The organism is Caenimonas soli (assembly GCF_013155545.1).
GTDB classification, from domain to species: Bacteria; Pseudomonadota; Gammaproteobacteria; order Burkholderiales; family Burkholderiaceae_C; genus Ramlibacter; species Ramlibacter soli.
This window is the reverse complement of record NZ_JABJVV010000014.1, coordinates 111,960-157,535: the sequence shown is the minus strand read 5'-3', so window position 1 is coordinate 157,535 and position 45,576 is coordinate 111,960. Positions and strand designations below refer to the sequence as shown.

Below are 45,576 nucleotides of genomic sequence, written 5' to 3'. Positions count from 1 at the left end.
CACCGGCGCGTCGTTGACCGCCGTCACATTGATGGTCGAGGTGCCCGCCGCACTCGTGGCAGCTCCCGCGCCGTCCGAGTTGGCGTCGGTCACAGTCCATTGAATGGTCCGGCTGGCGCTGAAGGCCGTCGGGTCCTCTGAGGTGCTGTGGTAGGTCACCGACTCCAGCGCAGCCTCGTAGGCCGCCGTGGTGGCCAGGCCTGTGAGCGTGAGTACGCCAGTGCTCGCGTTGTAGCTGCCGGTGATGGAGGCCGTGTTGGTGAAGCCCAGCACGTCGCCGGCGGTGAAGCCGGCACTGATTGTCACCGTGGCCGAAGCCATTTGCGTGTCGTCGACATCAGTCAGCGTGATCGCGCTGTCGATCGCTGCCGCCGCGCCATTCTCCGTGTACGCCAGCGTGCCGCCCAGGTCCGTCAGCACCGGCGCGTCGTTGACCGCCGTCACATTGATGGTTGAAGTGCCCGCCGCGCTCGTGGCAGCGCCCGCGCCGTCCGAGTTGGCATCGGTCACAGTCCATTGAATGGTGCGGCTGGCGCTGACAGCCGTCGGATCGTCCGAAGTGCTGTGGTAGGTCACTGACTCCAAGGCCGCCTCGTAGGCCGCCGTGGTGGCCAGGCCTGTGAGCGTGAGTACGCCAGTGCTCGCGTTGTAGCCGCCGGTGATGGAGGCCGTGTTGGCAAAGCCCAGGACGTCGCCGGCGGTGAAGCCGGCGCTGATCGTCACCGTGGCCGAGGCCATTTGCGTGTCGTCCGCGTCGGCCAGGGTGATCGTGTTGTCGATCACGCTGGCGGCGGCGTTTTCTATATAGGCCAGCGTGCCGCCCAGGTCCGTCAGCACCGGCGCGTCGTTGACCGCCGTCACATTGATGGTCGAGGTGCCCGCCGCACTCGTGGCAGCTCCCGCGCCGTCCGAGTTGGCGTCGGTCACAGTCCATTGAATGGTCCGGCTGGCGCTGAAGGCCGTCGGGTCCTCTGAGGTGCTGTGGTAGGTCACCGACTCCAGCGCAGCCTCGTAGGCCGCCGTGGTGGCCAGGCCTGTGAGCGTGAGTACGCCAGTGCTCGCGTTGTAGCTGCCGGTGATGGAGGCCGTGTTGGTGAAGCCCAGCACGTCGCCGGCGGTGAAGCCGGCGCTGATCGTCACCGTGGCCGAGGCCATCTGCGTGTCGTCCGCGTCGGCCAGGGTGATCGTGCCGTCGATCACGCTGGCCGCAGCGTTTTCTGTATACGCCAGCGTGCCGCCCAGGTCCGTCAGCACCGGCGCGTCGTTGACCGCCGTCACATTGATGGTTGAAGTGCCCGCCGCGCTCGTGGCAGCGCCCGCGCCGTCCGAGTTGGCATCGGTCACGGTCCATTGAATGGTGCGGCTGGCGCTGACGGCTGTCGGGTCCTCCGACGTGCTGTGGTAGGTCACCGACTCCAGAGCCGCCTCGTAGGTCGCCTTGCTGGCCACACCGCTGAGCGTGAGCACGCCGGTGCTCGCGTTGTAGCTAGCGGTGATGCCCGTGCCGGTCAGGTCGCCCGTGCCCAGCACGTCGCCCGTGGTGAAGCCGGCACTGATCTTGACCGTGGCCGAGGCCATCTGCGTGTCATCTACATCAGTCAGCGTGATGGTGCTGTCGATCACGCTGGCGGCAGCATTTTCTGTATAGGCCAGCGCGCCGCCCATGCTGGAGAGCACCGGCGCACGATAGTCGATCGCAGCGCCATCCACCCAGACATCCAGCGTTTCCATCATGGACACTGTCAGGGTCGTTCCGCCACCAAAGTTGAAGGTGAAGTCGCTGGCGATGGCGTTCGAAACCTCTCCGGTGTTGACGTTGGTCGTCACCGTTGCCAAGTGCTGCAGGTAGCGCGTGATTTCCGACTGCACGGTCGGGCTGAGCCATTCGGTACTGTTCAACTGGAGCCGCACGGTATCGATGCCGGACCCACCGGTGTAGAGATCAGTCGCCCCCGCGTTTTGGGCCAGCCAGTACACCAGCGTGTCACTACCAGCCCCGCCGTTCAACGAGTCGCTGCCGGCGCCACCATCGAGCGTATCGCTCCCCGAGCCTCCAATGAGCCGATCGCTTCCCGATCCGCCTGTGAGGACGTTATCACCGCTTGCGGAGGCCATGGGCGTTCCTTTTCTCGTTACGCGTTGCAACGAGAACAGTGTGCTGCGCCTCCCCTCACGCGCCCATGGGAGGGATCAGTGGGTTTTGTGGGTCCCCAGGTGAGTAAGTACCGGGTGTATCTAGGAGGAATGTCCCGGGAGGCGCATCAGCGCACCGGGTTTTCCAACACGCCTATCCCGTCGATCTCGACGCGCACCACGTCGCCGGCTCGCAGGTATTTGGGCGGCGTGAAACCTATGCCCACGCCCACCGGCGTTCCGGTGGCGATCACGTCGCCGGGGTAGAGCGTGATGCCGGCCGACAGCGTTTCGATCAAGGTCGGGATGTCGAAGATCAGGTCGGTGGTCGAGGCGTTCTGCCGCTCTTCCCCGTTGACCCAGCAACGCACCTGCGTGCGGGTGCCGTCGCATTCGTCCGCGCTAACCAGCCAGGGGCCCATCGGGCAGAACGTGTCGAAGGATTTGCCCATGTCCCACTGCTGGTGGCGGCTCTGCCAGTCGCGTGAGGTGACGTCGTTGACGATGGTGTAGCCCCACACATGCTTCATGGCGTCGGCGGCCTTGATGCCCTTGCCGCCGCGGCCTATCACCACGGCCAGCTCGGCTTCGTAGTCGATCGCGGTCGAGACGCCGGCGGGGATCACGATGGCCTCGCCCGTCGCAATCACGCATTCGGGAACCTTGGTGAAGATGATGGGCGCCGCCGGGATTTCGCCGCCCGACTTCGCGCTGCTGTCGAAGCCGCTGCCGGCGAATTCGCGCGCGTGCGCGTGGTAGTTCTTTCCCACGCAAAACAGATTGCGGCGCGGCCGGGGCAGTGGCGCGACCAGCTGAACCGCATCCAGGGCCACCGGAGCGCCGGTTCGCGGCATGGCCTTGCCAGCCGCCATCAGCTCGACAATGGCCTGCGCACCGCGCACCGCGTCCGCGACAGCCAGCTCGAGCGGCAACACGCTCTGCAAGTCGGAAGAAACGATCCCGACACCGGGTCGGCCCTGGTCGAGGTAGGCGGCGATCTTCATGGGGAAAACTCTCTTCGCTGGCGGCGCGGTCAATGTAGCATGCTAACTAGAAACAGGAGACTTCGACATGCAACGACGTTACGCCCTTGCCGCCCTTATTCTTTCGTTTGCGGGCCTGGCCGCCGCACAGGCGCCCTACCCCACCAAGCCCATCACCATGATCGTTCCGTTCCCGCCGGGCGGGCTGGCCGACATCGTCGCGCGTCCGGTCGCGGAGGCGATGTCGCGCGACCTCGGCCAACCCGTCATCATCGAGAACAAGGGCGGTGCGGGCGGCGGCATCGGGATGGGGCTGGCGGCGAAAGCCCCGGCTGACGGCTATACGGTCCTGCTGGCGCTGTCCTCCTTCAGCGTGATCCCGGAAGCCGACACCCTGCTCGGCCGTGCGCCCATGTACAGCTTCGCTTCGCTGCGTCCGATCGCGCGCATCACGGCCGACCCCACCGTGCTGGCCGTGCGGGCCGATTCACCGTGGAAGACGGTGAAAGATTTTGTCGAGGATGCAAAGAAGCGGCCCGGTGCGATCAATTACGGCTCGTCGGGAAACTACGGCACCATGCATGTGCCGATGGAAATCCTGGCGCAGGACACCGGCATCAAGATGACCCATGTGCCGTTCACCGGCGCCGGCCCGGCCGTGGTGGCGCTGCTCGGCGGCCAGATCGATGCGGTGTCGTCCGGGCCGGCCACGGTGCTGCAGCACGTCAAGGCCGGCAAGCTGCGCGTGCTCGGCCATTGGGGCAGCGGCAAGCTTGATGCCCTGCCCGATGTACCCTCGCTCAAGGACGCGGGCTACAACGCCGAGTACGCGCAGTGGTCGGGGCTGTTCGTGCCGGCAGGCACGCCGGAGCCCGTCGCCCAGCGGCTGCGCGCGGCAGCCCGCGTGGCCGCGAACGATGCCAAGGTCAAGGAGGTGATCCTCAACGCCGGCAGCCCCATCCTCTACCAGGACACACCCGACTTCGAGAAGTATGTGCAAGCCGACGTCAGGCGCATGGCCGACGTCGTCAAGAAGATTGGCAAGGTCGAGTAGGCAGACCTGGATTGCGGGTCAAGCCCGCAATGACTCACACAAGCAACGCGTTGACGCGCTTCACGTAGGCCGCCGGATCTTCCGGTAAGCCGCCTTCGGCCAGTAGCGCCTGGTCGAACAGGATGTGGGCCAGGTCCTCGAAATGCGCCGAGCCTTCGAGCTTCTTCACCAGCGCGTGCTCGGCGTTGACCTCCAGCACCGGTTTGGTCTCCGGAACCTTCTGGCCGGCCTGCTTGAGCATGCGAGACAGCTGCATGCTCATGCCGCCGTCGCTGACGACGAGGCAGGCCGGTGAATCGACCAGCCGTGACGTGACGCGCACGTCCTGAGCCTTGTCCTTCAGCGCCTCCCTCAGCTTTTCCAGCACGGGCTTGAAGGCTTCGGCCGCTTCCTCGGCGGCCTTCTTCTCGGCCTCGTCCTGCAGCTTGCCCAGGTCGACGGCGCCCTTGGCCACCGATTGCAGCGGCGTGCCATCGAACTCGTGCAGGTAGTTGAGCGCCCACTCGTCCACGCGGTCGGTCATCAGCAGCACTTCGATGCCTTTCTTGCGGAAGACCTCGAGCTGAGGGCTGTTCTTCGCGGCGGCCATCGTGTCGGCCGTGATGTAGTAGATGGCCTCCTGGCCTTCCTTCATCCGCGCCTTGTAGTCGGCCAGTGAAACGCTCGGCGTATCCGTGGTGGTCGAGGCAAAGCGCAGCAGCTTGGCCAGGCGCTCGCGATTGGGGAAATCCTCGCCGAGCCCTTCCTTGAGGACCGTACCGAACTCGGCGTAGAACTTCGCGTACTTGCCCTTGTCCTCGTCGCTCGTACTCTCGTCCTTTTCCAGCCTGGCGAGGTCTTCCAGCATGCCCAGCACTCGCTTGGTGCTGCCTTCGCGGATGGCCTTGACGTCGCGGCTTTCCTGCAGCAGCTCGCGGCTGACGTTCAAGGGCAGGTCAGACGAATCGATCACCCCCTTGACGAAGCGCAGGTAGGTGGGCAGCAACGCCTCGGCCTCGTCCATGATGAAGACGCGCTTGACATAGAGCTTCACGCCCGCGGCCTTCTCGCGATTCCACAGGTCGAACGGTGCGTGCGATGGGATGTACAGCAGCTGGATGTATTCGGTCGAGCCTTCGACCCGGTTGTGCGCCCACGCCAGCGGCGCCTCATGGTCGTGGCTGATCTGCTTGTAGAACTCCTGGTACTGCTCCGGCGAGATGTCCTTTTTCGGCCGGCTCCACAAGGCGCTGGCCTGGTTGACGGTTTCCCACTCGTCGGTGAGCACCATCTCGCCGCCCTTGCCCTCTTCCCCTTCCTTCCATTCTTCCTTGCGCATCAGGATGGGCAGGGAGATGTGGTCGGAATACTTGTTGATGATGGACTTGAGCTTCCAGGTGGAAAGGTAGTCCGCGGCGTCTTCGCGCAGATGCAGCGTGACGCTGGTGCCGCGCTCGGGCCGGCTGATGCTCTCCACTTCGAAGTCGCCGGCGCCCACGCTGGTCCAGCGCACGCCCTCGTCGGCCTTGAGGCCCGCGCGGCGCGACTCCACGGTGATCTTGTCGGCCACGATGAAGCCGGAATAGAAACCCACGCCGAACTGGCCGATCAACTGGGCATCGGCCTTTTGGTCGCCCGACAGCCGGTTCATGAATTCGCGCGTGCCGCTCTTGGCGATGGTGCCCAGGTTGTCGATCGCTTCCTGCTCCGACAGCCCGATGCCGTTGTCGGTGATCGTCAAGGTCGTGGCTTCCTTGTCGAAGCCGACCCTCACCTCCAGGTTGGGCACGTCCTCATAGAGCCCCGTATTGTTCAGGGCCTCGAAGCGCAGCTTGTCGCAGGCGTCGGAAGCGTTGGAAATCAGCTCGCGAAGGAAGATTTCCTTGTTCGAATACAGCGAGTGGGTGACCAGGTGCAGCAACTGCGCCACTTCGGCCTGGAAGGAAAGGGTCTGTTTTTGGCTCATGGGCTTGGATTCGATGCGGAAAAATGCCCACGGGATGTTGGGCCGTGGCTGCTTTTTTCAAGACCTAAGGCCCGGATGTGACAAATTCGACGCCGCGGCCGGATTTGCTTGCCCAGCGGCCCGCAAAGGCCTGGACAGCGGGTGACAGGTTGTTACAGTACCTCCCATGGCGCCTGGCCCCTTAGGAATTTTTCTTAAGGCAAGCCTGCTGTTTTGCCTAAGAACGTACCGGACCTTCCCACCATGAACATCGATCTTCTGCCGATCACCGCCTTTGCCCTGCAGTCCTGCGGCCAAGCGGCCCAAGGCGTGGGCGAAGCCCGAACGTTGACGCTGCAGATGGCGCTGGCCCCGGTTCACTCTTCGCACGAGCCCATGAGCGGCAGGGCAAGCATCAACCAGGCTTTCGTGCACAGCGGCAACCTGTTGCGCGCGGCCGTGGTGCCCGCCGAAGGCCCGGTGCTGACCATTACCTTCTAGGCAACCACGCCCCAATGAAAAAACGCCCCTAAGGGCGTTTTTTCATTTCGGGGCGCACGGCTTAGATGCGGCCGATTTCACCAGAGGAGATCTGGCCCAGGCGAACCGCTTCGGCGGCTTGCGCACGCACCAGCCTGGAGTCCAGGTTGGACTTCACCGGAGCGGCAACGCGCGAACCGGCCGGCTCGGTGCTGCGGGTGGCGGGGACAGAGCTTGCTTCGGCCAGCACTTCGGCGCGGGTGCGGTTGCCTTCGAACTTCACGGCGTACTGCGAGCCGTCGGCTTCGTCGGCGCGCACGCCCGTGGATGCAACAGCGGCGAAAGCGGCGATGGCGAGGATGGCTTTGGTATTCATGACAAGGGACCTTTCAGTGAGTGGAGATGACCAGTATTTCGGTTGCCGCTTTGTCTTTTGCAGTTCAAGCATCAACCGTGATCTCACTGTAGGCGCCAGTATTTAGCTGGCCCTTAGGGTTTGCTTAGCTGGGAATTAGCACGCGCAAACGCTTTGCTCAAGCGGGCTCGATGCGCGCCACCAGCCCGCTGCGATCTTCGCGGTTGCGCAGCTCGATCCGCAGGCCGCAGCGCTGCGCCGCAGCGTGAGCGATGGACAGGCCCAGGCCACTGCCGCGGACCTGGCTGCCCGGCACGCGGAAGAAACGATCGAATACCCGCCCGAGCAGGTCCGGCGGAATTCCCGGGCCGGTGTCTATGACCTCGACCGCCGGCCGCGCTCCGTCGTTGACCAGCCGCACGTCCACCACACCGCCCTCGGGCGTGTAGCGCAAGGCGTTTTCGATCAGGTTGTCCAGCACGCTGCGCAGATCGCTGGGCGCGCAACGCAGCGTCGGCGGCAGGGCGCCCTCGGTCGCGCCCACCAGGCCGAGATCGATCCGGCGCTGGTCGGCCAGCGCGATCAGTGCGCTGATGCTCTCGTGGACTTGCGCGCGCAGGTCCACCGGACCGGCAGCCTCCAGCACGGGAGCCTCCTGGCGCGAGAGCTTGAGCAATTGGTCCACCAGCCGCTGGGCGCGGCTCACGCCGGCTTCGAGCTGCCCCAGGCTTTGCCTGCAGGCTCCGGGCGGCATGTCGCCGCGCACGTTTTCCAGCTGCAGCGCCACCGCCGTGATTGGCGTGCGCAATTCATGCGCCGCATCCTGCACGAAGCGGCGCTGGGTCACGAAGGCATCCCGCAGCCGCGTGAGCAGGCTGTTGAACGACGCCACCATCGGCTTGAGCTCGTGCGGCACGCGATCGAGCGGAATTTCAGAGATGGTGTTCTCGTCTTGCAGTGCGGCCTGCCGGCCGATGTCCTGGACCGCGCGCGACATCGCGCCGGACACGCCCCACAGGATCAGGATGGCCAGCGGCAGCAGGATCAGCACCGGAGCGATCGCCGCGCCGGCCCGCTCGGCCGCCAGGTGCGCGCGGAACGTTCCGCTCTGGAACACCTGCACGCGCCGGCCGCCGTGCTCCGCCGGGTCGGTGGCGTAGACGCGCCACAGCGCATCACCCACCCGCACGTCATCGAAACCGGGCCTCTGCTGAGGGCCCGCGGCCAGCTTCGGCAACGAGGTAGCCTGCAGCCGACCATCGGCGCCATACACCTGCACGACGTACGCGCCCCACTTGTGAATACGCTCGTCCGACGGCGACGGCGGCATCTGGTGCTCGTCCTGCACGGCGATGGACTGGCCGAGCTGCTCCATCTGGCTGTCCATGAACTCGCGCACCATGCCGCGGTAGCTCATGTACGAGAAGGCTGCGGAGGCGGCGCCTACGATCAGGAACAGGGGCACCAGCCACATCAGCAGCACGCGTTTCATCGAGCACATTCGCCCGGCCGGAAACACCTGGAAGAGGCGCGGACTCGACTGCGGCCCGGCGCTGCGCGGATAGCCTTGCAGGCCGGCTGCGCCGTCCGCACTGTGGAACTTCATCATGGCGTGGTCCCTGCTGGCGCCGGGGCGGTTGTGGTTGCTGCGGTTGCCGCAATGCGCCAGCCCAGGCCGCGCACGTTGCGAATGGTATCGGCGCCCAGCTTGCGGCGCATGCCGTGGATCAAGACATCCACCGCATTGCTGCTGACCTCCTCGCCCCAGCCGTAAATGCGGCTTTCGAGCTGGTCGCGCGACAGGATCGCGCCGGGCCGCTCGAGCAGGGCATGCAACAGCGCGAACTCACGCGCCGAGAGTTGCGAACGCTCGCCTTGCACCAGCACTTCGCGGGTGGTGATATCCAGCTGGATGTCGGCGCCGCCGATGACGGAATGGGCGCTGCCGTCGCGTCGCCGGATGACGGCCCGCATACGGGCCAGCAACTCGCGGAATTCATAGGGCTTGACCAGGTAGTCGTCGGCGCCGATGTCCAGGCCCGTGATCCGGTCGTCCAGTCCGTCACGGGCGGTGAGCACCAGCACGGGCGTTTGATCGCCAACGCTTCGCGCCTTACGCAGCACCTCGATGCCATCGCGCTTGGGCAGGCCCAGATCGAGCAGCACGCAGGCGTAGCCGCCGTCGCTGAGCGCGCTTTGCGCCAGCAGGCCGTCCTTCACCCAATCGACCGACCAGCCATTGCCGCCCAGTGCCTGCTTCAGGCTCTGGCCGATCATTTCGTCGTCTTCCACCAGCAGAACGCGCATCAGACCTCCGAACGTAATGGCAGCATACGATCCCAGCGCGCTTCTTGCCAGGCCTCGCGAGCGAACACGATCGCAGCGACGAGCAGCAGCAGTACCAACCCTGCCTCCAGCACAGCAGCGTTGGGAGAGAAAACGAGGAAAGCGCCTTTGGTGATAATCGCGGCCGTCACGACGGGCAAGCGCCAGGACGGCGCGAACGCGGCGATGACCAGCCCCGTTCCCAGCAGCACCAGCATGAACTGCCAGTGGGCGAGCAAACCGGCCGCCTGGGGATCCAGGGGCAGCCCTATCGCAAAGGGCGCGCACGCAGTCAGGGCGCCGGACACGAGCAGCAGGGCGACCGCCAGTCTGTGGAGCAGCTCATGCATAGGTTTCCCCTGGTTTGTGGACGATGTGCCGGAGCGTAGCCCCGCTGTCTTAGCCTTCTATTAGGCGGATTTGCCACAACCCAGGGCTGTTACACGGGTGGACAGCACTTTGAAGCTGATCAGCAGCGCTCCAATCCGTAAAATCTGATGCTTAGGCGTTAGTTTGGTATTTGTAACAAGGACGTGGCTCCGCCGTTTCCTAGGTTCAAGATCACGAAACTTGTCTAAGCCGTGATTTTTGAACGGGTTTTCGCGCTGTAGCGCGTTTGCTTAAGCCGCCTTAGGTTGTTTTCTTACCCAACAAGCGTTACTATTCAGTTGCCTTTTGATACAACTCGGCCTGGGAACAGAGAAGACCCCGTCTTGTAGCTCTGGCGATTTGTGAACATTTTTCTTGGAGCAACTATGAAAACCAACCGCATCGTTCTGAAGGCTGTCGCCGCCGCCGTCCTGGCTTCCACTGCTGGCTTGGCTGCCGCCGGTGGCACCACCACGGTGGACGTCACTGCGTCGGTGCCAAACGTCTGCACGTTCAGCGCAGCCACCATGCCGGCTATCGCCCTGGGCTCGATGAATCCCTCTACCGTGGGCGCAGGTGGCGTTTCCAATACAGGCAACATCACCTACAACTGCACCAACGGCCTAACGCCCGTCATCACCAAGACGGGTGGAGGCACCACGCTGACCGACGGCGCCAAGACCATTGCCTACACGTTCAGCCTGGGCACCCCGGAAGCAGGCCTGGGCTACGCCAGCGCCGGCAGTTCCAAGGTTGTGGCAACCGCTACCGTCTCGCAAGCCGCTGTACAGGGTGCGCAGCAAGGTACCAGCTATTCGGACACTGTGACCCTGTCGATCAACAACTGAGTCATGGGCCAACATCTCGTTGGGGCTGGCTCTCTCTGATGCCCAAGCCCCAACGAAATCGATATAAACCCACCATGAAAAGCCTGCCTTCCAGCCTCGCGTGCGCCATCGCCGCCGTGCTGATGGCGGCGGCAATGCCGGCCTACAGCAACGGCAGCAATTGCCTGTTCAGAGTCAGCGGTACCGTCGGCCTTGCTTTCGGGACCCTGGATCCCAGCGTCGGGGGCCCGAAAAGCGTGACTGGCTCGGTCGAGGTGGGCGACTGCAACGCCGTGCAGTTAATGGCGATCTCGATAGATCAGGGACAGCGCGGGAATCGCACAATGATTAGAGACTTGGGTACCGAGACCATTGCATACTCCATCGGTGCAGTGACCTTCGCAGGCGGAAACGCCGGTCCGGGCAACAATAACTTCAAGGTCGCCAGCTTCATGGGCACGGTGCAAGCCAGCGCATACTTGGGCGCTGTCGCCGGCACTTATCGCGATCGTCTGATACTCACCCTCACACCCTGAGCAGAAAGCGCGCCTTCATCACCGCCACTTCGGTTAACGCGATGGTACGAAACTGTTGGAGGGGTACGCTCGTTGCCTTGTGGTGCGCCTTGCTATTGGCGGGTGCGGCGCTGGCCGGCGAGTTCACGGTCAATCCGACCCGCCTCGATCTCGGCGCCGCCGCCCGCAGCGGCGCGGTCACCGTCCGCAACGAAGGCAAGCTTCCGCTCAGCTTCCAGCTTCAGGCGATGGAGTGGGCACAGGACGCCACTGGAAAAGACCAGTACACGGAAGCCCGGGACCTGATCTTCTTCCCCAAGATTCTCACTGTCGAGCCTGGCCAGGAAGGCGTGGTGCGGGTCGGCACAAGAACGCCCGTTGTGCCCGCCGAAAAAACCTATCGCCTTTTCATCGAGGAATTGCCCGGCACCCAAAAGGACCCGGAAAAACCGGGGGTGCAGATCACCTTCCTGATACGCTTCGGCGCTCCGGTTTTCATAGCCCCCGTCCAACCGCAGGACGGCCTGGAAATTGAAAGCGTCGAGCTCGCCAACGGCGAGCTGAACCTCTCCGCCAGGAACACCGGCAACCGGCATCAAATCATCAAGGGAATTCATCTGAAAGGCTCGGATGCGGCCGGCAAGGAAGTCTATTCGGCGACCCTGGCGGACCGCTACTTGCTGGCAGGCGCGGTGAAGCCGTTCAAAACCGCGATCGCCGGCGACCAGTGCGTGAAAATCGCAGCGCTCGAGGTCGAAATCAAGACCGACAGGCTCAACGCGACCCGCAAGCTGGAGGTGACCCGTGCCATGTGTGCTCCCAAATGAAGCACTCGAAGGCCGCCAATGCCCTTTGGTGTTTCCTCAGCGCGATGCCGGCTGTTTGCTGGCCGGCCGACGTCATGGTGGCAGCTGCCAACCCCGCGCAGGGCGAGACCATCGTTGTTCGCGTCACGCTCAACACCGAGAACAAAGGCGACCTGTTCGTTGAACGCACCTCGGGCCGCGACTTTTTGGTCAAGGTTCAGGACTTGAGGGCGATGGGTTTCAGAAGCCCGAGCGGGACCCCGTTGGTGATCGACGGCGAGAACTACATTTCACTTCGCTCCATGTCGGGCGTGAGCTTCGAGTTCCGCGAAAAGGAGTTGGTGCTGAATATCAGCGCCAATCCACAGCTGCTGGCAACGCAGTCCTTCGGCGTTGAAAGCCTCGGCAGGAATGCCGTGCGCACGGCCCCCAATGAGAGCAGCCTATTCGCCAATTATGCGCTGACCGCTGCCCACGACGACGTGGGAACGGCGGGCCTCGGTTTTGCCGGGGAGGTCGGCTGGCGAGCCGGCAACTACCTCTTCCTGTCGGATGGCAGCACGGTCACCGACGCCACGGGCAGGCGCAGATTCGTCCGGCTGATGAGCAACGTCACGCATGACGATCGCGAAGCGCTGCGGCGGACGGTGGTGGGGGATTTTTTTACGCCCGCGCGCGAATTCAGCACCGGCATCAACCTGGGCGGCGTCAGCGTATCGAAATTGTATGGGCTCAACCCGTATTTCATCCAGTTCCCGATGCAGAGCGTCAGCGGCAACGTTGCGCTACCAAGCGATCTCGAGGTTTTCGTCGACGGCCAACGGGTCCGCACCGAGCGGCTGAAGCCCGGCGAATTCGAATTGCGCGACATCCTGGCCTATGGGGGATCGCGCAATGTTCAACTGGTGCTGCGCGATTCCTTCGGCCGCGTCCAGCAACTGAACTATTCCTTTTATTTCAGCGACCAGCCCCTGCGGGGGGGGTTGCACGAATACAGCTACAACCTCGGGGCCATACGACGCGGCTTCGGGACCGACAGCAACCGGTATGGCCCGGCCGCGTTCAACATGTTCCACCGCTATGGCCTGACCGATGCGGTCACGCTGGGCTTGCGCGCCGAAGGTTCCAGGAAATTCCTCAATGCCGGACCGATGGCTACTTTCGTGCTTGGCAACAGCGGCGTGCTGGGCCTGGCCGCGGCGCGCAGCGAGGTTGCCGGCCAGCGGGGAACAGCCGGTTCGCTCTCGTACACCTATCAAGCCAAGGCTTGGAGCGCAGGCGTCTCGGCGCGCCGGGAATGGGGCCATTTTGCGGCCTTGGCCGACCCGCCGATCGTCACCAATCGCAAGCTCGAAGCCAGCGTGAGCGCGAGTTACAACATGGATGCGCGCGGCACGGTTTCCCTCGGCCATTCGTGGCTGTCGACGCGAAGCGGGATAACGGGATCAACGCCGACGCCCGCACAGCCCTACAGCGTGGCCGTGCTGGAGGATCAACGCCGGACGACCTTGAGCTATAGCGCGCCCATCGTCTCGGGCTGGGCCTCGCTGAATACGAGCTTGAGCCACATCAAGGAAAAGGTCGCGGGCAGCCGCAATGAGCTGTTCGTGGGCGTCAGCGTCTTTTTCGAGAAAGATTATTCCGCGGCCGCCAGCTATCGCAACGACCGGACCCGGAATTCGGAAGTGGTGGAACTGACCAAGAGGCAACCCATCGGGGAAGGCCTGGGTTTCACCATGGTGGCGGACCGCGACTCGGATCCCACGGGGCACAACCAAAGGTTCAAGTCGAGCGTGCAGTACAACGCGCCCGCCGCCATTCTTCGCGCCGATCTTGGCCGCAACCGCGATCAACAGGGCAAGACGTTTGACGACTATCGCGCCTCGGTCGCCGGCGGCATAGGTTATATCGACGGGACAGTTTCATTCGGGCGACCCATCACAGGCAGTTTCGGCATCGTCAAGGTGGGCGGGCTGCCTGGCGTCGGCGTTTTGGTCAACGGGCAACGGGTGGGCGAGACCGACGCCCAAGGCAAGCTCTTCCTGCCTACCTTGAATGCGTATACCGACAACGAAGTGACCCTCGCCGCCGAAACCATACCGATCGACTACTCCATAGCGGCGGTCGCAAGAAAGGTCTCACCGCCTTACAGGAGCGGCACGATGATCAATTTCGCGGCCAGGAAGCTGCAGGCTTTCAGCGGCAGGCTCAAGACACTAGGCAGGGACGGCCTCAAGTCGGTGGAGTTCGTGGAAATGAAGCTTGGCTCGGATGCGCCGCCCGAGGGACTGCAAACAGGGCGTGGCGGGGAATTTTATGCAGAGAATCTCAAGCCGGGAACCTATCCTGGCACCACGCTGCTCGACGGCGTGCCTTGCGCATTCGAGCTGGTCATCCCCAAATCCAGCGAGACCTTTGTCGAATTGGGCGACGTGGTTTGCAAGTCGCGCCCCTGACGAAGAACAGTAGCTTGTTTTTTAGAGGGGAGCGACCGAGAGGCGCATGGGCCATGCGTACGTGCCTGGCTGCGCCGACTGGGACAACAGAAAGCGGTACCCCAGGGCCAAGGTAGCCTTGGTGACGCCTGTAGGGGCACCGCTTTGCGCGATCACGCCGCCATCCGGGCTCAGCTGGACGACGCCGCCCAGACCATGGACCAGTATCTGGCGCATGAAGTCGCCTTGATTCGCGAACTCAAGCAGGTAACCGCCGGACGTATTGCTCTGGATGGCTACTTGCGAAGTCACCGGGACATCGACATAGCCGCGCGCCAGGTCGGCGGCGGTAACGACCACCGCGGTGGGCTGGGACAGTACCTGCAGGCTCGCGTGCTTGAGAATGGTCGCGCTCACCGTCATCTTGATCTCGCCCGCGGCTTGGGACGTGGCAGGGAGGCAAAGCAAACCCAGCGCCAGGGCCAGCAGCTGCGCCGGGTAAACCATTGTCCTGAAGCTTTTCATGATCTCTATTCCTAGTTCCATGGGCCGATCACCGATGGATTGAGAATAGGACCGCCCTGCTCAGCGGGAGTAAGCGAATTGCTTGGCGCCCCTAGGCAATAAGCCCCATCAGGGTTAGGCAAAACTGCACAGGGCCTTACGAAATCTGCCTATGGCAGAGCCCGCTAGCGCGGCAGTTCAGAAGCGCTCATGAGCGGCCAGGTACCGCCATTGCCCCACCGGCAGCTGCCCCAGCGGTACCCGCCCGATGCGGATGCGCTTGAGGCCCACCACTTTCAGCCCGACCAGTTCGCACATGCGCCGGATCTGGCGCTTCTTGCCTTCGGTCAGCACGAAGCGAAGCTGCTCGGGGTTCTGCCATTCCACCTGGGCGCGCTTCAGCGCCTGGCCGTCCAGGCTCAGGCCATGGCGCAAACGCGCCAGTTGCGCCGGTGGGAAGGCCGACTGGACATCGGTCGCGACCTCGCCGTAGTTCACCCGCACCAGATACTCCTTTTCCATGCCGCTGTCCTCGCCGATCAGCTGGCGGGCGACGCGGCCGTCCTGCGTGAGCACCAGGAGGCCGATGGAATCGATGTCCAGCCGGCCGGCCGGCGCCAGCCCGCGCAACTGCGAGGGGGCGAAACGCAGTTTCGAAGGGTCGCCGCTCCAGTGGTTGCGCTCCTGCACCAGGACGACGGCCGGTTGATGGCCGTCCTCGGCCTGGCCGCTGACGTAGCCCATGGGCTTGTTCAGGAGGATGGTGACTTGCTGCTGTTGCTGGCCCTGGGCCTTCGGGTCCACCTCGATGCGGGCATCCGGCGCGACCTGCAGGCCCATGACGGCGACTTCGCCGTCCACGCGCACCCAGCCGCGCGCAATCCAGTCGTCGGCTTCGCGCCGCGAGCACAGGCCCAGTTCGGCCATGCGTTTGTTCAGGCGGGTCGTGGCCGCCGCGGGAGAAGGTTCTGCCATGCGCCCTATGCTACCCGCGGGACCACATGGGAGCGCAGCGCCTCCAGGTCCAGGATGCGCAGGCCCCCGTATTCGACGCGAATGGTCCCCTGCGCCTCGAGCGCCGTCAGCGCTTCGTTGACACGCTGGCGCGACAGGCCCACCAGGTAGGCCAGTTCCTGCTGTGTGATGCGCAGCACGTCGCCCACACCGGGAAAAAGAATCGGGTTGAACAGCGCGGCGAGGCTGCGCGCGACGCGCAGGTCCGGGTTGTTCATGCGGTCGATCTCGCGCGCCGCGATGAACTGCCCGAGACGTTCGTTCAGCTGGTTCATCACGAAGCGGTTGAAGCCGATCGAGTGGTCCAGCAACAAGTGGAAGGTGTCCACGGGCAAGCCGGCCACCACGCTCTTTCGCAGCGCCTGGATGTTGTAGCGGTAGCTCTCGCGCTTCAAGGCCGTGCCCTCGCCGAACCAGCCGCCGGGAGGGAGGCCCGCGAACGTCATGGTCTGTCCCTGCTCGTTGTCGCTGCTCATTTTGAGCAAGCCTTCGACCACGCCGAACCAATAGGTCACGGGCCGGCCGACGCGGCACACGAAGTCGCCCGGCATGGCGTCGCCTACCTTAAGGTCGCTGACCGCGCGTTCGTATTGATCGGACTTGAGGACCTTGAGCCAGGGAATTCCATCCAGCTCGGCAGCTGTGGGCTCGCGGCGCCGCTGGTGCAAAGTGAGGTCGGTCGTCATGCCGGGATTGTGGCGAGTCAATCATCCTCCGGACAGCCCCTACTAGGACATTCCCTAGGATTGTCGTTGCAAAGACAACATGACGTCAAAGTGGCTCCTACGATGCCCCCAGGTTCAAGTAAGCAAGTACCGAAGGACATCGAATGGAGACCACGTTCCCGCGACTGCTGCTCCAGCACGCAGCGCAGCGCCCGGCCGCAGCGGCCATGCGCGAAAAGGAATACGGCATCTGGCAGACCCACAGCTGGGCCGCGATGGCCCAGATGGTCGAGCAGATCGCCTGCGGGCTGCATGAGGCCGGCCTGCGCGCCGGCGAACACATGGTGGTGGTGGGCGCCAACCGGCCGCGCCTGTACGCGACCATGCTGGCCGTGCAGTCGCTGGGCGCGGTGCCCATCCCCCTGTACCAGGACGCGGTCGCCGGCGAGTGCGTGTTCCCCATCAACAACGCCCACGTGCGCTTCGCTTTTGCCGAAGACCAGGAGCAGGTCGACAAGCTGCTGGAAGTGCGCGAGCAGTGCCCACAGCTCACCGCGATCTACTACGACGACCCGCGCGGCCTGCGCAAGTACAGCGAGCCCGGCCTGCTCTCAGTGGATGCGCTGATTGCCGCCGGCCAGGCTTTCGGCCGAACCGACGCCTCTTTCTTCAAGGCCCAGGTCGAGAGGGCCCGCCCCGACGACGTGGCGGCGATGTTCTTCACCTCGGGCACCACCGGCAACCCCAAGGGCGTGGTGCACACCCATCGCACCTTGCTGGATCGCGCCAAGGCCGGCGCCGATTTCGACAAGCTCACGCACGAGGAAGAGGTGCTGGCCTACCTGCCGCCGGCCTGGATCGGCCAGAACATCTTCAGCTATGCCCAGTGGCTGGCTTGCGGCTATGTCGTGAACTGCCCCGAATCGGCCGCCACCGTGGTGATCGACCTCAAGGAGATCGGCCCCACCTATTACTTCGCGCCGCCGCGAATCTTCGAGGGGCTCCTGACCACGGTGATGATCCGCATGGAGGACGCCAGCTGGCTCAAGCGCCGCATGTTCCACGGTTTCATGAACCTGGCCAAGCGCGTCGGCCCGTCCTTGATGGACAAGAAACCCGTCGGCGCGCTGGATCGGCTGAAGTACGCGATCGGCAACTTCCTGGTCTATGGCCCCTTGCGCAACAACCTGGGCTTCTCGCGGGTTCGCGTGGCCTACACCGCCGGCGAGGCCATCGGCCCCGACCTGTTCACCTTCTACCGCTCCATCGGCATCAACCTGAAGCAGCTGTATGGCTCCACAGAAACGGCCGTGTTCGTCTGCCTGCAGCCCGACAACCAGGCCAAGGCCGACACCGTGGGCATACCCATCAGCGGAGTCGAGATCAAGGTGGCCGACAACGGCGAGATCCTGGTGCGCTCGCCCGGCCTCCTGAAGGAGTACTACAAGAATCCCACGGCCACGGCCGAGGTGCTCACGGCCGATGGCTGGTATCACACCAGCGACGCCGGCTTCCTGGATGCGCAGGGCCACCTGAAGATCATCGACCGCGTCAAGGACGTCGGCCGCATCGCCGGCGGCGCCAACGACGGCGCCATGTTCGCGCCCAAGTACGTGGAGAACAAGCTCAAGTTCTTCCCCTACATCAAGGAAGCCGTGGCCTATGGCGACGGGCGCGATCGTGTCTGCGTGATGATCAACATCGACTCCGAGGCGGTGGGCAACTGGGCCGAGCGGCGCAACCTGCCCTATGCCGGCTACACCGACCTGGCGCAAAAGACCGAGGTCTATGAGCTCATCAAGGACTGCGTGGAGAAGGTCAACGCCGACCTGGCCGCCGATACCATGCTTGCCGGCTCGCAGATCAGCCGCTTCCTCATCTTGCACAAGGAGCTGGATGCCGACGATGGCGAACTCACCCGCACCAACAAGGTCCGCCGCGGCTTCATCGCCGAGAAGTACGACGTGCTGGTCGAGGCCCTGTACAGCGGCAAGACTGAGCAGTACATCGAGACCCAGGTCAAGTTCGAGGATGGCCGCACCGGCAGCGTCAATGCCACCTTGCGCATCGTCGATACCCAACTCTTCGCACCTGTGAGGGCCGCAGCATGAACATGATGACCGAGGCCGAGCACCTGGCCGCCAGGAGCGTACGCCAGAGCGGCGACGTGATCCTGGACGTGCAGAACATCTCGCTGGCGTTCGGCGGCGTCAAGGCGCTCACCGACATCTCCTTCAACGTGAAGGAGCACGAGATCCGCGCCATCATCGGGCCCAACGGCGCCGGCAAGAGCTCCATGCTCAACTGCATCAATGGCGTCTATCAGCCCCAGCAAGGCTCCATCACCTTCCGCGGCAAGACCTTCAAGCACATGAACAGCCACCAGGTGGCGGTGATGGGCGTGGCCCGCACCTTCCAGAACCTGGCCCTGTTCAAGGGCATGAGCGTGCTGGACAACATCATGACAGGCCGCAATCTGCGCATCAAGAGCAACCTGTTCCTGCAGGCGCTGCGCATCGGGCCGGCCGAGCGCGAGGAGATCCGCCACCGCGAATTCGTCGAGCACATCATCGACTTCCTGGAGATCCAGGCCTTCCGCAAGACCCCGGTGGGGCAGCTGCCCTACGGCCTGCAAAAGCGCGTCGACCTGGGCCGCGCCCTGGCGATGGAGCCGCAGATGCTGCTGCTGGACGAGCCCATGGCCGGCATGAACGTCGAAGAGAAGCAGGACATGTGCCGCTTCGTGCTGGACGTGAACGACGAGTTCGGGACCACCGTGGTGCTGATCGAGCACGACATGGGCGTGGTGATGGACATCAGCGACCGGGTGGTAGTGCTGGACTACGGCAAGAAGATCGGCGACGGCACGCCCGACGAAGTACGCAACAACCCCGAAGTGATCAAAGCCTACCTGGGCACCTCCGAATAAGGACGACAGAAGTGGGACCCTATATCGAAACAATCATCGGCGGCCTGATGTCGGGCATGCTGTATTCGCTGGTGGCGCTGGGCTTCGTGCTGATCTTCAAGGCCTCGGGCGTCTTCAACTTCGCCCAGGGCGCGATGGTGCTGTTCGCGGCGCTGGCCATGGCCCGCTTTGCCGAATGGATTCCGCAGTGGACCGGGCTGGAAGGCAAGTGGCTGCCCAACATCCTGGCCTTCATCGCCGCGCTCATCGTCATGATCGCCGTGGCCTGGGTGATCGAAAAGCTGGTGCTGGGCAAGCTGGTCAACCAGGAGGGCGTGACCCTGTTGATGGCCACGCTGGGCGTGTCCTACTTCCTGGACGGCTTCGGCCAGACCATCTTCGGCTCCTCCATCTACAAGATCGACGTAGGCATGCCCAAGGATCCGATCTTCCTGTTCCAGAGCACCTTCCAGGGCGGCTTGCTGATCAACAAGGAGGACGTGTTCGCCGCCGTGATCGCCGCAGGCCTGGTGGCCACGCTGGCGGCCTTCTTCCAGTACACCAGCACCGGCCGGGCCCTGCGCGCCGTGGCCGACGACCACCAGGCGGCGCAGTCGATCGGGATTCCGCTCAACCGCATCTGGGTGATCGTCTGGAGCGTGGCCGGTTTCGTGGCCCTGGTGGCCGGGATGATCTGGGGCAGCAAGCTGGGCGTGCAGTTCTCGCTGTCGGTGCTGGCCCTGAAGGCCTTGCCGCTGGTGATCCTGGGCGGCCTGACTTCGGTCCCCGGCGCCATCGTCGGCGGGTTGATCCTGGGCGTGGGCGAGAAACTGGCCGAGGTGTTCCTGGGCCCGATGCTGGGCGGCGGCATCGAGATCTGGTTCGCCTATGTGCTGGCGCTGGGCTTCCTGCTGATCCGGCCGCAAGGGCTGTTCGGCGAAAAGATCATCGATCGGGTTTGAAATGATTTACAGAGAAAACGGCCAGTTCAAGACCGGCTACCGCGCCGACCAGCAGATCTTCCCGATCGCGCAGGACCGGCTGGCGATCCTGCTGATCCTGGCGTTCGCCTTCCTGGTGGTGCCCGGCCTGGCCAGCGACTACCTGTTTCGCGCCATCATCATTCCCTTCCTGATCATGTCGCTGGCGGCCCTGGGAGTGAACATCCTGGTGGGCTACTGCGGACAGATCTCGCTGGGCTCGGGCGCCTTCATGGCGGTGGGCGCCTACGGCGCGTACAACTTCTTCGTGCGCATCCCCGGCATGCCGCTGATCCCGGCGCTGATCCTGGGCGGGCTGTGCGCCACGGCCTTCGGCATCCTGTTCGGGTTGCCCAGCCTGCGCGTCAAAGGTCTGTACCTGGCCGTCACAACGCTGGCCGCGCAGTTCTTCTCGGACTGGATGTTCCTGCGCATCAAGTGGTTCACGCTGGACACGCCCTCGGGCTCCGTATCGGTGTCCAACCTGCAGGTGTTCGGCCTGCCCATCGACAGCGCGGTGAGCAAGTACCTGTTCTGCCTGGCGGTGCTGGTGGTGATGGCGCTGATGGCCAAGAACCTGGTGCGCAGCGCGATCGGGCGCGAGTGGATGGCCATCCGCGACATGGACGTGGCCGCTTCGGTGATCGGCATCCGCCCGATGTACGCCAAGCTCACCGCCTTTGCCGTCAGCAGCTTCATCATCGGCGTGGCCGGGGGCCTGTGGGCCTTCGTCTACCTGGGCGCCTGGGAACCGGCGGCGTTCTCGGTGGACATGTCGTTCCGCCTGCTGTTCATGGTGATCATCGGCGGCATGGGCTCCATCATGGGCAGCTTCTTCGGGGCGGCGTTCATCGTGGTGCTGCCGATCTTCCTGAACCAGTTCCTGCCGGTGCTGGCCAGCCTGTTCGGCATCGCGATCTCCACCGCCGGCATCTCGCACGCCGAACTGATGATCTTCGGCGGCCTGATCGTGTGGTTCCTCATCGTCGAGCCGCACGGCCTGGCCAAGCTTTGGTCCACGGGCAAGCAGAAGCTGCGGCTGTGGCCCTTCCCGCATTGACATCCTTTCCCTGAGCGCTTTCCATCATTTATTACAGGAGACAAGCATGAAGCTACGAAACTTGACACTCGCGGTGGCCACGCTGGCCGCGGCGGCGTCGGTCATCTCGACCGACGCGCTGGCCCAGGCCAAGGATCAATTCATCCCGGTGCTTTCATACCGCACCGGGCCCTACGCGCCCAACGGCACGCCTTGGGCCAATGGCTATGTCGACTACATCAAGCTGGTCAATGCCAAGGGCGGCCTGAACGGCGTGAAGCTCAGCTGGGAAGAATGCGAAACCGGCTACGACACGGCGCGCAGCGTCGAATGCTATGAGCGCCTGAAGGGCAAGGGTGCATCGTTCGTGCAGCCGCTGTCGACCGGCGCCACGTTCGCCATCACGGAGAAAGCCCCGGCCGACAAGATCCCCGTGGTGACGGTGGGCTATGGTCGCAGCGAGAGCGCTGACGGCACGGTGTTCAAGTGGAACTTCCCGATCGCCGGCACTTACTGGGTGGCCAGCGACACCATCATGCAAGCCATCGCCAAGAAGGAAGGCGGCTTCGACAAGCTCAAGGGCAAGAAGATCGCCCTGGTCTACCACGACAGCCCGTACGGCAAGGAACCCATCCCGCTGCTGCAGGAGCGTTCGCGCATGCACGGCTTCGAGCTGCAGCTGCTGCCGGTGGCGGCCCCTGGCGTGGAGCAGAAAGCCACCTGGCTGCAGATTCGCCAGGCTCGCCCCGACTATGTGGCGCTGTGGGGCTGGGGCGTGATGAACTCCACCGCCATCAAGGAGGCACAGGCCACCGGCTATCCGCGCGAGAAGATGTACGGCGTCTGGTGGGCCGGTGCCGAGCCTGACGTCAAGGACGTGGCCGATGGCGCCAAGGGCTACAACGCGGTGGCGTTGCAGCACGGCGCCGAGCCCGACTCCAAGGTGGTCAAAGACATCATGAGCCTGGTGCATGCGAAGGGCCAGGGCACGGGTCCGAAGGAAGAAGCCGGCCAGGTGCTGTACATGCGCGGCGCCATGAGCGCCATGCTGGGCATCGAAGGCATCCGGGCCGCGCAGGAGCGCTTCGGCAAGGGCAAGGTCATGACCGGCGAGCAGGTGCGCTGGGGCCTGGAAAACCTGAACCTGACCCAGGCCAAGCTGGACGCGCTGGGCTTTGCCGGCGTGATGCGCCCCATCAGCACCTCGTGCTCGGATCACATGGGCGCTGCGTGGGCCCGCATCCACACCTGGGACGGCAAGCAGTGGAAGTTCACCTCCGACTGGCTGCAGGGCGACGAGCAGATTATCAAGCCGCTGATCAAATCGACGGCGGCCAAGTACGCGGCCGACAAGAAGCTGACGGCGCGCGCGCCGGCTGACTGCCAGTCCTGAAATGCAATTGTCATCCCGGCCGCGTGCCGGGATGACAAATCCTTCGCAAGCGTTGCGTGCAGCGCTTGCAAAGGATCCAACACACTATGAGCACAAGAAACATCGTTCTCAACGTCAATGGCATCGAGGTCATCTACAACCACGTGATCCTGGTGCTCAAGGGGGTATCGCTGCAGGTGCCCGAAGGCGGCATCGTGGCCATCCTGGGCGGCAATGGCGCGGGCAAGACCACCACGCTGCGCGCTGTCTCCAACCTGCTCAAGGGAGAACGCGGCGCGGTGACCAAGGGCTCCATCGAACTGCGCGGCGAGCGCATCGAGAACCTCACACCGGCCGACCTGGTACAGCGCGGTGTGGTGCAGGTGATGGAGGGCCGGCACTGCTTTGCTCACCTGACCATCGAGGAGAACCTGCTCACGGGCGCCTACACCCGCACCAGCAAGGCCGAGATCGCGGCCAACCTGGAGAAGGTCTATGCCTATTTCCCGCGCCTGAAGCAGCGCCGCACCTCGCAGGCGGCCTACACCTCGGGAGGGGAGCAGCAGATGTGCGCCATCGGCCGCGCCTTGATGGCCAACCCGAGCATGGTCCTGCTCGATGAGCCGTCGATGGGACTGGCGCCGCAGATCGTGCAGGAGGTGTTCGAGATCGTGAAAGACCTCAACACCAAGGAACGCGTCACCTTCCTCCTGGCCGAGCAGAACACCAATATGGCCCTGAAGTATTCCGACTACGGCTACATCATGGAAAGTGGCCGCGTCGTGATGGACGGCCCCGCATCGGAGCTCGCGACCAACGAGGACGTGAAGGAGTTCTACCTGGGCGTGGGCGGCGGCGAGCGCAAGAGCTTCCGTGAAGTCAAGAGCTACAAGCGGCGCAAGCGCTGGTTAGCATGACCCACCCCCGAAGCGCCTTCGGCGCCTCCCCCTCAAGGGGGCGCCACCGGCGGCCCGGCGAAGCCGGTTCCGCGGTGGCCCACGAATGACCACCGTTGCCAATGGAAACGTACATGAGTAAACACTACGACGCATTGGAAACACGCGCTCCGGCGCAGCGTGAAGCCGAACTGATGGCGGCATTGCCGCGGCAGGTGGCCCACGCCCAGCGCGCGACACCGGCGTTCGCCGCCATACTCGGCGGCGTCGACGCGGCCGGCGTCACGTCGCGTGAGGCGCTCGCCCGCCTGCCCGTCACCCGCAAGCACGAATTGTTCGAGCGGCAGCGCGCGGCTCGCGCCACGGATCCGTTCGGCGGTTTTTCAGCATTGGTGCGCGGCCCGAAGATGACTCGTGCTTTCGCATCGCCGGGCCCCATCTACGAACCCGAAGGGACGGCCAAGGACTACTGGCGCGCCGGGCGTGCCATGTTCGCCGCCGGCTTTCGAGCGGGCGACCTGGTGCACAACGCCTTCAGCTACCACATGACCCCTGGCGCCTTCATCATGGAGTCGGGCGCCCACGCGGTCGGCTGCACGGTGTTCCCCGCTGGGGTCGGCCAGACCGAGCAACAATTGCAGGCGATCGGCGAGCTCAAGCCCGACGCCTACATGGGCACGCCGAGCTTCCTGCGCATCCTGGTCGAAAAAGCCCTGGAAACAGGCAGCGATATCTCGAGCATCCACAAGGGGCTGACGGGAGGCGAGGCGCTCCCACCTACGCTTCGCGACTGGTTTACGCAGCACGGCCTGGCCGTGTACCAAAGCTACGCCACGGCCGACCTGGGCCTCATCGCCTATGAGACGCAGGCACGCGAAGGCCTGGTGCTGGACGAGGGCGTGATCGTGGAGATCGTGCGTCCGGGCACCGGCGACCCCGTGCCCGAAGGCGAGGTGGGCGAACTGGTCGTGACCACGCTCAATCCCGACTATCCGCTCATTCGGTTCGGGACCGGCGACCTGTCGGCCCTGCTGCCCGGCATCTGCCCGACCGGCCGCACCAACTCGCGCATCAAGGGCTGGATGGGCCGGGCCGACCAGACGACGAAGATCCGCGGCATGTTCGTGCATCCGGCGCAGGTGGCCGACATCGCCCGGCGTTTCCCCGAGGTGATCAAGGCCCGGCTGGTGGTTAGCGGCGAAATGGCCAACGACGTGATGACGCTCAAGGTGGAGGCCGCCGCGGCGCCGCAAGGGCTCGATGCGCGGATCGGCGAAGCCATCCGCGACGTCACCAAGCTGCGCGGCGACGTGCAGCTCTTGCAACCTGGCAGCCTGCCTAACGATGGCAAGGTGATCGAGGATGCGCGCAGCTACAAGTAGCTACGAGTAGCTACGTCTAGGGTTACCCCGGGGTGGCGGTACGTAATTTCCGCGATGCAGATGCGCGTAGACGAACTTAGTATCTGCGGATTCACCAATTCAAGGAGCCACCGATGAACCCATTGTTCAAGTCCCTCACTCCCCTGGCGGTCTTGGCCGCTGTCACGCTGGGCGCACAGGCGGCCGACTTCCCCATCAAGGACAGGCCCATCACCATCGTCGTGCCGTTCACGGCCGGCGGCCCCACCGACCGGGTGGCGCGCGACCTGGCGGAGGCCATGCGCAAGCCGCTGGGCGGCATTCCCATCGTGGTCGACAACGCGGCTGGGGCCGGCGGTTCGATCGGCGCCAACAAAGTCGCCAAGGCCACGGCCGACGGCCACACCCTGCTGCTGCACCACATCGGCATGGCCACCATGCCCACGCTGGTGCGCAACATCCCCTTCAAGGTCGAAAGCGACTTCGAATACCTCGGCATGGTCAACGACGTTCCGATGACGCTGATTGGCCGCCCCTCGCTGCCGGCCAATAATTTCGCCGAGCTGCGCAGCTGGCTGGAAACCAACAAAGGCAAGGTAAACCTTGCCAATGCGGGCGTCGGCGCCGCCTCTCACCTCTGCGGGCTGTTGCTCATGAACGCGCTCAAGATCGACATGACCACCGTGCCCTACAAGGGAACTGCACCTGCGATGACGGACATTATTGGCGGGCAGGTCGACCTGATGTGCGATCAGACCACCAACACGACCTCGCAGATCGAAGCCAAAAAGGTCAAGGCCTATGCGGTCACCACCCCCAAGCGCCTGACCACCCCGGCCCTCAAGGATCTGCCGACGTTGCAGGAAGCTGGCCTCAAGGACTTCCAGGTCACCATCTTCCACGGCCTGTACGCGCCCAAGGGAACCCCTGCTGACGTGCAGAAAAAGCTCAACGACGCATTGAAGGTCGCACTCAAGGATCCCGACTTCATCAAAAAGCAGGAAGGCCTGGGCGCCGTGGTGGTGAACGACAAGCGCATGGAGCCGGCCGAGCACAAGAAATTCGTCGCCGCCGAAATCGCCAAATGGAGCCCGATCATCAAGGCCGCCGGCGTTTACGCCGACTGAAGCTGTCGCGATGTGACGCTTTGAAGGCCGCCTCCGGGCGGCCTTTTTTATTTCCATAGAGAATGCATAGACAAGAAGGAGACTGCCATGAAGCCTGCCCTGTCCATCCCCCGGCGCCTGGCGCTGGTCGCTGTATCCCTGGCCGCCCTCGCGCCTGCTTTTCCGGCGTCCGCGCAGGGCGCCTGGCCCAGCAAGCCGGTGCGCATCGTGGTGCCTTTCGCCCCGGGCGGCACTACCGACATCCTGGCCCGCGCGCTGGCGCCTGAATTGTCCAAGGCCTTCGGCCAGCAGTTCGTGGTGGAGAACCGCGCCGGTGCCGGCGGCAACATCGGCGCGGATGCGGTAGCAAAGTCGGCGCCGGACGGTTACACCCTGCTGATGGGCACCGTCGGCACGCACGGCATCAACAAGTCCCTGTACAGCAAGATGCCCTTCGATCCGCAGCGGGACTTCTCCCCCATCACGCTGGTGGCGGGCGTTCCCAACGTGATGGTGATGAACACCGAGAAAGCCAAGGCGCGCGGCATCAACAATGTCCAGGATTTCATCCGCTATGCCAAGGCCAACCCCGGCAAGGTCAACATGGCTTCCAGCGGCAACGGCACCTCGATCCACCTGGCCGGCGAGCTGTTCAAGAGCATGGCCGGCGTCTACATGACCCACTTCCCGTACGGCGGCTCCGGCCCGGCCCTGCTGGGCCTGCTGGGCGGCGACATGGATGTGATGTTCGACAACCTGCCTTCGTCCATGCCGCACATCAAGGCGGGCAAGCTCAAGGCGCTGGCCGTGACCAGCAATCAGCGCTCCGCCGCCCTGCCCGATGTGCCCACGGTGGAACAGGCGGCCGGCCTCAAGGGCTTCGAGGCCAGTTCCTGGTTCGGGCTGCTGGCGCCCGCCGGCACGGCGCCGGACATCGTCAACCGGATCCAGCAGGAAACCGCCAAGGCGCTGAATGTGCCGTCGATCAAGGAGCGGCTGCTCGCGCAGGGCGCGATCCCGAGCGGCAACTCGCCCGCGGAATTCGCCAAGCTGATCGACGCGGAAATCCGCAAGTGGGGCCAGGTGGTGAAGACCTCGGGCGCGAAGGTGGACTAAGGCCGAAAGGGATGTCATTGCGGGCTCGACCCGCAACCCATGAATTCAGGAGGTCTTGGATCCCAGATCGAGTCCGGGATGACAGCCTTTCGGTTTCACACCCCCCAGACGATTTCCTTGCCGGCCTTCTGGCAGCGGCGCAGCATGTCCAGGAAAGGGACGGCCCGCTGCCGCAGCGAAACGGGGTCGAAGTGCGGCGGGTTCTCACCCTTGGCCTTGGCCTCGTCGGCCAGGGCTTTCTGATCCGCTTCCTCCCTGGCGATCGCCGCATCCAGCGCCGCGATGGCGCCGGGCATCTGTTCCGGAAGGATGATGCCCTTGGGCCCCGCTTCCTTGCCTATGATTTCCAGGACGCGTCGGCCATTGGGCTCGAGCATGATCAGATCGCCGGCGGCCTTGGATTTGAATTTGTAGAGCATGCGTACATGTACTCGCGGTTGAACGGATAGGCCGATTGTGCGCCGCGCAGGGCGCCGCTTTGCAACTGGCCGTCGGGGCGTGTTGCGAGTATCTGGTGCAGCCCCAGCCATCCCTGCTCGAAGGCCATCGCGCTGCCAGCGAGGTACAACCGATAAGCGCGCAGCACCTTCGACGCGTCGTCGGTGTGGTCCGTGGTCGCCAGTACGCGCTGGGCTTCGTCCAGGCGCGATTCCAGGCCGTCCGACCAGGCCCACAGCGTGCGGCCATAGTGCGGCCGCAGGTTCTCGACATCCACCATCTCCAACCCGGCCACCGTGAGGTCCTTCAAGACATGGCTGATATGCAGCAGCTCGCCACCGGGGAAGATGTACTTCTCGACGAATTCGCCCATGCCGGCACCGAGATGGCTGGGGTGGATGCTGCCAGCCGTGATGCCGTGGTTCATCACCAGCCCACCGGGCTTGAGCAGGTGGAAAATCTTGCCGAAGTACGCGGGCATGTTCATCTGGCCCACATGCTCGAACATGCCGACCGAAGCGATCTTGTCGAAGCCCTGCAATTCGTCCAGTTCGCGGTAATCGCGCAGTTCCATACGCACCCGGCCCTGCAAGCGCTTTTCCGCTATCAGCCGTTGGACATGCGCGCATTGATTCCTGGAAAGCGTGATGCCGGTGGCATTGACGCCGTAGTTCTCCGCTGCCCACATCAAGAGGCCGCCCCAGCCCGCGCCGATGTCCAGGAACTTCTCGCCGGGTGACAACATGAGTTTGCGGCAGATATGGTCGAGCTTGGCTTCCTGGGCCTGCGCCAAGGACATGTCCATGTCCCGGTAATAGGCGCAGGAATACACGCGGCGCGGGTCCAGCCACAGCGCATAGAAATCGTCGGACACGTCATAGTGAAACTGGATTTGCCGTGCGTCCTTCTGAGGCGAATGCGCTGCCAGCGACTTGGCCCGGCGCAGCATCCGCACCCACCAGTTCGTGTCGTTGCTCACCGGCGTGCCCGGCAGAAGACTGGCAGCGACGGCCATCATGTCGCGCATCCGCCCTTCCAGCTGCACACGGCTTTCGACGAAGTCTTCCGCCATCCGCCCGATCTGCCCCGCCGCCATCGTGGCCAGGCCGGACCAGTCCTTGAACGAGAGCGTGACGGAGGCCGAGGCCGGCCCCACCCGCTGCCCGGCCGGCAGGCGCAGCGCCACCGGTACGGGAAGGCCGGCGAGCTGCGATTCGATCTTGCGTACCAGCGTTTCCACCCATAAATTCTTGTCAAGCTCAGCGAAGCGAGTCAAGCGGACAGTTGTAGGACGTTATCGCTTTCTGCTGGGCCATGGCGGGCAACTCCTGTTGACACTAATTTGTTTAGGCTTAAACTATTTAAGCGGAAAAACGCAAGGAACCACCATGGACATGGAAGCGCGCGCCCATAGCGAACACCCCGAAGCCCTGCGCCTGTGGCTGCGCCTGCTCACCTGCACGCAGATCGTGGAGAAGCAGGTGCGCACCCAGCTGCGCGAGCGCTTCGACACCACGCTGCCGCGTTTCGACCTGATGGCCCAGCTGGAGCGCGCGCCCGACGGGCTGAAGATGAACGAGCTGTCGCGCCGCATGATGGTGACCGGCGGCAACGTGACCGGCATCACCGACCAGCTGGTGGCGGAAGGCCTGGTCGACCGTGTCGACGTGGCGGGTGACCGGCGCGCGTACCGCGTGCGGCTGACGCCCAAGGGCCGCAAGCTGTTTCACGAGATGGCCGGCCAGCACGAGAGCTGGATCGTCGATGCCTTCGCCGGCCTGTCCGACAAGGACATCGCCACCCTGCACAAGCTGCTGGGAAAGGTGAAGGACCATGCACGCACGCGCGCCGATACGGCAGCTTGATCCCCAAGGAGCCCGCGGATGTCAGCCCAGCAAGACCGTTTCGTCCACGACCGCTTGCCGCCCCCGGCGCAATGGCCCGAACTGCGCTTTGACCGGCCGGAATTCCAGTTCCCCGATCGGCTGAATCTGGTCGAGGAATTGCTGGACAAGGCGCATGCAAAAGGCTTCGCCGACAGGCCCTTGCTGCGGTCCAGCCGCATCACCTTGAGCTACACCGACGTGCAGGACCGTGTCGACCGTATCTGCCGGGTGCTCACCGAAGACCTCGGCTTGGTCCCCGGCAACCGGGTGTTGCTGCGCGGCGGCAATTCCATCGCCATGGCGCTGGCCTGGCTGGCCGTCGTCAAGGCCGGGCTGATCGCGGTGGCCACCATGCCGCTGCTGCGTGCGCGCGAACTGGGCGACATCATCGACAAGGCCCAGCCCACCGCCGCCCTCTGCGACATCAAACTGCTCGAGGAGCTGGAACTCGCGCGCCAGGACCGGCCCGTGCTCGCCACGGTGATTCCATTCAATACCTTGAACGAGCCCGGCTCACTGGCCGTGCGGTCGGCCCAGAAGCCCGGCGACTTTCCCCCCTGCCCGACCTCCGCCGACGACATCGCCATGATGGCGTTCACCTCCGGCACCACCGGCAAGCCCAAGGCCGCGGTGCATACGCACCGCGACGTGCTCGCCGCCTGCGAAGCCTGGCCGCGCCATGTGCTGCGCGCAACGCCCGACGACATCGTGGTGGGCTCGCCACCGCTGGCCTTCACCTTTGGCCTGGGCGGCTTGCTGGTCTTCCCGATGTGGGCCGGCGCCAGCGTCTATTTCCCCGATGCGCCCTACACGCCCGAAACGATGGTGCGGACCATCAACGAAATCGGCGCCACGATCAGCTACACGGCCCCGACCTTCTACCGGCAGATGGCGCCGTTCGCGCGCCAGCACGGCGTGGGCAAGCTGCGTATCAGCGTCAGCGCCGGAGAGGGCCTGCCCGATGCCACGCGCCAGCTCTGGAAGCAGGCGACGGGCCTGGAGATGCTGGACGGCATCGGCGCCACCGAGATGTTCCACATCTTCATCTCCTCTGCCGGCGATGACGTGCGGCCCGGCGCCGTCGGCAAGGTAGTGCCCGGCTACACAGCCAAGGTAGTGGACGAAGATGGCCAGGAACTGCCGCGCGGCACCATCGGCAAGCTCGCCGTGATCGGGCCCACGGGCTGCAAGTACATGGACGAGCCGCGCCAGGCCAGTTACGTGAAAAACGGCTGGAACTACCCCGGCGACGCTTTCCTGCAGGACGAGGACGGCTACTTTTTCTACCAGGCCCGCGCCGACGACATGATCATCACATCCGGCTACAACGTGGGCGGCCCGGAGGTCGAGGACGCGCTGCTGAGGCACCCGGCCGTTTCCGAGTGCGGGGTGATCGGCAAGCCCGACGAGGAACGGGGCATGATCGTCAAGGCCTTCTGCGTGCTCAAGCCCGGCCACACCGGCGACGCCGCCATGGTCAAGGCCCTGCAGGACCACGTGAAGGCCAGCATCGCGCCCTTCAAGTATCCGCGCGAGATCGAGTTCGTGCCCAGCCTGCCCCGCACCGAAACCGGCAAGCTGCAGCGTTTCAAATTGCGGCAGGCCTAGCCGCGATAGCCGGCGGGCCGATAATCGCGCCATGCCAGCTTATTCGTTCGAAGCCCTGGACGCCCAGGGCGACACCCGCCGGGGGGTGATGGAGGCCGACACGGCCAAGGCCGTGCGCAGCCTGCTGCGCGGCCAGGCCCTGGTGCCGCTCCAGGTCACGCCGGTGAGTTCGGGCGCGGCTGCGAGCGAACAGCGCGGCTGGAGCGAAGGCGCGTTCAGCCGCACGGTCTTCAACGCCACGCGGCTCGCCATCTGGACCCGCCAATTGGCCGGCTTGATCACCTCGGGGCTGCCGCTCGAACGCGCCCTGACGGCGCTCACGGAAGAAGCCGAGAACGAACGCGAGCGCAACTTGATGGCCGCCCTGCGGGCCGAGGTCAACGCAGGCTCGCCTTTCGGCAAGGCCCTGGCGCGCTTCCCGCGCGAGTTCCCCGACATCTACACCGCCGTGATCGGCGCCGGCGAGCAAAGCGGCAACCTGGGCCTGGTGCTGGAGCGGCTGGCGGATGACCTGGAGGAGCGGCAAGCCCTGCAGGCAAAGCTGCTGGGCGCGGCGCTGTATCCGGCCATCGTGTCGCTGGTCGCGATTGCGATCGTGCTGTTCCTGGTGGCCTATGTGGTGCCGCAGGTCGCCAATGTGTTCGCGGGCAGCAAGCGCGCCCTGCCCTTTCTCACCGTTGCCATGCTGGCCGTGAGCGGCTTCGTGCGCAACTGGGGCTGGCTGGCGGCATTGCTCTTGGCGGGCGGGCTGGTCGCCACGCGTTTCGCCCTGCGCAACGAGGGCACGCGCGAGCGCTTCGACGCCGCCTGGCTGACGCTGCCCCTGGTCGGCCGGCTTTCGCGTGGCTACAACGCGGCCCGCTTCGCCAGCACGCTGTCGCTGCTCGCGGGCGCCGGTGTGCCCATCCTCAAGGCACTGCAGGCCGCCGCCGAAACGCTGAGCAATCGCGCCATGCGCGCCGACGCCATGGACGCACTGGTCCTGGTGCGCGAAGGCGCGCCGCTGGCCTCCGCCATGTCGCAGAAGAAGCGCTTCCCCGGGCTTCTTTCCATGTTCGCGCGGCTCGGAGAGCAAACCGGGCAGCTGCCTCAGATGCTGCAGCGCGCCTCCAACCAGCTCGGCGCCGAAGTGCAGCGGCGCGCGATGCAGCTGGCCACCATCCTGGAGCCGCTCCTGATCGTGACCATGGGCTTGGTCGTGATGCTGATCGTGCTGGCCGTGCTGCTGCCCATCATCCAGCTGAACCAGTTCGCGCGATGACGGCATTCTCGGACAACAAGCTGGTGGTCGCGATCTCCTCGCGCGCGCTGTTCAACTTCGAGGAAGAGAACACGCTCTTCGAGAGCGGCGATCCCAAGGCCTACATGACGCTGCAGCTGGAGCGGCTGGACGTCGCGGCCCGGCCCGGCATCGCTTTCTCGCTGATCAAGAAGCTGCTGGCGTTCAACGACACCACGACCCAGCGCGTGGAAGTGGTGATCCTCTCGCGCAACGACCCGGTATCGGGCATGCGCATCTTCCGTTCGGGCCACGCCAACGAGATCAAGCTGGAGCGCGGTGTGTTCACGCAGGGCCGCTCGCCGTTTCGCTACCTGCGGCCCTTGGGCGCCCATCTCTTCCTTTCGGCCAACGCCGAGGATGTGCGCGAGGCCCTGGCAGCCGGCTTTCCGGCGGCGCGCGTCCTCACGGAATCGGTCCAGGCCGGCACCAATTATCCCGATGAAGTGCGCATCGCCTTCGACGGTGACGCCGTGCTGTTTTCCGACGAGGCGGAGCGCGTGTTCCAGGACCAGGGGCTCGACGCCTTCCAGCGGCATGAACTCAGCAAGGCAGCGCAGCCGCTGCCGGGCGGCCCTTTCAAACCTCTGCTGACGGCGCTGCACCGGCTGCAGCAAGCGGGCAACGGATCGATGCGGATCCGCACCGCGCTGGTGACCGCCCGCAGTGCGCCGGCCCATGAGCGCGCCATCCGCACGCTCATGGACTGGGACATCCGCGTGGACGAGGCCATGTTCCTGGGCGGCCTGCCCAAGGGCGAGTTTCTGCGCGAGTTCGAACCCGACTTCTTCTTCGACGACCAGACCCGCCACGTCGATCATGCCGCCCGCCATGTGCCTTCGGGCCACGTGGCCAGTGGCATCTCCAACCAGACGCGCTGAAGCCGCGCCCGCGCCAAGGTGCGCGCTACGATGGGCCCTGCTTCGCCAAGGGTCCACCACATGAAATTCCGCGACAAGCTGGCCGCCATCAAGGCCACTACAGCCAAGGTCTGGGCGCTCACCACGCCGTTCTTCTCGTCCGAGGAAAAGTGGAAGGCGCGAGGGCTGCTCGCCGCCATCGTCCTGCTGAACCTGGGCGCGGTCTACATGCTGGTGCAGATCAACGAGTGGAACCGGCTGTTCTACGACGCGCTGGAAAAGCGCGACCAGCCGGTGTTCTGGGCGCAGCTGCTTCGCTTCACCTGGCTGGCATTCGGCTATATCGTCATTGCGGTCTACAAGTTCTACCTGACCCAGCTGCTGGAGATGCGCTGGCGCGCCTGGATGACCACCCACTACCTGCAGCGCTGGCTGTCGGGCCAGGCCTTCTACCGGATGGAGCTGGCGCGCTTCTCGAACGCCAGCGCCACGCCGGACAACCCGGATCAGCGCATCCAGGAGGACCTGAACCTGTTCACCACTTACAGCATCTCGCTGTCCATGGGACTGCTCAATGCGCTGGTGACCTTGGCCAGCTTCGTCGGCATCCTCTGGGCCCTGAGCGGTGGCTTTGCGTTCAGCGTGGGCGGCTCCAGCTACGAGATCGCCGGCTTCATGGTCTGGGCCGCAGTGGCGTACTGCGTGGTCGGCACCATCATCACGCACTACATCGGGCGTCCGCAGATCGCCCTGAACTTCAAGCAGCAGCGCTATGAGGCCGACTTCCGCCATCACATGGTCCGCGTGCGCGAATACAGCGAAGCCATCGCGCTGGACAAGGGCGAGCAGGTCGAGCGTCAGCACCTGGACCGGCGCTTCGGTGCGGTGCTGGCCAATTACCTGCGCCTGATCAGGGCGCAGAAGAACCTGATCTGGTTCACCAACTTCTTTGGCCAGGCGGCGGTGGTCTTTCCCTTCATCGTGGCGGCGCCGCGCTTCTTTGCCGGTGCGATCCAGTTGGGCGAACTGATGCAGATCGCGTCGGCCTTCAGCCAGGTACAGGACTCGCTGGCCTGGTTCGTCGACAACTACAGCTCGCTGGCCGCCTGGCGCGCGACCACCGATCGGCTGACCAGCTTCGAGGAGAGCGTGGCCGCGCAAGCCCAGGCCCAGCGGCCGGAGGTCGTGGAAGGCGCGGACGGCCTCAGCGCGCAGGAACTGTCCCTGGCGCTGCCCAGCGGCGCCTTGCTGCTGTCGGGTCTGTCGGCCCAGGTCGCGCCGGGCGACTCGGTGCTGGTGAAGGGGCCGTCGGGCAGCGGGAAGTCCACGCTGTTCCGCGCTTTCGCGGGCATCTGGCCTTTCGCCCGCGGCAAGGTGGAGATTCCGGCGGACACCATGTGCATCCCGCAGAACCCCTACTTCCCGGACGGCAGCCTGCGCAATGCCCTCGCCTATCCCGAGCCCGCCGACCGCTACAGCGAGGAAGACCTGCACCGGGCCTTGGACGAAGCCCTGCTGCCGCAGCTGGCCTCGCGCCTGGACGATGAGGATGCGTGGAGCCAGAAGCTTTCCGGCGGCGAGCGTCAGCGCCTGGCGTTGGCGCGCGTGTTCCTCAAGCAACCGGCCTGGGTGCTCGCCGACGAAGCCACGAGCGCGCTGGACGGTCCGGCGGAAAAAACCCTCTACGAACGATTGACGGCGATGGTGCGGCGCAAGGGCGGGGCCTTGGTGTCGATCGCCCACCGGCCTGCGCTCGATGCGTTCCACCGGCGGCGCTGGGAGTTGCACCAGCTCCCAGCGGGCAGCCAGGCCGCCTATGCGCTGCGGGAGGCCTGATCCGGGTCACGCGCCGCGCCGCGTGCTTCCCGGTGCGCGATCCAGAGGGTCGAGGCGCAGATCACCACGCCCCCGATCAACGTGGAGCGGCTGGGGACGTCGGCGAAGATCAGCCAGCCCAGCAGCGAGGCCCACACCAGGTCGAGGAACTTGACCGACTGGGTCGCGGAGATGTCGGCCACGGTGAACGAGCGCGCCAGGAAGTAGTGACCGACGCTGCCCAGGACGCCGCAGATGAGAAACATGAACCACTGCGCCACGGTCGGCGTCTGCCATGCGAGCACCGCCAGGGGCAGGCTGAACACCGTCACCGTGATCGATTGCCAGACCACGATCACGGCGGGCCGCTCGTAGCGCGTGAGGCCCTTGGTGATGAGGAAGGACGCCGCGAATATCGGCGACGACGCCAGCATCAGCAAGGTGTAGGCCCCGGCGGAGCCGCTCAACTTGGGGGCCACCACGATCAGCACACCGGCGAAGCCGATGAGCGCCGCCAGCCAGCGCTCCCAGCGCATGCGCTCGCCGAACATCCAGGCCGCGCCGAGCATGATGAAGATAGGGCCGGTGAACCCGATGGCCGTGGTGTCGGCGAGCGTGATGTGCGGGATCGCCGAGAACCAGAGGAACAGGCCAAAGGTATGCACGCCACCGCGCACGAACTGCCCGCTGATATTGCGCGGACGGTAGGACGCAAGGCCGCTGCGCAAGACCAGCGGGATCATCACCAGCAAGCCGAACAAGTAGCGCAGGAACTGGGTCTGGAAGGGATCGAGCTGCAGCGTGAGGCCGCGCATCAGGGTGTTGAGGACCACGAAGCTCAGGCCGGCGGCGGTGGACCAGAGCAGCCCGCGCACCGTGGGGTCGAGCCGCTCCGCGCGCCTTTGCGCCAATGAGGCGTGCCGCATCAAAACGTGACGCTTGACCCTCTCCCCACCGCTTTCAACTGCCACGGCATGTCTCCATTGCGACCAACTATAGCCCACGGCACGACCGCGCGTGCAGCAGGTTCTTGTGCACTGTTCTATATTGGAGGGGTCTTCAGGGCGGGGTGAAATTCCCCACCGGCGGTAGGCGGCGCAAGCCGCAAGCCCGCGAGCGCCCCGGATGCCGCAAGGTGCCCGGGGGTCAGCAGACTCAGTCCAATTCTGAGGCCGACGGTCATAGTCCGGATGAAAGAAGATTCGCCGCGGCATTGCTGCGGCGATGTGCCGTTGCGTTTCTTCGCGAGAGGAAAGGCATTGGCGTTCTTGTCTGCCTTGGAGCGTTTTTGTTCAACAACAGGAGCGTTTCATGATGGTTTCCATCCCCACTATCCCGGTGTCCACGGACGCCATTCCCCTGGCCCCGCTTCCCGAGGTCATCGCCGAAATCCGCGCGGGCCGGCCCGTGCTGGTGCTCGATGATGCACAGCGCGAGAACGAGGCCGATCTCATCTGCGCGGCCGAACTGGTCACCCCCGCCGTGATGGCCATGCTGATCCGCGAGGGCAGCGGCATCGTCTGCCTGTGCATCAAGCCGGACAAGGCCAGCGAGCTGCGGCTGCGTCCCATGGTCGAAGTCAACCGCTCTCGCTATGCAACGGCGTTCACGCAATCGATCGAGGCCGGGCACGGCGTGAGCACCGGCGTGTCGGCGGCGGACCGGGTGCAGACGATCCAGTGCGCCCTGCGCTCGACGCTGGAACACAACGAGATCGTCAGTCCCGGCCATGTCTTCCCGCTGATCGCGCGCGCCGGCGGGACGCTGGAGCGCGATGGCCATACCGAAGCGGCGGTGGACCTGCCCGCGCTGGCCGGGCTGGCACCCGCGGGCGTGCTGTGCGAGCTGATGAATCCCGACGGCACCATGGCCCGCGGAAAGCAGGTGACAGACTTTGCGCAGGCGCACGGCCTGCTGTGCACGACGGTGGCCGAAATCGCGGCTTGGCGGCGGGCGCTCGGCTAGGCCAGGCCCAGCATCGGCTGCGGATCTGTTTCGGCGGAGGGCGGCGCCTCCTGCTCGGCTTGCGCGGGTTGCTCTTCGCCGGCCTGCACGTCGCTGTGCTTGACGATCGTTACGGGGAGCGGCGAGACATGCATCAGCTCATGTGAGACCGAGCCCAGGTCCGCGCCACCGAGCCCGCCCTTACCGCGCGCGCCGGCCACGATGGCACTGCAGCCGTAGCGCTCCGCGATGTCCAGCAGGGTATGGGCCGGCTCGCCCAGGCCGATCTCGAGTTCGTAGTCCACCCCGGCAGCGTCGCACAACTGCCGCGCGCCCTGCAGGGAGTGGTCGCCGGCGCTGGCCGCCAAGCCCTGCAATCGCTGCGGGTCGCGCACGGTGAGCATCTCGTACAGGGATGCCGGCTCTTGCACATTGGCCAGCACGAGGCCGGCGGCCAGGCCCTCCGCCCGCAACTGCAGTGCATACCGCACGGCGTCCAACGCCAATTCCGATCCGTCCACGGCAATCAGGATTTTCATGACCAGCCTCGCTTTCGCAGTGCTGCCCCCACGATAGCACTGCGCCGCGATTTGGCAAGCCGTGTAGGTGGGCGCTTACAGTCGTACTTCGCGCCCGCCGACCGCCGCTGTGCTTGCAAAAGCCTAGATTGAGCTTCTGGCTTACAGTGCGAAGGCGCCCCATGAGTGACAAACCATTGCGCGATTACCGCGAGTGGCTGCGGCAGAAAGCCTGGCCCTTCGCCAAGCGCCAGCGCGAAGGCGCCGACAGCGTGCTGCCCCATCTGGAAGAGTTTTCCGAACAGTCCAACCAGCTCGGCACGCGCCAGAAGCCCAAGGACAAGAAGCCGGATTCCGACAAGCCTCATCACTGAGATCAGGACCGGGCCGCCGCCGCCCGTGGCCTGAAGTGTTCGCACAGCAGTTCGATCAGCGATTGGGCGTAGGCCGGAAGCGCTTCACGCTCGCGCACGAGGATGTAGCGCTCGCGCACGCGCCAGGCATCGGCCAGCTCGACCTGCGCCAGCTTCATGGGCTGCAGGTTGCGCCGTGCGGCGCTCTCGGGAACGATGCCGATACCCACCCCGGCGCCCACCATGCGGCACATGGCGTCAAAACTTGCCAGCTGGATACGAAGCTTCATGGGCTTGCCCAGCTTGTCAGCTTGCTGCTCCAGGAAGCTTTGCAGCGTGCTGCCGTGGTGCATGCCCACCATGTCTTCTTGCAACGTGTCGGCGAAAACGATGCGCTTGCGCCGGGCGAAGGCGTGGCCGCGGGCCGTCACCAGCACCAGCCGGTCGGTGCTGAAATGAATGGATTGCAGACCCAGCGTGTCGACCGCCCCAGCCACGATGCCCAGGTCCGCCCGACCGTCGAGCACGCCACGGGCGATCTCAGCGTTCGGTTTCTCCTGAAGGTCCACATTGACGCGGGGGTTGCGGGCCAGGAAACCCGGCAGGACCTCGGGCAGGAAATCCGTCACCGCCGTCGTATTGGCGAACACCCGCACGTGGCCGCGCAGGCCGCCCCCATAGTCATGCAGATCGCGGCGCAACTGCTCGGCCTGGTGCAGCACCTCCCGCGCATGATGCAGGAAGGCCTCGCCCGGCGGCGTCAACCGCACGCCGCGAGCCTCGCGGTACAGCAGCGGCAGCCCGGCCTGTTCCTCCAGCGCCTTGACGCGCGCACTGGCCGCCGCCAGCGACAGGTGCTGGCGCGCCGCGGCACGGGTCAGGTTGCGCTCCTCGGCGGTGTAGACGAACAGGCGCAGGTCAGTCAGGTCGAAATGCATGCGCCATGCTAACGCAGCAGCTTTCGGAAAAACAGAAGGCTGATTACCGAATTGGCGCATTGTGCTTGGGCCCTGCGGGGATCACCATGCGACCATGTCTCACCCATCGCGAATCGACCCGGCCCTGCTCAGCCGGCTGCAGGGCTGGATCGGCAAGACCGAAGTTCTCGAGGACGAAATCACGGCGGCACCGCCGCGCGCCCTCACGGCCTCGCTGGACCGCGACGACCCGCCGCCGGAACGCGGCACTGCCCTGCCGGCGCTGTGGCACTGGCTGTATTTCCTGCCCGTGTATCGCGCCAGCGAGATCGGCCCCGATGGCCACGCCAGGCGCGGCAGCTTCCTGCCACCGGTGCCGCTGCCGCGGCGCATGTGGGCTGGCGGGCGCTTGCAGTGGGAACCCGCGAATCCCCTGCGCGTCGGCGATGCGGCGCGCCGCGTGTCCACCGTCGCTTCGATCACGCACAAGGCAGGCCGCACCGGCGACTTGCTGTTCGTCACCGTGCGCCATGAGTTGCATAACGCGCGCGGCTTGGCTATGACGGAGGAGCACGACATCGTCTACCGCGCGGCGCCGCTGCCCGGGGAGCCCGCACCCCCGCCGGTGGCGTCCGAAGCCGGCGCGGCCTGGCAGCGCGAGCTGACTCCCGACGAGGTGCTGCTGTTCCGCTACTCGGCCCTCACCTTCAACGGCCACCGCATCCACTACGACCGGCGCTACGTCACCGAAACCGAGGGTTATCCGGGCCTGGTGGTGCACGGTCCCCTGATCGCGACGCTGCTGATGGACCTGCTGCGGCGCGAGCGACCCCGAGCCGCCGTGCGCAGCTTCGAGTTCAAGGCGCTGCGGCCCAGCTTCGACGGCCAGCCGATGCGGCTGAACGGCCAGCCGGGCGCCGATGGGCAAACCATCGCCCTGTGGGCGCAGGACCATGAAGGCGCGCTCACCATGAAAGCCAAGGCAGAGATCGAACCATGAAACACGAACCCGATAAATACCAGGACATCCGCGACGCGGTGCGCGACCTCTGCACCCAATTCCCCGACGAGTACCACCGCAAGGTGGACGAGCAGCGCGCGTACCCCGAAGCCTTCGTCGACGCACTCACAAAGGCCGGCTGGCTGGCCGCCCTCATTCCCCAGGAGTACGGCGGCTCCGGCCTGGGCTTGGCCGAAGCCTCCGTGATCATGGAAGAGATCAACCGCTCGGGCGGCAACTCCGGCGCCTGCCACGGCCAGATGTACAACATGGGCACCTTGCTGCGCCACGGCTCCGAAAAGCAGAAGGCCTTGTACCTGCCCAAGATCGCCAGCGGCGAATGGCGCCTGCAGTCCATGGGCGTGACCGAACCCAGCACCGGCACCGACACCACCAAGATCAAGACCACCGCCGTGAAGAAAGGCGACCGCTACGTCGTCAACGGCCAGAAGGTATGGATTTCGCGCATCCAGCATTCCGATTTCATGATCCTGCTGGCGCGTACCACACCGCTGGCTGACGTGAAAAAGAAATCCGAAGGGATGTCGATCTTCATGGTGGATCTGCGCCAAGCCGAGAAGTCCGGCATGACCGTGCGGCCCATTCTCAACATGGTCAACCACGAGACCAACGAGCTGTTCTTCGAGAACCTCGAGATCCCGGCCGAGAACCTGATCGGGCAGGAAGGCCAGGGCTTCAAGTACATCCTGGATGGCCTGAACGCCGAACGCACGCTGATCGCCGCCGAATGCATCGGCGACGGCTACTGGTTCATCGACCGGGTCACGAAATACGTCAAGGACCGGGTGGTGTTCGGCCGCCCCATCGGGCAGAACCAGGGCGTGCAGTTCCCGATCGCCGAGGCCCACATCGAGATCGAGGCGGCCAACCTGATGCGCTGGGAAGCCTGCCGCCTGTTCGATGCCCACCAGCCCTGCGGCGCGCAGGCCAACATGGCCAAGTACCTGGCGGCCAAAGCCAGCTGGGAGGCGGCGAACGCCTGCATCCAGTTCCACGGCGGCTTCGGCTTCGCCTGTGAATACGACGTGGAGCGCAAGTTCCGCGAGACGCGGCTCTACCAGGTGGCGCCGATTTCCACCAACCTCATCCTTTCTTATGTGGCGGAACATGTGCTCGGTTTGCCGCGGTCTTTTTGATGTCATTGCGGGCTTGACCCGCAATCCATCGATGCGCATCGACACGCCACGATGGATGCCGGGTCAAGCCCGGCATGACAACTCCATGGAGTACATCGCATGACAAGACCTCTCGATGGCATCACCGTCGTATCGCTGGAGCATGCGATTGCCGCGCCCTTCTGCACGCGCCAGCTGGCCGACCTGGGCGCGCGCGTCATCAAGGTCGAGCGCCCCGGCGCCGGCGACTTCGCCCGCGCCTACGACCAGCGCGTGCGCGGGCTGGCTTCTCATTTCGTCTGGACCAACCGGTCCAAGGAAAGCCTGGCGCTGGACTTGAAGGATCCACAAGCGCTGGCAGTGCTGAAGGCGCTGGTCGCCAAGGCCGATGTGCTGGTACAGAACCTCGCGCCCGGTGCGGCCGCGCGCATGGGCCTGTCCTGGGAAACGCTGCACAAGAAGCATCCAGGACTCATCGTCTGCGATATCTCGGGTTACGGCGAGGACGGCCCGTATCGCGACAAGAAGGCCTACGATTTGCTGATCCAGGCCGAGGCCGGCCTGGTGTCGGTGACCGGCACGCCCGAAACGCCCAGCAAGGCCGGCAACTCCATGGCCGACATCGCAGCCGGCATGTACGGCTACAGCGGCATCCTGGCGGCGCTGCTGCAACGCGGGCGCACCGGCGAGGGCAGCCACATCGACGTGTCGATGCTGGAATCGCTGGCCGAGTGGATGAACTACCCGATGTACTACGCCTTCGAAGGCGCCGAGCCGCCGCCGCGCACCGGCGCCTCGCATGCCAGCATCTATCCCTACGGCCCATTCGCCACCAGCGACGGCGCCGTCCTCCTGGGCGTGCAGAACGAGCGCGAATGGGCGGTCTTTTGCGAGAAGGTGCTGGGCGACGCTGGCCTGGCCTCGGATCCGCGCTTCGACTCCAACGCGCGGCGCAACCAGAACCGCGCCGAACTCCAGGCGCTGATCCTGCAGGCCTTTTCCCGCATGGACACGATCCAGGCGGAACAGCGCCTGGACGAGGCCCAGATCGCCAATGCCCGCATGAACGACATGGCCGGTCTTTGGGCCCACCCACAGCTGAAGGCGCGCGAGCGCTGGCATGCAGTGGGCTCGCCGGCCGGGGAAATTCCCGCCTTGCTCCCGCCGGGGCGCAACAGCAGCTTCGACTACCGCATGGACCCGGTGCCCGCCGTCGGCGAGCACACCCGGGCCATCCTGCGCGAACTCGGCATGCAGCTGGAAGGCACGACAGCATGAGCCACAACCCTAACGCCGAACTGGCCGCTTTTGCCGCCGGCCTGCGCTTCGACGACATCCCGGCGCCTGTAGTGCGCAAGACCGAGGACCTGCTGGTCGACTGGTTCGCCTCCGCGGTCGCCGGCCACGGCGCGCGGCCCGTCACCGGCATCGCACGCTTCGCCAGCACCATGGGCCCCGCCGACGGACCATCGGAGGTCATCGTCACGGGTGAGCACACCAGTCCCTACCTCGCGGCCATGGCCAATGCCGCGGCCTCGCATGTCGCCGAACAGGACGACGTGCACAACGGCTCGGTGTTCCATCCGGCCACAGTGGTGTTCCCGGCCGCGGTCGCCGCGGCACAGGCTCTGGGCGCGAGCGGAAAGCAACTGCTCGCGGCGTCGGTGGCGGGCTACGAGGTCGGCATCCGGGTGGGCGAATTCCTGGGGCGTTCGCACTACAAGGTGTTCCACACCACGGGCACCGCCGGCACGCTGGCCGCGGCCGCCGCGGTGGGCAACTTGCTGGGACTGGACGCCCAGCGCATGCGCCACGCCTTCGGTTCGGCCGGCACGCAATCCGCCGGCTTGTGGGAGTTCCTTCGCACCGCCGCCGATTCCAAGCAACTGCACACCGCTCACGCCGCGGCCGCCGGCTTGATGTCGGCCCATCTGGCGCAAGATGGCTTCACCGGCGCCGACCGCATCCTCGACGGTCCGCAAGGCATGGCGGCCGGCATGTCGAGCGACGCCGATGCCACCCGCCTGACCGACGGCCTGGGCACACGCTGGGTCACGGCGGAAACCTCTTTCAAGTACCACGCTTCGTGCCGCCACACGCATCCCGCAGCCGATGCGCTGGCGCAGGTGATGCGCGAACATCGGCTGCGTCCGGACGACCTGGCGCGGGTGGTTACCCATGTACACCAGGGCGCGATCGACGTGCTGGGGCCGGTGGTCGATCCGGCCACGGTGCACCAGAGCAAGTTCTCTATGGGCACGGTTCTGGCACTGGTGGCGCGCTTCGGCCACGCCGGCCTGCCGGAGTTCGAGCAACACTACCGCGACGAAGCCACGGCGCGGCTGCGCGACCGGGTCGAAATGGCGCTGGACGCCGAAGTGGACGGCGCCTACCCGCGCCGCTGGATCGGCAAGGTGACGGTGCACACCGCCGACGGCCGCACCCTGCACGGGCGCGTCGACGAGCCCAAAGGCGACCCCGGCAACACGCTCAGCCGCGAGGAGATCACGGCCAAGGCCTTGCAGTTGGCGGCCTTCAGCGGCGGTGCGAGCGAAACCGAGATGCGCGCCGCCGTGGAACGGTTGTGGCAGGTGGCGCAGTGGCCGCGGGTGGGCCCGCTGCTCGTCGTCGTATGAGCGGAGCGACCGCACTCCTGGCGCGCGCGCGTTCCTTTCTGTTCGTGCCGGGAGATCGACCCGAGCGCCTGCGCAAGGCGCTGGACAGCGGCGCGCACGCCGTCATCGCCGATCTCGAGGACGCGGTGGCGCCCGAGGACAAGCCAGCTGCGCGCCAGGCACTGGCCGGCGCCTGGGCCACACTGGGTCCGGCAGAGCGGGAACGCCTGCTCGTTCGGATCAATGCGCCGGGCACCGCCTGGTACGACGACGACATGGCCCTGTTGCGCGAGCTGGCGCGGCATAAGCTGGCGGGCGTGGTGCTGCCCAAGGCCGAGTCGGTGGCCGCGATCGACCAGGTCGCGGAGTTGGCGCGCGCGCCGGTGCTGCCGCTGATCGAATCAGCGCAGGGGCTGCACGCGCTGGACCTGCTGGCGCGCGCGCCAGGCGTGCTGCGCCTGGCCTTCGGTCACCTGGATTTCCAGGCCGACCTGGGTCTGCACTGCGACGCCGACGAACGCGAGCTCGACAGCGTGCGCCTGGCCTTCACGATGGCTTCGCGCCGCGGCGGCCTGCCCGCGCCGGTGGATGGCGTCACTGCGGCCCTGGACGACGAGCTGCGCCTGGCCGCCGACGCAGCGCGCAGCCGCCGCCTGGGCTTTGGCGCGAAGCTTTGCATCCATCCGCGGCAGGTGGGCCCGGTCAATGAAGGCCTGGGGCCCACGCCGGCCCAGCGCGACTGGGCACAGCGCGTGCTGCAAACGAGCCGCGAACGCGGCACGGGCGCGTTTCGCCTCGACGGGCAGATGATCGACGCGCCGGTGCTGCAGCGCGCACGCAGGCTGCTGGACGATGATGCTTTTTGCCAAGGCGATGGGGCGTTGCGGCCATTGCCGCGGCCGGCCTCGCAGCCGTAGAGTAAGCGGATGACCATCGCCTCATCCGCCCTATCTTCTTCGTCTTCTTCTCGCCCTCCCCTGGCCGGCGTGCGCGTGCTGGACCTCACCCGGCTGCTGCCCGGCCCCATGGGAACCCTGCACCTGGCGGACCTGGGCGCCGACGTGATCAAGATCGAAGACCTGGGTGCCGGCGACTATGCCGCCCCGCCGGTGCGCGCGCTGCTCAACCGCAACAAGCGGGCGATCCGCATCGACCTCAAGCAGCCGGCGGGCGCCGCTACCCTGCTGCGCCTGTGCCGCGACGCCGACGTGCTGGTGGAAGGCTTTCGCCCCGGCGTGATGCAGCGGCTGGGCGTGGGCTATGAGGTGGTGGCCGCGATGAACCCGCGCATCGTGTATTGCAGCATCAGTGGCTTCGGCCAGACCGGGCCGCTGCGCGACATGCCGGGCCATGACCTCAACTACTGCGCCTTGGCCGGCGTGGCCGACCAGATCGGTACGCGCGAAGGTCCTGCCCTGTCCAACCTGCCCGTGGCCGACTTGCTGGGGGGTTGCATGACGGCCGTGATGGGCATCCTGGCCGCGCTGTTCGATGCCGCGCGCACGGGCCGGGGCCGCCACGTCGACATCGCCATGGCCGACGGCGTGCTGGCGCACGCGGTGCTGCCGCTGGCCGCGCTCAACCAGCATGGCCGCGTGGCGGCGACCGGCCGGGCCACACTGACCGGCGAACTCGCCTGCTATGGCTTCTATCGCACGGCGGATGGCCGCCACGTCGCGGTCGGCGCGCTGGAGCGCAAGTTCTGGGATGCGCTATGCCGGCGCCTGGAGCGGGACGACCTGGTGCCCTTGCATCGCACCGGCGACCCGGGCGCCGAAGAGCGCCTGCGGCAGGAACTCGCCGCGATCTTCGCGTCGCGACCGCTGGCGCATTGGAGCGCCTTGTTCGCCGATGGCGAAGCCTGCGTCACGCCGGTGCTTCGGCTGGACGAGACGGTGGCTCACCCGCACTTCAAGGCCCGCGGCATGGTCGTGCCCGCGGCCAATGCGCCCTCACAGTTCGGCCAGCCCGTCAAGATGAGCGGCTTCGAACCCAGCCCCCCACGCGCGGCCCCGCGCCCTGGCGAGCACACTGACGAGG

Annotated in this window: 43 protein-coding genes and 1 riboswitch (1 of these 44 cut by a window edge); of the genes, 28 read left to right on the top strand and 15 right to left on the bottom strand. The window is 65.5% G+C overall.

The annotated features are described in order from the left end of the window. Positions 1 to 2,115, bottom strand: a 2,115-nt coding sequence (locus tag HNE04_RS20825) for a beta strand repeat-containing protein (protein WP_407926614.1), incomplete at its 3' end; no start/stop codon positions are given. Between the two features lie 146 nt (positions 2,116 to 2,261). Continuing rightward, a complete protein-coding gene (locus HNE04_RS20820) occupies positions 2,262 to 3,137 on the bottom strand; it encodes a fumarylacetoacetate hydrolase family protein (protein ID WP_172223516.1) in 876 nt (291 codons plus the stop codon). A gap of 67 nt (positions 3,138 to 3,204) precedes the next feature. Between HNE04_RS20820 and HNE04_RS20815 the strand changes: the two genes are divergently transcribed. Next, entirely contained in the window at positions 3,205 to 4,170 is a 966-nt protein-coding gene (locus HNE04_RS20815; RefSeq protein ID WP_172223513.1) for a Bug family tripartite tricarboxylate transporter substrate binding protein, read from the top strand. Positions 4,171 to 4,204: 34 nt separating this feature from the next. On the opposite strand, the gene htpG is transcribed toward HNE04_RS20815, so the two are convergent. After that, positions 4,205 to 6,115, bottom strand: coding sequence for a molecular chaperone HtpG (gene htpG, locus HNE04_RS20810; protein WP_172223511.1), 1,911 nt, complete (start codon positions 6,113 to 6,115; stop codon positions 4,205 to 4,207). A 243-nt stretch (positions 6,116 to 6,358) separates the two neighbouring features. Between htpG and HNE04_RS20805 the strand changes: the two genes are divergently transcribed. Then, positions 6,359 to 6,595, top strand: a complete 237-nt coding sequence (locus tag HNE04_RS20805) for a hypothetical protein (protein WP_172223508.1) — start codon at positions 6,359 to 6,361, stop codon at positions 6,593 to 6,595. Between the two features lie 61 nt (positions 6,596 to 6,656). On the opposite strand, the gene HNE04_RS20800 is transcribed toward HNE04_RS20805, so the two are convergent. The 4 genes from HNE04_RS20800 to HNE04_RS20785 form a co-directional block, all read right to left on the bottom strand. Further along, entirely contained in the window at positions 6,657 to 6,950 is a 294-nt protein-coding gene (locus HNE04_RS20800; RefSeq protein WP_172223505.1) for a DUF4148 domain-containing protein, read from the bottom strand. A 157-nt stretch (positions 6,951 to 7,107) separates the two neighbouring features. After that, entirely contained in the window at positions 7,108 to 8,538 is a 1,431-nt protein-coding gene (locus HNE04_RS20795) for a sensor histidine kinase (protein ID WP_172223503.1), read from the bottom strand. Next, positions 8,535 to 9,236 (bottom strand): response regulator, encoded by a 702-nt coding sequence (locus tag HNE04_RS20790; protein ID WP_172223500.1) that lies wholly within the window; start codon positions 9,234 to 9,236, stop codon positions 8,535 to 8,537. Before HNE04_RS20790 ends, HNE04_RS20795 begins: the two co-directional genes overlap by 4 nt. Continuing rightward, complete coding sequence (locus HNE04_RS20785) at positions 9,236 to 9,604, bottom strand: hypothetical protein (RefSeq protein WP_172223497.1); 369 nt, start codon at positions 9,602 to 9,604, stop codon at positions 9,236 to 9,238. The genes HNE04_RS20790 and HNE04_RS20785 overlap by 1 nt, the downstream gene beginning before the upstream one ends. A gap of 405 nt (positions 9,605 to 10,009) precedes the next feature. Here HNE04_RS20785 and HNE04_RS20780 point away from each other — a divergent pair, with 405 nt between their 5' ends. The 4 genes from HNE04_RS20780 (at position 10,010) to HNE04_RS20765 (ending at position 14,227) form a co-directional block, all read left to right on the top strand. Continuing rightward, positions 10,010 to 10,471 (top strand): hypothetical protein, encoded by a 462-nt coding sequence (locus HNE04_RS20780; protein WP_172223495.1) that lies wholly within the window; start codon positions 10,010 to 10,012, stop codon positions 10,469 to 10,471. Positions 10,472 to 10,545: 74 nt separating this feature from the next. After that, positions 10,546 to 10,986 carry a spore coat protein U domain-containing protein gene (locus HNE04_RS20775; protein ID WP_172223493.1) on the top strand — a complete coding sequence of 147 codons (441 nt, stop codon included), beginning with the start codon at positions 10,546 to 10,548 and terminating at the stop codon, positions 10,984 to 10,986. 77 nt (positions 10,987 to 11,063) lie between these two features. Then, a complete protein-coding gene (locus tag HNE04_RS20770; RefSeq protein WP_172223490.1) occupies positions 11,064 to 11,792 on the top strand; it encodes a fimbrial biogenesis chaperone in 729 nt (242 codons plus the stop codon). Then, positions 11,789 to 14,227, top strand: coding sequence for a fimbria/pilus outer membrane usher protein (locus HNE04_RS20765; RefSeq protein WP_172223488.1), 2,439 nt, complete (start codon positions 11,789 to 11,791; stop codon positions 14,225 to 14,227). The genes HNE04_RS20770 and HNE04_RS20765 overlap by 4 nt, the downstream gene beginning before the upstream one ends. Before the next feature lie 21 nt (positions 14,228 to 14,248). Here HNE04_RS20765 and HNE04_RS20760 read toward each other — a convergent pair whose 3' ends face one another. From HNE04_RS20760 to HNE04_RS20750, 3 genes are all read right to left on the bottom strand, one after another. Continuing rightward, positions 14,249 to 14,731, bottom strand: coding sequence for a hypothetical protein (locus tag HNE04_RS20760; RefSeq protein ID WP_172223485.1), 483 nt, complete (start codon positions 14,729 to 14,731; stop codon positions 14,249 to 14,251). Between the two features lie 177 nt (positions 14,732 to 14,908). After that, positions 14,909 to 15,685, bottom strand: a complete 777-nt coding sequence (locus tag HNE04_RS20755) for a pseudouridine synthase (protein ID WP_172223482.1) — start codon at positions 15,683 to 15,685, stop codon at positions 14,909 to 14,911. A 5-nt stretch (positions 15,686 to 15,690) separates the two neighbouring features. After that, a complete protein-coding gene (locus HNE04_RS20750) occupies positions 15,691 to 16,410 on the bottom strand; it encodes a Crp/Fnr family transcriptional regulator (RefSeq protein WP_172223480.1) in 720 nt (239 codons plus the stop codon). Positions 16,411 to 16,553: 143 nt separating this feature from the next. On the opposite strand from HNE04_RS20750, the gene HNE04_RS20745 reads away from it, so the two are divergent. The 9 genes from HNE04_RS20745 (at position 16,554) to HNE04_RS20705 (ending at position 27,167) form a co-directional block, all read left to right on the top strand. Continuing rightward, positions 16,554 to 18,500 (top strand): AMP-binding protein, encoded by a 1,947-nt coding sequence (locus HNE04_RS20745; protein WP_172223477.1) that lies wholly within the window; start codon positions 16,554 to 16,556, stop codon positions 18,498 to 18,500. Next, positions 18,497 to 19,318, top strand: coding sequence for an ABC transporter ATP-binding protein (locus tag HNE04_RS20740; protein WP_172223474.1), 822 nt, complete (start codon positions 18,497 to 18,499; stop codon positions 19,316 to 19,318). The genes HNE04_RS20745 and HNE04_RS20740 overlap by 4 nt, the downstream gene beginning before the upstream one ends. A gap of 47 nt (positions 19,319 to 19,365) precedes the next feature. Beyond that, positions 19,366 to 20,259 carry a branched-chain amino acid ABC transporter permease gene (locus HNE04_RS20735; protein ID WP_207717666.1) on the top strand — a complete coding sequence of 298 codons (894 nt, stop codon included), beginning with the start codon at positions 19,366 to 19,368 and terminating at the stop codon, positions 20,257 to 20,259. A 1-nt stretch (position 20,260) separates the two neighbouring features. Next, on the top strand, positions 20,261 to 21,337 hold the full coding sequence (locus HNE04_RS20730; RefSeq protein WP_172223469.1) for a branched-chain amino acid ABC transporter permease: 1,077 nt from the start codon (positions 20,261 to 20,263) through the stop codon (positions 21,335 to 21,337). A 46-nt stretch (positions 21,338 to 21,383) separates the two neighbouring features. After that, positions 21,384 to 22,709 carry an ABC transporter substrate-binding protein gene (locus tag HNE04_RS20725; protein ID WP_172223467.1) on the top strand — a complete coding sequence of 442 codons (1,326 nt, stop codon included), beginning with the start codon at positions 21,384 to 21,386 and terminating at the stop codon, positions 22,707 to 22,709. A gap of 86 nt (positions 22,710 to 22,795) precedes the next feature. Beyond that, a complete protein-coding gene (locus HNE04_RS20720; RefSeq protein WP_172223464.1) occupies positions 22,796 to 23,605 on the top strand; it encodes an ABC transporter ATP-binding protein in 810 nt (269 codons plus the stop codon). Positions 23,606 to 23,718: 113 nt separating this feature from the next. Continuing rightward, complete coding sequence (locus HNE04_RS20715; RefSeq protein ID WP_172223462.1) at positions 23,719 to 24,966, top strand: phenylacetate--CoA ligase family protein; 1,248 nt, start codon at positions 23,719 to 23,721, stop codon at positions 24,964 to 24,966. A 113-nt stretch (positions 24,967 to 25,079) separates the two neighbouring features. Beyond that, positions 25,080 to 26,072, top strand: coding sequence for a tripartite tricarboxylate transporter substrate-binding protein (locus tag HNE04_RS20710; RefSeq protein ID WP_172223459.1), 993 nt, complete (start codon positions 25,080 to 25,082; stop codon positions 26,070 to 26,072). Positions 26,073 to 26,159: 87 nt separating this feature from the next. Continuing rightward, positions 26,160 to 27,167 carry a tripartite tricarboxylate transporter substrate binding protein gene (locus tag HNE04_RS20705; protein ID WP_172223457.1) on the top strand — a complete coding sequence of 336 codons (1,008 nt, stop codon included), beginning with the start codon at positions 26,160 to 26,162 and terminating at the stop codon, positions 27,165 to 27,167. 95 nt (positions 27,168 to 27,262) lie between these two features. Here the strand turns inward: HNE04_RS20705 and HNE04_RS20700 are convergent, their stop codons facing one another. Continuing rightward, positions 27,263 to 27,586 carry a DUF1840 domain-containing protein gene (locus tag HNE04_RS20700; RefSeq protein ID WP_172223455.1) on the bottom strand — a complete coding sequence of 108 codons (324 nt, stop codon included), beginning with the start codon at positions 27,584 to 27,586 and terminating at the stop codon, positions 27,263 to 27,265. Beyond that, positions 27,547 to 28,845 carry a class I SAM-dependent methyltransferase gene (locus tag HNE04_RS20695; RefSeq protein WP_172223452.1) on the bottom strand — a complete coding sequence of 433 codons (1,299 nt, stop codon included), beginning with the start codon at positions 28,843 to 28,845 and terminating at the stop codon, positions 27,547 to 27,549. The genes HNE04_RS20700 and HNE04_RS20695 overlap by 40 nt, the downstream gene beginning before the upstream one ends. 148 nt (positions 28,846 to 28,993) lie before the next feature. On the opposite strand from HNE04_RS20695, the gene HNE04_RS20690 reads away from it, so the two are divergent. The 5 genes from HNE04_RS20690 to HNE04_RS20670 are packed head-to-tail and all read left to right on the top strand — an operon-like array spanning position 28,994 to position 35,074. Beyond that, positions 28,994 to 29,470: a MarR family winged helix-turn-helix transcriptional regulator gene (locus tag HNE04_RS20690; RefSeq protein ID WP_172223450.1), complete on the top strand. Its 477-nt coding sequence runs from the start codon at positions 28,994 to 28,996 to the stop codon at positions 29,468 to 29,470. A gap of 18 nt (positions 29,471 to 29,488) precedes the next feature. Then, a complete protein-coding gene (locus HNE04_RS20685) occupies positions 29,489 to 31,099 on the top strand; it encodes an AMP-binding protein (protein WP_172223447.1) in 1,611 nt (536 codons plus the stop codon). Positions 31,100 to 31,130: 31 nt separating this feature from the next. Further along, positions 31,131 to 32,360 carry a type II secretion system inner membrane protein GspF gene (gene gspF / locus HNE04_RS20680; protein WP_172223444.1) on the top strand — a complete coding sequence of 410 codons (1,230 nt, stop codon included), beginning with the start codon at positions 31,131 to 31,133 and terminating at the stop codon, positions 32,358 to 32,360. After that, complete coding sequence (locus tag HNE04_RS20675; protein ID WP_172223442.1) at positions 32,357 to 33,259, top strand: 5'-nucleotidase; 903 nt, start codon at positions 32,357 to 32,359, stop codon at positions 33,257 to 33,259. The genes gspF and HNE04_RS20675 overlap by 4 nt, the downstream gene beginning before the upstream one ends. A gap of 60 nt (positions 33,260 to 33,319) precedes the next feature. After that, positions 33,320 to 35,074, top strand: a complete 1,755-nt coding sequence (locus HNE04_RS20670; RefSeq protein WP_172223439.1) for an ABC transporter ATP-binding protein/permease — start codon at positions 33,320 to 33,322, stop codon at positions 35,072 to 35,074. Here the strand turns inward: HNE04_RS20670 and HNE04_RS20665 are convergent. Continuing rightward, positions 35,053 to 36,024 carry a DMT family transporter gene (locus tag HNE04_RS20665; protein ID WP_328700375.1) on the bottom strand — a complete coding sequence of 324 codons (972 nt, stop codon included), beginning with the start codon at positions 36,022 to 36,024 and terminating at the stop codon, positions 35,053 to 35,055. The two genes, HNE04_RS20670 and HNE04_RS20665, sit on opposite strands and share 22 nt — an antisense overlap. An 80-nt stretch (positions 36,025 to 36,104) precedes the next feature. Continuing rightward, positions 36,105 to 36,259: riboswitch (FMN riboswitch) on the top strand. A 105-nt stretch (positions 36,260 to 36,364) separates the two neighbouring features. Here HNE04_RS20665 and ribB point away from each other — a divergent pair. After that, entirely contained in the window at positions 36,365 to 37,018 is a 654-nt protein-coding gene (gene ribB, locus HNE04_RS20660) for a 3,4-dihydroxy-2-butanone-4-phosphate synthase (RefSeq protein WP_172223437.1), read from the top strand. On the opposite strand, the gene HNE04_RS20655 is transcribed toward ribB, so the two are convergent. Next, on the bottom strand, positions 37,015 to 37,536 hold the full coding sequence (locus HNE04_RS20655) for a universal stress protein (protein WP_172223434.1): 522 nt from the start codon (positions 37,534 to 37,536) through the stop codon (positions 37,015 to 37,017). The two genes, ribB and HNE04_RS20655, sit on opposite strands and share 4 nt — an antisense overlap. A gap of 161 nt (positions 37,537 to 37,697) precedes the next feature. Between HNE04_RS20655 and HNE04_RS20650 the strand changes: the two genes are divergently transcribed. Next, a complete protein-coding gene (locus HNE04_RS20650; protein WP_172223432.1) occupies positions 37,698 to 37,889 on the top strand; it encodes a hypothetical protein in 192 nt (63 codons plus the stop codon). Between the two features lie 2 nt (positions 37,890 to 37,891). On the opposite strand, the gene HNE04_RS20645 is transcribed toward HNE04_RS20650, so the two are convergent. After that, complete coding sequence (locus HNE04_RS20645) at positions 37,892 to 38,806, bottom strand: LysR family transcriptional regulator (protein ID WP_172223429.1); 915 nt, start codon at positions 38,804 to 38,806, stop codon at positions 37,892 to 37,894. A gap of 94 nt (positions 38,807 to 38,900) precedes the next feature. On the opposite strand from HNE04_RS20645, the gene HNE04_RS20640 reads away from it, so the two are divergent. The 6 genes from HNE04_RS20640 to HNE04_RS20615 all read left to right on the top strand — a co-directional run. Beyond that, entirely contained in the window at positions 38,901 to 39,785 is an 885-nt protein-coding gene (locus tag HNE04_RS20640) for an FAS1-like dehydratase domain-containing protein (RefSeq protein WP_172223427.1), read from the top strand. Beyond that, a complete protein-coding gene (locus tag HNE04_RS20635) occupies positions 39,782 to 40,942 on the top strand; it encodes an acyl-CoA dehydrogenase family protein (RefSeq protein ID WP_172223424.1) in 1,161 nt (386 codons plus the stop codon). Before HNE04_RS20640 ends, HNE04_RS20635 begins: the two co-directional genes overlap by 4 nt. Positions 40,943 to 41,041: 99 nt before the next feature. Next, positions 41,042 to 42,199, top strand: coding sequence for a CaiB/BaiF CoA transferase family protein (locus tag HNE04_RS20630; protein WP_172223422.1), 1,158 nt, complete (start codon positions 41,042 to 41,044; stop codon positions 42,197 to 42,199). Then, positions 42,196 to 43,557, top strand: coding sequence for an MmgE/PrpD family protein (locus HNE04_RS20625; protein ID WP_172223420.1), 1,362 nt, complete (start codon positions 42,196 to 42,198; stop codon positions 43,555 to 43,557). Before HNE04_RS20630 ends, HNE04_RS20625 begins: the two co-directional genes overlap by 4 nt. Beyond that, positions 43,554 to 44,453, top strand: a complete 900-nt coding sequence (locus tag HNE04_RS20620; protein WP_172223418.1) for an HpcH/HpaI aldolase/citrate lyase family protein — start codon at positions 43,554 to 43,556, stop codon at positions 44,451 to 44,453. Before HNE04_RS20625 ends, HNE04_RS20620 begins: the two co-directional genes overlap by 4 nt. 9 nt (positions 44,454 to 44,462) lie before the next feature. Continuing rightward, on the top strand, positions 44,463 to 45,576 hold the 5' portion of the coding sequence (locus HNE04_RS20615; RefSeq protein ID WP_172223416.1) for a CaiB/BaiF CoA transferase family protein. 68 nt of this gene lie beyond the right edge of the window; 1,114 of the gene's 1,182 nt are visible here — the first part of the coding sequence; the start codon lies at positions 44,463 to 44,465; the stop codon falls past the right edge of the window.

Coding starts and splice junctions, on each gene's coding strand:
- HNE04_RS20815 (WP_172223513.1), top strand. CDS start 3,205: ATGCAACGACGTTACGCCCTTGCCGCCCTTATTCTTTCGTTTGCGGGC.
- HNE04_RS20620 (WP_172223418.1), top strand. CDS start 43,554: ATGAGCGGAGCGACCGCACTCCTGGCGCGCGCGCGTTCCTTTCTGTTC.
- HNE04_RS20720 (WP_172223464.1), top strand. CDS start 22,796: ATGAGCACAAGAAACATCGTTCTCAACGTCAATGGCATCGAGGTCATC.
- HNE04_RS20820 (WP_172223516.1), bottom strand. CDS start 3,137: ATGAAGATCGCCGCCTACCTCGACCAGGGCCGACCCGGTGTCGGGATC.
- HNE04_RS20765 (WP_172223488.1), top strand. CDS start 11,789: ATGAAGCACTCGAAGGCCGCCAATGCCCTTTGGTGTTTCCTCAGCGCG.
- HNE04_RS20755 (WP_172223482.1), bottom strand. CDS start 15,685: ATGGCAGAACCTTCTCCCGCGGCGGCCACGACCCGCCTGAACAAACGC.
- HNE04_RS20795 (WP_172223503.1), bottom strand. CDS start 8,538: ATGATGAAGTTCCACAGTGCGGACGGCGCAGCCGGCCTGCAAGGCTAT.
- HNE04_RS20745 (WP_172223477.1), top strand. CDS start 16,554: ATGGAGACCACGTTCCCGCGACTGCTGCTCCAGCACGCAGCGCAGCGC.
- HNE04_RS20650 (WP_172223432.1), top strand. CDS start 37,698: ATGAGTGACAAACCATTGCGCGATTACCGCGAGTGGCTGCGGCAGAAA.
- HNE04_RS20730 (WP_172223469.1), top strand. CDS start 20,261: ATGATTTACAGAGAAAACGGCCAGTTCAAGACCGGCTACCGCGCCGAC.
- HNE04_RS20705 (WP_172223457.1), top strand. CDS start 26,160: ATGAAGCCTGCCCTGTCCATCCCCCGGCGCCTGGCGCTGGTCGCTGTA.
- HNE04_RS20710 (WP_172223459.1), top strand. CDS start 25,080: ATGAACCCATTGTTCAAGTCCCTCACTCCCCTGGCGGTCTTGGCCGCT.
- HNE04_RS20640 (WP_172223427.1), top strand. CDS start 38,901: ATGTCTCACCCATCGCGAATCGACCCGGCCCTGCTCAGCCGGCTGCAG.
- htpG (WP_172223511.1), bottom strand. CDS start 6,115: ATGAGCCAAAAACAGACCCTTTCCTTCCAGGCCGAAGTGGCGCAGTTG.
- HNE04_RS20630 (WP_172223422.1), top strand. CDS start 41,042: ATGACAAGACCTCTCGATGGCATCACCGTCGTATCGCTGGAGCATGCG.
- HNE04_RS20655 (WP_172223434.1), bottom strand. CDS start 37,536: ATGAAAATCCTGATTGCCGTGGACGGATCGGAATTGGCGTTGGACGCC.
- HNE04_RS20690 (WP_172223450.1), top strand. CDS start 28,994: ATGGACATGGAAGCGCGCGCCCATAGCGAACACCCCGAAGCCCTGCGC.
- HNE04_RS20725 (WP_172223467.1), top strand. CDS start 21,384: ATGAAGCTACGAAACTTGACACTCGCGGTGGCCACGCTGGCCGCGGCG.
- HNE04_RS20785 (WP_172223497.1), bottom strand. CDS start 9,604: ATGCATGAGCTGCTCCACAGACTGGCGGTCGCCCTGCTGCTCGTGTCC.
- HNE04_RS20800 (WP_172223505.1), bottom strand. CDS start 6,950: ATGAATACCAAAGCCATCCTCGCCATCGCCGCTTTCGCCGCTGTTGCA.
- HNE04_RS20750 (WP_172223480.1), bottom strand. CDS start 16,410: ATGACGACCGACCTCACTTTGCACCAGCGGCGCCGCGAGCCCACAGCT.
- HNE04_RS20625 (WP_172223420.1), top strand. CDS start 42,196: ATGAGCCACAACCCTAACGCCGAACTGGCCGCTTTTGCCGCCGGCCTG.
- HNE04_RS20805 (WP_172223508.1), top strand. CDS start 6,359: ATGAACATCGATCTTCTGCCGATCACCGCCTTTGCCCTGCAGTCCTGC.
- ribB (WP_172223437.1), top strand. CDS start 36,365: ATGATGGTTTCCATCCCCACTATCCCGGTGTCCACGGACGCCATTCCC.
- HNE04_RS20685 (WP_172223447.1), top strand. CDS start 29,489: ATGTCAGCCCAGCAAGACCGTTTCGTCCACGACCGCTTGCCGCCCCCG.
- HNE04_RS20780 (WP_172223495.1), top strand. CDS start 10,010: ATGAAAACCAACCGCATCGTTCTGAAGGCTGTCGCCGCCGCCGTCCTG.
- HNE04_RS20635 (WP_172223424.1), top strand. CDS start 39,782: ATGAAACACGAACCCGATAAATACCAGGACATCCGCGACGCGGTGCGC.
- HNE04_RS20715 (WP_172223462.1), top strand. CDS start 23,719: ATGAGTAAACACTACGACGCATTGGAAACACGCGCTCCGGCGCAGCGT.
- HNE04_RS20675 (WP_172223442.1), top strand. CDS start 32,357: ATGACGGCATTCTCGGACAACAAGCTGGTGGTCGCGATCTCCTCGCGC.
- HNE04_RS20740 (WP_172223474.1), top strand. CDS start 18,497: ATGAACATGATGACCGAGGCCGAGCACCTGGCCGCCAGGAGCGTACGC.
- HNE04_RS20700 (WP_172223455.1), bottom strand. CDS start 27,586: ATGCTCTACAAATTCAAATCCAAGGCCGCCGGCGATCTGATCATGCTC.
- HNE04_RS20760 (WP_172223485.1), bottom strand. CDS start 14,731: ATGAAAAGCTTCAGGACAATGGTTTACCCGGCGCAGCTGCTGGCCCTG.
- HNE04_RS20775 (WP_172223493.1), top strand. CDS start 10,546: ATGAAAAGCCTGCCTTCCAGCCTCGCGTGCGCCATCGCCGCCGTGCTG.
- HNE04_RS20735 (WP_207717666.1), top strand. CDS start 19,366: ATGTCGGGCATGCTGTATTCGCTGGTGGCGCTGGGCTTCGTGCTGATC.
- HNE04_RS20670 (WP_172223439.1), top strand. CDS start 33,320: ATGAAATTCCGCGACAAGCTGGCCGCCATCAAGGCCACTACAGCCAAG.
- HNE04_RS20645 (WP_172223429.1), bottom strand. CDS start 38,806: ATGCATTTCGACCTGACTGACCTGCGCCTGTTCGTCTACACCGCCGAG.
- HNE04_RS20790 (WP_172223500.1), bottom strand. CDS start 9,236: ATGCGCGTTCTGCTGGTGGAAGACGACGAAATGATCGGCCAGAGCCTG.
- gspF (WP_172223444.1), top strand. CDS start 31,131: ATGCCAGCTTATTCGTTCGAAGCCCTGGACGCCCAGGGCGACACCCGC.